53 protein-coding genes (2 of these 53 cut by a window edge) are annotated in these 57,671 nt (G+C 54.4%); 5 read left to right on the forward strand and 48 right to left on the reverse strand.

Annotation, left to right across the window (positions count from 1 at the left end):
• From NYE26_RS19435 to NYE26_RS19460, 6 genes are all read right to left on the reverse strand, one after another.
• Positions 1 to 519, reverse strand: the 5' portion of a protein-coding gene (locus NYE26_RS19435; protein WP_339249416.1) for a hypothetical protein. The gene continues 294 nt to the left of window position 1, outside the view; only the first 519 of its 813 coding nucleotides appear in the window; its start codon is at positions 517 to 519; its stop codon lies off the left edge, out of view.
• Between the two features lie 8 nt (positions 520 to 527).
• Positions 528 to 2,009 carry a carboxylesterase/lipase family protein gene (locus NYE26_RS19440; protein ID WP_036727428.1) on the reverse strand — a complete coding sequence of 494 codons (1,482 nt, stop codon included), beginning with the start codon at positions 2,007 to 2,009 and terminating at the stop codon, positions 528 to 530.
• Between the two features lie 20 nt (positions 2,010 to 2,029).
• Positions 2,030 to 3,187: an AI-2E family transporter gene (locus NYE26_RS19445; protein WP_036727430.1), complete on the reverse strand. Its 1,158-nt coding sequence runs from the start codon at positions 3,185 to 3,187 to the stop codon at positions 2,030 to 2,032.
• A 101-nt stretch (positions 3,188 to 3,288) separates the two neighbouring features.
• Positions 3,289 to 4,020: an SDR family oxidoreductase gene (locus tag NYE26_RS19450; RefSeq protein WP_339249419.1), complete on the reverse strand. Its 732-nt coding sequence runs from the start codon at positions 4,018 to 4,020 to the stop codon at positions 3,289 to 3,291.
• A 42-nt stretch (positions 4,021 to 4,062) separates the two neighbouring features.
• Positions 4,063 to 4,638: a GNAT family N-acetyltransferase gene (locus NYE26_RS19455; protein WP_339249421.1), complete on the reverse strand. Its 576-nt coding sequence runs from the start codon at positions 4,636 to 4,638 to the stop codon at positions 4,063 to 4,065.
• Between the two features lie 344 nt (positions 4,639 to 4,982).
• Positions 4,983 to 5,342: a (2Fe-2S) ferredoxin domain-containing protein gene (locus NYE26_RS19460; protein WP_036727434.1), complete on the reverse strand. Its 360-nt coding sequence runs from the start codon at positions 5,340 to 5,342 to the stop codon at positions 4,983 to 4,985.
• A gap of 148 nt (positions 5,343 to 5,490) precedes the next feature.
• Between NYE26_RS19460 and NYE26_RS19465 the strand changes: the two genes are divergently transcribed.
• The 3 genes from NYE26_RS19465 (at position 5,491) to NYE26_RS19475 (ending at position 8,586) form a co-directional block, all read left to right on the forward strand.
• Positions 5,491 to 7,080 (forward strand): AraC family transcriptional regulator, encoded by a 1,590-nt coding sequence (locus NYE26_RS19465; RefSeq protein ID WP_339249423.1) that lies wholly within the window; start codon positions 5,491 to 5,493, stop codon positions 7,078 to 7,080.
• 108 nt (positions 7,081 to 7,188) lie between these two features.
• Positions 7,189 to 8,208, forward strand: coding sequence for an ABC transporter substrate-binding protein (locus tag NYE26_RS19470; protein WP_339257541.1), 1,020 nt, complete (start codon positions 7,189 to 7,191; stop codon positions 8,206 to 8,208).
• A 144-nt stretch (positions 8,209 to 8,352) separates the two neighbouring features.
• Positions 8,353 to 8,586 carry a hypothetical protein gene (locus tag NYE26_RS19475; RefSeq protein WP_076084259.1) on the forward strand — a complete coding sequence of 78 codons (234 nt, stop codon included), beginning with the start codon at positions 8,353 to 8,355 and terminating at the stop codon, positions 8,584 to 8,586.
• 5 nt (positions 8,587 to 8,591) lie between these two features.
• On the opposite strand, the gene NYE26_RS19480 is transcribed toward NYE26_RS19475, so the two are convergent.
• The 13 genes from NYE26_RS19480 to NYE26_RS19540 form a co-directional block, all read right to left on the reverse strand.
• Positions 8,592 to 9,689: a GerAB/ArcD/ProY family transporter gene (locus NYE26_RS19480; protein ID WP_036727437.1), complete on the reverse strand. Its 1,098-nt coding sequence runs from the start codon at positions 9,687 to 9,689 to the stop codon at positions 8,592 to 8,594.
• Positions 9,690 to 9,724: 35 nt separating this feature from the next.
• Positions 9,725 to 10,930 carry a Ger(x)C family spore germination protein gene (locus tag NYE26_RS19485; protein WP_339249428.1) on the reverse strand — a complete coding sequence of 402 codons (1,206 nt, stop codon included), beginning with the start codon at positions 10,928 to 10,930 and terminating at the stop codon, positions 9,725 to 9,727.
• Complete coding sequence (locus NYE26_RS19490) at positions 10,920 to 12,452, reverse strand: spore germination protein (protein WP_339249430.1); 1,533 nt, start codon at positions 12,450 to 12,452, stop codon at positions 10,920 to 10,922. The genes NYE26_RS19485 and NYE26_RS19490 overlap by 11 nt, the downstream gene beginning before the upstream one ends.
• 179 nt (positions 12,453 to 12,631) lie before the next feature.
• Complete coding sequence (locus NYE26_RS19495; protein WP_036727441.1) at positions 12,632 to 13,672, reverse strand: NAD(P)/FAD-dependent oxidoreductase; 1,041 nt, start codon at positions 13,670 to 13,672, stop codon at positions 12,632 to 12,634.
• 27 nt (positions 13,673 to 13,699) lie between these two features.
• On the reverse strand, positions 13,700 to 14,734 hold the full coding sequence (locus tag NYE26_RS19500; protein ID WP_036727443.1) for an iron ABC transporter permease: 1,035 nt from the start codon (positions 14,732 to 14,734) through the stop codon (positions 13,700 to 13,702).
• A 2-nt stretch (positions 14,735 to 14,736) separates the two neighbouring features.
• Complete coding sequence (locus NYE26_RS19505) at positions 14,737 to 15,795, reverse strand: iron ABC transporter permease (protein ID WP_339249433.1); 1,059 nt, start codon at positions 15,793 to 15,795, stop codon at positions 14,737 to 14,739.
• Positions 15,796 to 15,948: 153 nt separating this feature from the next.
• Entirely contained in the window at positions 15,949 to 16,863 is a 915-nt protein-coding gene (locus tag NYE26_RS19510; RefSeq protein ID WP_339249435.1) for a phosphotransferase, read from the reverse strand.
• A 202-nt stretch (positions 16,864 to 17,065) separates the two neighbouring features.
• A complete protein-coding gene (locus tag NYE26_RS19515; protein ID WP_036727449.1) occupies positions 17,066 to 17,377 on the reverse strand; it encodes a hypothetical protein in 312 nt (103 codons plus the stop codon).
• 95 nt (positions 17,378 to 17,472) lie between these two features.
• The gene (locus NYE26_RS19520) at positions 17,473 to 17,694 is read right to left on the reverse strand and encodes a hypothetical protein (protein ID WP_339249437.1); all 222 of its coding nucleotides are present in this window, start codon (positions 17,692 to 17,694) and stop codon (positions 17,473 to 17,475) included.
• 73 nt (positions 17,695 to 17,767) lie between these two features.
• Complete coding sequence (locus NYE26_RS19525; RefSeq protein ID WP_339249438.1) at positions 17,768 to 19,462, reverse strand: oleate hydratase; 1,695 nt, start codon at positions 19,460 to 19,462, stop codon at positions 17,768 to 17,770.
• Between the two features lie 130 nt (positions 19,463 to 19,592).
• On the reverse strand, positions 19,593 to 20,201 hold the full coding sequence (locus tag NYE26_RS19530; RefSeq protein ID WP_209870132.1) for a TetR/AcrR family transcriptional regulator C-terminal domain-containing protein: 609 nt from the start codon (positions 20,199 to 20,201) through the stop codon (positions 19,593 to 19,595).
• Positions 20,202 to 20,285: 84 nt separating this feature from the next.
• Complete coding sequence (locus tag NYE26_RS19535) at positions 20,286 to 21,047, reverse strand: metallophosphoesterase family protein (RefSeq protein WP_339249440.1); 762 nt, start codon at positions 21,045 to 21,047, stop codon at positions 20,286 to 20,288.
• A gap of 103 nt (positions 21,048 to 21,150) precedes the next feature.
• Positions 21,151 to 22,746, reverse strand: coding sequence for a sigma-70 family RNA polymerase sigma factor (locus NYE26_RS19540; protein WP_339249441.1), 1,596 nt, complete (start codon positions 22,744 to 22,746; stop codon positions 21,151 to 21,153).
• Between the two features lie 286 nt (positions 22,747 to 23,032).
• On the opposite strand from NYE26_RS19540, the gene NYE26_RS19545 reads away from it, so the two are divergent.
• A complete protein-coding gene (locus NYE26_RS19545) occupies positions 23,033 to 25,222 on the forward strand; it encodes a YDG domain-containing protein (protein WP_339249443.1) in 2,190 nt (729 codons plus the stop codon).
• Between the two features lie 107 nt (positions 25,223 to 25,329).
• On the opposite strand, the gene NYE26_RS19550 is transcribed toward NYE26_RS19545, so the two are convergent.
• From NYE26_RS19550 to NYE26_RS19635, 18 genes are all read right to left on the reverse strand, one after another.
• Positions 25,330 to 25,869 (reverse strand): RNA 2'-phosphotransferase, encoded by a 540-nt coding sequence (locus NYE26_RS19550; RefSeq protein WP_339249445.1) that lies wholly within the window; start codon positions 25,867 to 25,869, stop codon positions 25,330 to 25,332.
• 642 nt (positions 25,870 to 26,511) lie between these two features.
• On the reverse strand, positions 26,512 to 27,267 hold the full coding sequence (sigF, locus tag NYE26_RS19555) for an RNA polymerase sporulation sigma factor SigF (RefSeq protein ID WP_036727459.1): 756 nt from the start codon (positions 27,265 to 27,267) through the stop codon (positions 26,512 to 26,514).
• Positions 27,268 to 27,278: 11 nt separating this feature from the next.
• The gene (gene spoIIAB / locus NYE26_RS19560; protein WP_036727460.1) at positions 27,279 to 27,734 is read right to left on the reverse strand and encodes an anti-sigma F factor; all 456 of its coding nucleotides are present in this window, start codon (positions 27,732 to 27,734) and stop codon (positions 27,279 to 27,281) included.
• Entirely contained in the window at positions 27,731 to 28,084 is a 354-nt protein-coding gene (gene spoIIAA / locus NYE26_RS19565; RefSeq protein ID WP_036727462.1) for an anti-sigma F factor antagonist, read from the reverse strand. Before spoIIAA ends, spoIIAB begins: the two co-directional genes overlap by 4 nt.
• Before the next feature lie 172 nt (positions 28,085 to 28,256).
• The gene (locus NYE26_RS19570; RefSeq protein WP_339249448.1) at positions 28,257 to 29,465 is read right to left on the reverse strand and encodes a D-alanyl-D-alanine carboxypeptidase family protein; all 1,209 of its coding nucleotides are present in this window, start codon (positions 29,463 to 29,465) and stop codon (positions 28,257 to 28,259) included.
• Positions 29,466 to 29,627: 162 nt separating this feature from the next.
• On the reverse strand, positions 29,628 to 30,053 hold the full coding sequence (locus NYE26_RS19575; protein WP_051478179.1) for a hypothetical protein: 426 nt from the start codon (positions 30,051 to 30,053) through the stop codon (positions 29,628 to 29,630).
• An 89-nt stretch (positions 30,054 to 30,142) separates the two neighbouring features.
• On the reverse strand, positions 30,143 to 31,153 hold the full coding sequence (locus NYE26_RS19580) for an acyltransferase family protein (RefSeq protein ID WP_339249450.1): 1,011 nt from the start codon (positions 31,151 to 31,153) through the stop codon (positions 30,143 to 30,145).
• Between the two features lie 717 nt (positions 31,154 to 31,870).
• Positions 31,871 to 32,833: a dipeptide ABC transporter ATP-binding protein gene (locus NYE26_RS19585; protein WP_339249452.1), complete on the reverse strand. Its 963-nt coding sequence runs from the start codon at positions 32,831 to 32,833 to the stop codon at positions 31,871 to 31,873.
• The gene (locus NYE26_RS19590; protein ID WP_209870152.1) at positions 32,830 to 33,807 is read right to left on the reverse strand and encodes an ABC transporter ATP-binding protein; all 978 of its coding nucleotides are present in this window, start codon (positions 33,805 to 33,807) and stop codon (positions 32,830 to 32,832) included. Before NYE26_RS19590 ends, NYE26_RS19585 begins: the two co-directional genes overlap by 4 nt.
• Before the next feature lie 108 nt (positions 33,808 to 33,915).
• The gene (locus NYE26_RS19595; RefSeq protein WP_339249455.1) at positions 33,916 to 35,196 is read right to left on the reverse strand and encodes an ArgE/DapE family deacylase; all 1,281 of its coding nucleotides are present in this window, start codon (positions 35,194 to 35,196) and stop codon (positions 33,916 to 33,918) included.
• Between the two features lie 125 nt (positions 35,197 to 35,321).
• Entirely contained in the window at positions 35,322 to 36,923 is a 1,602-nt protein-coding gene (locus tag NYE26_RS19600) for an ABC transporter substrate-binding protein (protein ID WP_209870157.1), read from the reverse strand.
• Between the two features lie 143 nt (positions 36,924 to 37,066).
• The gene (locus NYE26_RS19605) at positions 37,067 to 37,888 is read right to left on the reverse strand and encodes an ABC transporter permease (RefSeq protein ID WP_235191954.1); all 822 of its coding nucleotides are present in this window, start codon (positions 37,886 to 37,888) and stop codon (positions 37,067 to 37,069) included.
• A gap of 105 nt (positions 37,889 to 37,993) precedes the next feature.
• Positions 37,994 to 39,004, reverse strand: a complete 1,011-nt coding sequence (locus tag NYE26_RS19610) for an ABC transporter permease (RefSeq protein WP_209984238.1) — start codon at positions 39,002 to 39,004, stop codon at positions 37,994 to 37,996.
• A gap of 241 nt (positions 39,005 to 39,245) precedes the next feature.
• Positions 39,246 to 40,772, reverse strand: coding sequence for a PucR family transcriptional regulator ligand-binding domain-containing protein (locus NYE26_RS19615; RefSeq protein ID WP_339249460.1), 1,527 nt, complete (start codon positions 40,770 to 40,772; stop codon positions 39,246 to 39,248).
• Between the two features lie 834 nt (positions 40,773 to 41,606).
• A complete protein-coding gene (locus NYE26_RS19620; RefSeq protein WP_339249462.1) occupies positions 41,607 to 42,278 on the reverse strand; it encodes an aspartate/glutamate racemase family protein in 672 nt (223 codons plus the stop codon).
• A gap of 180 nt (positions 42,279 to 42,458) precedes the next feature.
• Entirely contained in the window at positions 42,459 to 43,403 is a 945-nt protein-coding gene (locus NYE26_RS19625; RefSeq protein WP_339249464.1) for an aminopeptidase, read from the reverse strand.
• Positions 43,404 to 43,420: 17 nt separating this feature from the next.
• Positions 43,421 to 44,089: an AroM family protein gene (locus NYE26_RS19630; RefSeq protein WP_339249466.1), complete on the reverse strand. Its 669-nt coding sequence runs from the start codon at positions 44,087 to 44,089 to the stop codon at positions 43,421 to 43,423.
• Positions 44,090 to 44,191: 102 nt separating this feature from the next.
• A complete protein-coding gene (locus NYE26_RS19635; RefSeq protein ID WP_036732037.1) occupies positions 44,192 to 45,142 on the reverse strand; it encodes a DUF1177 domain-containing protein in 951 nt (316 codons plus the stop codon).
• 245 nt (positions 45,143 to 45,387) lie between these two features.
• Here NYE26_RS19635 and NYE26_RS19640 point away from each other — a divergent pair, with 245 nt between their 5' ends.
• Positions 45,388 to 46,437, forward strand: coding sequence for a serine hydrolase (locus NYE26_RS19640; RefSeq protein WP_339249468.1), 1,050 nt, complete (start codon positions 45,388 to 45,390; stop codon positions 46,435 to 46,437).
• Between the two features lie 119 nt (positions 46,438 to 46,556).
• Here the strand turns inward: NYE26_RS19640 and NYE26_RS19645 are convergent, their stop codons facing one another.
• The 11 genes from NYE26_RS19645 to spoIIM all read right to left on the reverse strand — a co-directional run.
• Positions 46,557 to 48,530, reverse strand: coding sequence for a collagen-like triple helix repeat-containing protein (locus tag NYE26_RS19645; RefSeq protein ID WP_339249470.1), 1,974 nt, complete (start codon positions 48,528 to 48,530; stop codon positions 46,557 to 46,559).
• Between the two features lie 322 nt (positions 48,531 to 48,852).
• Positions 48,853 to 50,184, reverse strand: a complete 1,332-nt coding sequence (locus NYE26_RS19650; protein ID WP_339249472.1) for a pyrimidine-nucleoside phosphorylase — start codon at positions 50,182 to 50,184, stop codon at positions 48,853 to 48,855.
• Positions 50,184 to 51,047 (reverse strand): purine-nucleoside phosphorylase, encoded by an 864-nt coding sequence (locus NYE26_RS19655; protein WP_036732031.1) that lies wholly within the window; start codon positions 51,045 to 51,047, stop codon positions 50,184 to 50,186. The genes NYE26_RS19650 and NYE26_RS19655 overlap by 1 nt, the downstream gene beginning before the upstream one ends.
• Positions 51,048 to 51,104: 57 nt before the next feature.
• The gene (locus tag NYE26_RS19660) at positions 51,105 to 51,929 is read right to left on the reverse strand and encodes a purine-nucleoside phosphorylase (protein WP_036732029.1); all 825 of its coding nucleotides are present in this window, start codon (positions 51,927 to 51,929) and stop codon (positions 51,105 to 51,107) included.
• Positions 51,930 to 51,978: 49 nt separating this feature from the next.
• Positions 51,979 to 53,157 carry a phosphopentomutase gene (deoB, locus tag NYE26_RS19665; protein WP_339249475.1) on the reverse strand — a complete coding sequence of 393 codons (1,179 nt, stop codon included), beginning with the start codon at positions 53,155 to 53,157 and terminating at the stop codon, positions 51,979 to 51,981.
• Between the two features lie 198 nt (positions 53,158 to 53,355).
• Complete coding sequence (gene xerD, locus NYE26_RS19670; RefSeq protein ID WP_036732025.1) at positions 53,356 to 54,249, reverse strand: site-specific tyrosine recombinase XerD; 894 nt, start codon at positions 54,247 to 54,249, stop codon at positions 53,356 to 53,358.
• A 140-nt stretch (positions 54,250 to 54,389) separates the two neighbouring features.
• Positions 54,390 to 54,623, reverse strand: a complete 234-nt coding sequence (locus NYE26_RS19675) for a DUF4227 family protein (protein ID WP_076086452.1) — start codon at positions 54,621 to 54,623, stop codon at positions 54,390 to 54,392.
• A gap of 529 nt (positions 54,624 to 55,152) precedes the next feature.
• Entirely contained in the window at positions 55,153 to 56,136 is a 984-nt protein-coding gene (locus NYE26_RS19680; protein WP_339257364.1) for an IS3 family transposase, read from the reverse strand.
• Positions 56,022 to 56,318, reverse strand: a complete 297-nt coding sequence (locus tag NYE26_RS19685; RefSeq protein ID WP_339223802.1) for a transposase — start codon at positions 56,316 to 56,318, stop codon at positions 56,022 to 56,024. Before NYE26_RS19685 ends, NYE26_RS19680 begins: the two co-directional genes overlap by 115 nt.
• A gap of 508 nt (positions 56,319 to 56,826) precedes the next feature.
• On the reverse strand, positions 56,827 to 57,294 hold the full coding sequence (locus NYE26_RS19690) for a Fur family transcriptional regulator (RefSeq protein ID WP_036732017.1): 468 nt from the start codon (positions 57,292 to 57,294) through the stop codon (positions 56,827 to 56,829).
• A 150-nt stretch (positions 57,295 to 57,444) separates the two neighbouring features.
• On the reverse strand, positions 57,445 to 57,671 hold the 3' end of the coding sequence (spoIIM, locus tag NYE26_RS19695; protein WP_339249478.1) for a stage II sporulation protein M. It continues 409 nt past the right edge of the window; the window shows 227 of its 636 coding nt (coding positions 410–636); its start codon lies beyond the right edge, outside the window — the gene reads right to left on this strand; it ends in the stop codon at positions 57,445 to 57,447.

The following is a 57,671-nucleotide window of genomic DNA, read 5'->3' on the forward strand; positions in this document are numbered from 1 at the left end:
ATTTGGTCCACACGCCTCGCGCCTGCCCATTGTAATCGGTTTTTCGATTACATTTGGTCCACTCGCCCCGCGCCTGCCCATTGTAATCGGTTTTTCGCCTACATTCGGCCCACGCACCCCGCGCCTGCCCATTGTAATCGGTTTTTCGATTACATTTGGTCCACGCGCCCCGCGCCTGCCCATTGTAATCGGTTTTTCGATTACATTTGGTCCACACGCCCCGCGCCTGCCCATTGTAATCGGTTTTTCGATTACATTTGGTCCACACGCCTCGCGCCTGCCCATTGTAATCGGTTTTTCGATTACATTTGGTCCACACGCCCCGCGCCTGCCCATTGTAATCGGTTCTTCGATTACATTTGGTCCACGCACCCCGCGCCTGCCCATTGTAATCGGTTTTTCGATTACATTTGGTCCACGCGCCCCGCGCCTGCCCATTGTGTCCGGATTTCCACTTACATTCCGGCCCCCACACAGGCAGCAGCCCTCCCGGAGGTATTCCTCCGGCGAGGGCTGCATTTGTAAACTTATCCCGTATAATACTCAAAAATCCGTCTGCGCTTCTCCCCGTCCGGGTCATTCACCACGCCCGAGGATTGGTCAAATATCATGGTTGCCCGCGTCTGCGGTGTGTACTGCGGCCAGTCCAGTCCCGGCGCTGCCGGATCTCCACCATGGGCGAAGGCTGTCCAGGCGGTCTGCATTGCCTCGGCCACTGCCTCCATCTCCGGCGTCACGTTCAGGCCGTACTGCTTCAGCAGCGGGAGGTTGTTGAAGACATACAGAATCTCCGCCCCGTGAATGGCCTTCTCCAGCAGCGGATGCCCGGGCACCGTCCAGTCGAAGCGGTACATCCAGACGGGGGCATGTCCCTGCTGCTTCTCCGCGAACGAAATCGAGCTGGCCCAGAAGAACAGGTCGGTCAGCACCTCCGCCTGTCCTTCCCAGGTATGGCTGTAATCCGAGGTCAGCTCGGAGAGGTCGTCCACTCCCATCAGCTGCTCCAGCGCTTTGAGCGATTGCTCGAAATTATCGGCCTTCTGCCCCTCGCGGAAGAACAGATTGCCTTCATGCAGATTCGTTCCGATCAGCACAGGAATGCCGCTGGCGGCTCCAGCCGCAATGGCCTGTACCGGCTCAACCGGCAGGGTTCCCGGCTCAACGACCGGCTGGAAGAACATATTCATCGAGTCTCCGGACAGCTTGTACGCCATCCGGCCTGCGGCTTCCATAATCTCTCCGGCCGGGAGCTTATGCAACAGCTGTGTACCGCTGCCGGGCTGAAGGCCCAGCTCGGCTAGCAATGCGGCGGCAATCTGCCCGCCCTGCTCCCCGTTCAGCGTCTGCGCCGCCCCGCTCTCCATAATAGCCCGGGCGAACAGTCCCTTCGCCGCAGGCATCGCCAGCAGCGCGGCAATGCTCATGCTTCCTGCCGATTCACCGAAGACCGTGACGCGCGCCGGATCACCGCCGAATGCAGCGATATTCTGCTGCACCCATTCCAGGGCAGCAATCTGATCCAGGAGCCCCAGGTTACTGCCCAGCCCTCCGCCCAGCGGAGACAGATGCAGGAACCCGAGCGGACCCAGCCGGTAATTCACAGTAACCACCACGACATTCCCGGAGACAGCCAGTTTGCTGCCCTCGAACATCGGCTGGCTGCCTGCGCCGGTAACGAAGGTGCCGCCGTGAATCCACACCATCACCGGCAGCGCCCCGGTCGCCTCCGCTACCGCCGGGGACCAGACATTCAGATATAGACAATCTTCATCGTAGACCGGGGTGGTCCCACCGAACCGCGTCCCGCTGGTGCTGACCGGCTGCAGGCTGACCGGTCCGAACTTGACGGCCTCCCGTACGCCGCTCCAGGACTCCGGCGGCTGCGGTGCCCGGAAGCGCAGCTCTCCGAGCGGCGGGGCAGCGAACGGGATGCCGCGCCACACGTTCACGCCGTTTCCCGCTTCTCCCTTCAGTTGCCCATAAGCTGTATTCACCAGTTGTCCTGACATTGCACTCATTCCTTTTCGCTTTATTCCTCAGTCTTTTCTTCAATGACTCTGTAGAGCCCGGAGCGGAAGCGGAACCACTGGAAGATATGGGTCATTACCACTTTAAGCACGGCGTAGCCCGGAACCGCCAGTATGATACCGAGTACACCGAACATTTTTCCGGCAAAAATAATCACAAAAATAATCGTAATCGGGTGAATCCTCAGCGATTTCCCCATAATCTGCGGCGAGATGAACTTCCCTTCGATCAGTTGAACCGCGGTCCAGACAATGACCATCTTCAGCAGCATAAACGGTGAGGTAACCATCGCCACGATCAGCGCAGGGGTAATCGCAATGGCCGGCCCCAGATAAGGAACTACAGCCGTACAAGCGGCAACGATCGCCAGAACCAGCGAATACTCCAGCCCGATAATCAGGTACCCGATATAGAGCAGTGCTCCGATGCAACAGCTGACAATAATCTGGCCGCGGATATACGATGCGATCTGGTTATTCATCTCCTGCATAACCATCCGGGACTGCGGCCGCAGTGCGGTAGGGATGAGTCTCATGAGATAGTCGGGCAATCTTTTGCCGTCGCGCAGGAGATAAAAGAGAATGAATGGCGTAGTCACTACAGCCAGCACAATTTCGGTCAGTGTTCCAACGAAGCTGCCTACGCCGCTGACGGCATTATTCAGGAAGGTTGTGGCCCAGGTCGTCACCTTGCTGGTGATATCACTAAGGTCCGTGCCTACGCTCGACTGAATCTTATTGAACAGTTCACTGCCGGTAAGCTGGAGGAATTCCTCCTGGATCTGCTCACTGTAGACGGGGAAGTTGTCAATCAGGCCCATAAGCTGGGTGCGGATGATCGGGATGACCATAAGCAGAACCAGGGTAATGATCCCCATGATGATCAGATACAGAATGACAATGCCATACGCCCGCTTCACCCGGCTTCTCTTCTCCAGACGGTCCACCAGCGGATTCAACAGATAATAGGCGATCCCTGAGAGCAGCAGCGGCGCTGCCACCGTATGCAGAAGCACAGACAGCGGCTTGAACACAAACGGAATCTTTGAGAATACGAGTATCGTTAAGCCCACCAGCAGCGCAATCAGCAGACCCACCACAAACTTGTTGTTCAGAAAAAACTTTTTGAATTTATCCGGCCATACCTGCCGTCTATCCATATCCTGCCGCCCCCTAGCTGCAACTCTTACCTGTTAAGTGTGATTATTTGCACTATGTATAAGCATAGTAACCCTGTAGCTGCAAGTCAAATCAGGGACATTCAACGCAAATAGCAGCCATTGTTAATATCAAAGGTGGCTCCTGTATAAGCTCTGGCTCTGCTGCTCAGCATAAAAATCACCGTATCGGCAACATCCTCCGCCAGCAGCGGCTCAGGATTTAACTGGTGTTCCCGGTATTCCTGCTGCCTCCAGGCGGGGATATGTCCCATCATCGGGGTGTCCGCCATAGTCGGAGCCACTGCATTCACGCGGATCAAAGGGGCAAAATTCATTGCGCAGCTCTTGGTCAAGCCAAGAATAGCAGCCTTCGTTAGACCGTATACTGCATCGGAGCTGCCTTCCTGGCCGGAGACTGACGACATGTTGACGATGACGCCCTTTTGCTTCTGCTCCAGCAGCATGCGTCCGAAGGCCTGGGAGAAGTAGACATACCCTTTGATATTGATATCCATCACCCGGTTGATCTCCTCCGGTGTATAATCCAGCAGGCTGCGGCCCAGATAGATCCCTGCATTGTTGACCAGCCCGCTCACATCGGCATGCTCTTGCTGAAGGGCTGAGAAGAAGTGCTCCACCCCGCTGTAATCGGCGACATCCAGCCGGTAAGTGTAGAGCTTATCCGAAGCGGCTTCGTGCTTCAACTCCTCCAGACGGGGACCATCCAGGTCACAACCAATGACCTCAGCTCCCGCCTCCAGACTATGTCTGACAATGGCCTTACCAATACCTGAAGCAGCACCGGTCACTATTATTTTCATTCCTTGCAGCATCCTTTGACATTCCTCCTTGTAATAGACTTAATAATTACAACCTTACTGAAAGCGCAAATCAACAATGCTTCCGGTCCGCTTGAAGCCCACCGACTGATAGACCTTATTGGAATCGGGATTCGCAGCATCGGCGTAGAGCATGGGCGTCACGCCCTTACTGAGCAACTCGGCACACAGGGCAGCTACAGCCGCACTCGCATACCCGTGCTTGCGGAACTCACGCGGAGTGAACACTTCATTAATCCGCGCTTGCCGGGCAGACTGATGGGCCAGATTAACCATAGACACCGGCTGGTCCCGGTCGATCCACAGACGGAGTTTGCCGGATGCCGTAACCGCTGCGGCATAGTCCAGATGATCCTCCGGTGCACTTTCCGTACCGAAGCAATCCTGCACGAATCCGGCTAAATACCCGGCGATGAGCGGAATATCGCCTGGCCCCGCCTGCTGCAGCCTGCCGCTGACACCATGCGGCAGCTGCACCTCCGGGCAGTGATAGGCCTCCATCATCATCCGTACGAGGTGAGACTTGCCGGTAAGCTTGCTGTACGCATCGGCGAACAGCTCCCCCGTCTCCGGCGTGCCGGTAACCCCCGGTAATTCCCGGTCCTCCAGCATTTCCGTTAGCTCCCGGACAAGGGAAAGGCGCCTCTCTTCAGCCATCTCCGGTGATAACCACAACCACGAGTTACGCCCGGCGGCATGGGCGAAGATGAGATCATTCTCCTCTGTCCTGAGCCGCAGGGCTTACCCGTTCTCCACAATCAGATGGATGAGATTATATTCCACCTCTTCCTGCATGAACTGCCCTGTGTGCAGCACATCATCCCCCGGCCCGAAGCCTACGAACATCCCGCTTCCCCCTCTTAGACTTTTCTATCTATTGTAATGCTCCCCTTGGAAAAAATAAACAGCCCTTAGCCGGAGAATTCCAGCGGCGGACTGCACTAATCGCTATACTATCATTTCTTCTTCTTACCTTTGGCACCCTTGGGGGTAGCGGCCTTGAAGCCTTCTTCATACGTATAGAGCAGATTCTCTTCGAGCTGTTCTCCCTTCAGCACCTTACGCACCAGGCTTTTAGCAGATTTAGGGGTGACATCCCTGTACCATACGCCTTCCGGGTAAGAGATCACGACACAGGCATCCGAGCATCTTCCGTTGCAGCGGGTTACTGTTGTATGTATCAGCGCATCTGCCCCTTGCTTCGTAATCTCATCCTCAATCGCTTCCGCTACCTCTTCACCCTTATGCTTCTTGCAGTCACTTCCGTTACAGATCAGCAAATGGCTGACCGTTCCTTGCAGATTCCAGGTTGTCATGGCCTTCTTCGCCCCCTCTAATACAACTATACCCTGCTTGTCTCTGACCCTAAACTTTACCTTCCTATTCGAGGATCGTCAATAGCAGGAAAGACTGTTATACTATTACTGAGAATGATTATCATCCAAGAAAAGAGTGACTTGTAACATGCAGACGCGAAATGCCGGCAGTTCATTGCCTACTCCTCATAGCTTTTATATTCCGGTACATGTAACGGCACTGGATAAGGCTACCTTTGACCGGGAAAATCCCATTCCCCCCTTCACCTCATTCCTGGTAGTAGTCACCGGCGGAAGCGGAGTCATCGGGCTAAATGGAGAACGTATCCGTCTATCTGGCGGTCATATGGTGTGCAGCGACAGTCCGGTGGATATCAGGCTGCCCCGCAGCCATAAGCTGCAGGGTGTGTGGATCGAATACGCGGTGATCTCCGGCAACAGGCGGCCCTTCAGCCCGCTGAACGATGATCTGCCGGTCCGAAGCTGCCCTCCCCATGTAAGCACGCTTGCTGTGCAGCTTCTTAGCAGCTGGAACCAGCCGGAGCAGCGCACGCCATTTGCCTTACAAGCTCTGTTCACAGAGCTGCTCACTGAGCTGCACAATAGTGCTGCCGAGTACAAAGAACCGCAGGCTCAGTGGATTGACCGTGTACTACATCATATAGAGTCTAATTATAGTGAAGATTTGACGAGAGAACAGGCTGCCGGACTTGCCGGAGTCACCCCGGAGCATTTCTCCCGTGCCTTCCGCAAATTCACCGGGCAGACCTTCAATGAATATATAACGCTGCTGCGCATCCGTAAGGCCCAGCAGCGTATCCTTACAGGAGCCCCGAATCTGAGTACGCTGGCGCTTGAGGTTGGTTATAGCGAAGGAACCTATTTGAGCCGCAAATTCAAGCAGGTCGTAGGAATTTCGCCTTCAGCCTATCACCGTAAGAGCAAATCTGTAGTCTCGCTGAACTTCAATCATACGGCCAGCCTCCATGCGCTCGAAGTCGTCCCCCGGCTGGGGGTCTATTCGGATTGGATGGAGAGCATGCAGCCCGTTCCCTCCAGGAAGAAGCTGCCGGATGAAGGAACCCGCTCCGCAGGTCTATACGAACGTCTATCGTCTGCCCGGCCGGATGTCATTATCAGCTACTCCTTGCCTGACAAGAGCAAGCAGCTCCTGTCTGTCGCACCGGTGATTGAGATTCCCTTCATGCAAATGGACTGGCGGGAGCAATTCCGGCTGATTGCCGAGGTGACTGGGCGTCAGCCGCAGGCTGAGGCCTGGCTAAGCCTCTATGACTGGCATTGTTACCAGGCTAATCAGCTGCTGGACCGGCGGATCGGTGACCGTGGAACCGCCATGGTCCTGGAGCTTGGCGCAGAGACGGCCTACTGCTTCAGCAGCAGCTACGGGCGCGGGACGCAGATTCTGTATCATGATCTTGGCTTCCGCCCGCCGCTTGGCCTCGTTGCCGAGGGACTGCTGGATCAGGGCTATCTGGAGATCGCCTTCCATAACATCGCCCGCTACCCCGCCGACCATATCTTCATTACCTCAAGCAGGGAGGCTGCTGAAGCACTGGAGCCGCTGCATAGCTTTCTTCACCCAGTACAGCAACATTATATCGGTGAATCTTCAAGCGGAAGAATCTATTACCTGAATCAGCCTGGCATGTTCTACGGGTTCGACCCGCTCTCCTCCGAGGCTCAGCTGAAGGTCCTGGTGCAGGCGCTGACATCATAAATTTACATAGCCGGACATCACATTCAGCCATAGTCTAATCAGAGCAAACTCTGTAAAGTGTTATTGAGAATGATAATCGTTCTACATTGAGGAGGCTGCATCTTGAAAATCCCGTATTTACGTTCACGCCGCATTCACCCGAAGGCTTGGATGGTCCTGTCTCTGCTTCTGGCATTGACTCTTAGCGTCTCGGCTTGCGGAAACAACACTTCTAATACCAGCAGTGGTGCTGCTTCAGCTAATGCTACCGGAACACCCGATTCCTCCCCTCAGCCAGAGAAGGCTGCTGCAACCGCAGCTCCGGCTTTCCATACTGTGACAACTGTGAATGGAGATATTGAGGTACCGGCAGCACCGCAACGGATTGTTGCCGAGGAATATCTGGGCAGCTTGATTGCCCTGGATACGATTCCGGTCGGTGCGCCCGGGCTTACACTGGAGAATATGTACTTCAAAGAATTCCTCACAGGAGTCGCCGACACCGGCACATACGGTAAAATGTCACCGGAGAATATCATCGCGCTGAATCCCGACTTGATTATCTCCGGCAATGCAGACAGCTATGCGGCGCTCAGCCAGATTGCCCCGACGGTCATTGTGCCATATGGCGATTTGAAGAATGCGCATGAAGAGCTGACCTATTTCGGTAAGCTGCTGGGCAAGGAGCAGGAAGCAGCAGCCTGGCTGGCTGATTACGACAAGCGTATTGCTGACGCCAAGGCCCGTGTGGATGCAGCCATTCCTGCCGGGGCCACCTTCAGTATTCTGGAGCATGCAGACAAGTCCACCTGGGTCTATGGGGATAACTTCGGACGCGGAGGACAGCCTATTTATCAGGCGCTTGGGCGCAAGCCGCCGGCTGGAGTGGCTGCTGAAATTATGGAGAAGCAATGGGCAGAATTATCCGCTGAGACCCTCGGCAAATATGCTGGTGATTATCTGGTCATCACCGATAATACCTGGGCTGCTCAAGACTTCCAGGCAGACCCGATCTGGGGCAGCCTGCCGGCAGTCAAGAACGGGAAGATCTACGTATGGAAAGAAGAGCGCTCCTGGTACTATGATCCGATTGCCGTTCTGGCCCAGACGGAGGAGCTGGCCGATTGGCTGACCGGGGTACAACAATAATGGAGTCATGAATAAGCTGCCCGGAGCCTTGAATGGCTTCCGGCAGCTTTTGGCGTTTACCCTATCCATTACTCGGAGATAATATCTGTAGCCCGCCGCCACCGGAACCGGTGAATTATTCTTGCGGTGCACAAGGAGACCTCCATGAAGATTATCAGTATCTATGTCCTGTTAGCTGTTCTTACGCTTACGTTAATAGTCATCATTGATGTGATGTCTGGCATCAGCCTGCGTGCATCCATTCATTCGCTCTCAACCATCTTTGCTACAACCACACTACAGGAAGCCATATGTATCACAATCTTCCTGCTTCTCCCGTTCGTTCAGGTAGCCGTTCATGCCTCTAAGAAGCGTCAATCCCGCCGGAAACCGTCTTAATTCTTCTAACGGTACAATCCGAACTTACGCCGGACAAGATGAATCAGCAACAGCAGGATTGGAATCACCGCACAGAATACCGGCAGAATCGTCTGCAAAAAAGTCTTCCCGTCATTCATATGCTCCGGATAATTCTGCGCGCTGACAAAAGAGCTGAACAGCATAATCACGCCTGCCGGAATAACCAGCCTGCTGGTATCGTTTACCTTGAACAGATCGTTGGCAATCGCAACAGCAGCATAACAGTAGACGGTCAGCTTAAAGAACGCCCCGATAATCAGTGTAAGCATAACCAGGGCATCCAGCCGTTGAATGAAATTGGCCATATTCACAAGGGTAATGGTCGTAAACATGGGAAAGGCGGTACGGCTGTACAGGTTCTCGCCAAGCACAGACATTTCGATTGCATGTGTGAAGCTGAGCAGACAGGCGCTGACAATGATGGCTGCGATTCCGGTCTTCTTAATTTTCCGGGATTTATTAAAGTGGGGCAGAATGGTAGTGAAGCACATCAGTTCGCCGAACGGAAAGATCAGGATGTTGGGATAGGCTGATTTCAAGGCTTGCTTGTAATCATTCATATGAAGCGGAAACAGATTCTTATACTCTACCAGCCCGGCTGAGATTACAGCAATAATACAAATGCACCCCATAAAGATCACGATCCACAGGACAATCTCGGCGGTCCTCGCGAACACTTCTATCCCTTTGCTCAGGATATACATCACGGCAATAATCATGATTGAATTAATGATAAGAATCGGGGTTTTGTCATAGGAGGCCGAGATCAGCAGATCACCCGCTTCCCGCAGATTTCTGGAGCCGTTATAGAGAAGCACCGGCAGGAACAGCAGACTTACCGGCCAGCCCAGCCATGGCCCGAGAATAGAACGCGTATACCCGCTTATGATCTGGTTGGGGAATTGGAGGTAGAGATGTGCGAACACCAGATACAGCAGAATGCCCCCGGGAAGGGCAATCAGAATGGCTAGCCAGACTGCATGTCCGCTCTCCAGGCCAATAGGTACAAGCACGGCGGTTCCCAGCTCAAACAGAATGATCAAGGCAAGCAGTTGATTGGGGCCGATCACTTCTTTTTTCATAAACATCAATCACCTGATTTCTGCGGTTAAGCCAATTATTTACCTTCGGGGATATAAGGTTTCAGACTCATGCCTGTACTGCGGATGTAAGCCTTGATCTTGAGGTCCAGCTTCCCCTCCGCGAAGATCCGGCCCCAGTCCCCGTCCAGCGCCGCCCATTCCTGCGGATTCGTCCGCTTCAGCTCATTGCCGAAATTGAAAATATCGCTCTCCAGCTGTTGTCCCTTATGAAAAGCCTGCATCACTTCAGTCCTCGTCTTCTTCTCCAGCTCTTGTTCAAGCTTCATGATCTCTTCCCGCTTGCTGAGATCCACGAAGCTATCCGTTTCATTGACGCTCCCCTCCTCTGCAATCGTCACATGAAAGACCGGAAGACCATCCTCAATCGCGGTCTTCACCTCCGTTCTGGAGTAGATGATATTGACGGCAACGGACTCTTTTTTATCATCTGCATCAATATCCAGCACTGTTTCTTCTATCTGGTTAAGCAGCCACTCGGTTCCCCTTGCTTCGGAGTCCTTCATCCAATAGAGCAGCTTACCCTGCCTGAAGACCCCAAGCCCGCTCATCACCGTCTCGGTCAGGGTCTCAGACCCCTCCAGATTGCTTTTCTTCTTCCCTTCCTCAGCATCTCCATTGATCTTCACCGCATTGATCGTCAGATCGCCTTCTCCTGTAATGCCGTGAATGACATCGAAGACACTGATCGGCCGGTTCTCCCCCCAGACACTGGAGGTATTCTGCGCTTTTTTGACCAGCCCCAGAGCCGGCAGACTTTCTACAGGAGTCAGCAGCTTCAAGACAGAGGCGGCATCGCTGCCACGGGCAACCAGTATTTCTGAATTGAGCCGCAGCTCATGGGACCGCTCGAAGATGTCGAAGATATCGTTAATCCCATCCCGAGCCAAGGGCTCTCCAAGCACAATAAGCTGGGTATGGGCAAAAAAAAGCTGGCGGGTCACATGCTTTGACGCCCGCCGCAACGCGCCGAACATCGTTTTGTCTGTGGCTGACACCACCACTACAGCAGGCTTGCCGCTCCCGGGAGAGGTACTCGTCGATGTGGAAGACGGATTGACCAATTGAAAGGTGACCCGGTATTCATCGGTCTCCGGAACAAGATCCATCCCTATACCGCTGACAACGGCCAGCTCGTTCAATTCCCGGCTGTTCCAGCAGCCGCCAAGCGGCAGGACCAGCACCGCTATAGCGATCAGACGCAGCAGTCCCTTACCGTTCATCGGCTTTCCTCCCGGCGGCCCTTTTCCCTGCGGGAGAGGCTGAAGAGCGGTTGCTGTTGTTGACGAGCCGCTTTCTAAGCCTCGTGAAGCTCTGGGGAGAGCGGATGAAGGTATCCTTCAGATTCCCCGGAACAAAGGGACCGATGGGCGTCATGTAAGGAACCCCGAGTGAACGCAGACTGCACAGATGGGCAATCAGCATAATAGTAAATATAGCGATGCCATACAGCCCCATAAATGCGGCAATCGCCATAATGATGAACCGCAGCATGCGGATGGAGAGCGCCATGTTAAAGGCAGGTGTAGCAAAGCTGGAGATTCCTGTGAGCGAGACCACGATTACCATCGCCGGCGAGACGATCCCTGCCTGAACCGCCGCTGTCCCAAGCACCAGACCGCCGATGATGGATACGGTCTGGCCGATCGGCGAAGGCATTCGGACCCCTGCTTCCCGGATAATCTCAAAGGTAACCTCCATCAGAACCGCTTCTACAAAGGCAGGGAACGGCACCCCCTCCCGCTGTGACGCCAGATTGATCAGCAGCGGGGTCGGAATCATCTCCTGATGGAAGTTCAGCGCCGCGACGAAGATCGCCGGACCATACATTGAAATGACCAGGCACACAAAGCGGAGCATCCGGATCAGCGAGGAGATATCATACCGCTGATAATAATCCTCGACCGTATGAAAGAACATGAAGAAGGTAGTCGGGGCAATCAGCACAAACGGAGTACCGTCTACGAAGATGGCAATCCGTCCATCAAGCAGATTGCCCGCGACACTATCCGGGCGCTCTGTATTGAACATCGTGGGGAACGGGGAATATTTATTGTCCTCCACGATCTGCTCAATATATCCCGACTCCAGAATCATATCGACCTTAATCTCCTGAAGCTTATCCTTGAATGCCTGAATCGTCTCTTCGTCGGCAATGCCGCGGATATACATAATCGTGATATCGGTGTGGGTCACATCGCCCAGCTTCATGGTTTCGGTCCAGAGGTCCGGGTTCTTGATGATTTTGCGGACCAGGGCAATATTCGTGCTGATGGTCTCCGTGAAGCTTTCTTTGGAGCCGCGGATGGCGACCTGGGTGCCCGCCTCAGTAACCGCGCGGGACTCCCCGCCGCAGGTGCTTCCACTGATACCTCCCCCCACTCCGTTCACCAGAATAACCGTATCGCCCGAGAGCAACGCCTCCAGCAGTCCGTTAATATCTGTAACCAGCTTCTCCTTGCCGATACTAAGGGCATTCTCTTTAATATAGCTGTAGACTTCCTCCGGGGTTACCGCAAGCCGCGCACGGTCATTCAGTGCTTGAAAGGACATCACATGCGAGATGTAATCATCGACCATCACTCTGTCGGTAATGCCGGCGATATATATTGCAGCCACACGGGCTGTTCTATTAATTAATTCATAGGTGCGTATAACCAGATCGGGACTGTTCCCGAGCCTTGCTTGAATGGTACTGATGTTGTCTTCCAGCTTAGGGGAGACCGGCGAATTTATATTCTCCATATCCGCACCTCCTGGCTCTTACTATTCGCCCGCTATCCTTTTTTTATACAGCATATGGAATGTGTAAAAGCAGAACAAGCTGTCCCCGGTACGGAATAATCCGTGTAAGGGACAGCTTGTGCAGATACAGCTTATGGTATAGCGCCGGTACACCGGCTGGTATCTCAGAAGGAGGAATGCTAGTGGTTATCTACTACGCCAAGCGCCTTGTTCTTCTCCTTGAACCGGTCATTATGGGAGGAGACGTAGGCTACCTTCTCAGCGGTAGGGTCCATGTACAGCTTCGCGCTGTTCAGGGCAAGCACCGCATCGGTGAACGTTCCGGCAATGAGCCGTACCTTGCTCTCATGATCCACGAAATCTCCGGCAGCGAAGATACCCGGCAGATTGGTCTCCAGCTTACCGCTGACGTTCGCACACCATTCTCCCATATCCAGTCCCCAGTCCTTGAGCGGACCGAAGTCGCTTCTCAGCCCGTGGTTGACAATGACGGCATCGACCTCAAGCTGCTCATGCTCTCCGGTCTGAATATGGCAGACGGTCACCTGATCGATCTGCTCTCCGTCACTGCTGTGCAGCTGGCTTACCGCGCAAGGCACACGCACATCCACCGAGGAGGCCTTCATCCGGGCAATATTCTTCTCATGCCCGCCGAACTGCTCCCGGCGGTGTACCACAGTTACACTGGCGGCAATTCCCTCCAGCTCATTCGCCCAGTCCACTGCGGAATCTCCGCCGCCCGAGATCAGCACCCGCTTGCCGCGGAAGGGCTCCAGCTCCTGTACCGTGTAGTGCAGATTTGTCACCTCATAGCGGTCCGCGCCTTCAATCTCCAGCTTCGCCATCTGCAGAATACCGTATCCGATGGTAAGTATGACGGTACGGGTCCAGTGCTGCTCGCCTGTGGCTGAGGTCAGGATATACGTTCCGTCCTCCTGGCGGGCCTGGTGAACAATCTGCTGTCCGAATACAAGGGTAGGATCGAAGGTACGCGCCTGCTCTGCCAGCTGATCAATTAACTGGCGGCAGAGAATAGGTGTTACTCCTCCCACATCCCAGATCATCTTCTCAGGATAGATCAGCATTCTGCCGCCCAGCTCATCCTTCGCTTCAATCAGCTTAGTCTTCAGATCCCTCATTCCGCTATAGAACGCTGTATACATGCCTGCGGGGCCGCCGCCAATAATCGTCACATCGTATAATTCCATTGCTTCGTTCATTGATATCCCTCCAAGGTCTGGTTGTATTTAAGATTTGGTACGGGCCAGAAGATACAGAAAGTATGGAGCACCGATGACAGCTACCACAATGCCGGTAGGAATCTCGGACGGCTGCAGAATCCGCCGTCCGATCGTATCCGCCGCAATGACAAGCAGCGCGCCGATCAGCGCAGAGGCGGGCAGCATCAGCTGATGCTTCGGTCCGACCAGCCGCCGCGCCAGATGCGGGCCGACCAGCCCGACGAAGCCGATGCCTCCGCTGACCGCTACGCTGGAAGCCGCAAGGCCGACCGCTGCTGCCAGCAGACGGAACTGCTCTCTACTCACATTAGCACCGAGTCCTGTCGCTGTCTGCTCGCCCAGATTAAGTACATTCATCACCCGTGCCTTGTAGATGACATAAGGCAGGAGAATCACGATCCAGGGCAGCAGGGATAAGACAAACTTCCAGCTTGTGCCCCAGATGCTGCCCGCCAGCCAGGTGGCCACGAACTGATACTTGTCCGGGTCGAGGCGAAGCGTCAGCACGATCATCGCCGCGCTCATGCCTGCCGCCACTGCGACCCCGGTAAGCAGCAGCCGGATCGGCGCAATGCCCTGATGCCGCTTGTATGCGAGGCTGTAGATCAGAGCAGCAGTACAGGCCGCCCCGGCAAAGGCAACCACAGGCAACAGATAGACCGGTGCCGCCGAGGTCGTCGGATAGAAAGAGATCAGCAGCATGACCATCAGTCCGGCCCCGGCATTAATGCCGAGAATACCCGGATCGGCCAGATCATTGCGGAAGACCCCCTGCATCACTGCGCCGGATACGGCAAGTGCGGTACCAATTAACAGAGAAATGACAATCCGCGGCAAACGGAACTGGAACAGAATCAGCTCCTGCTTCTCCGTCCCCTTGCCGACCAGCGTATCCAGCAGCTCAAGCGGAGTAAGTCTTATGTATCCTGTATTCATACTTATAATGAACATTATCACAATCAGAACGGCCAGCACGCCGATCACTCTCAGGCCATACTTACGCCTTGCATCTTCTGAAGAAATTCTCTTATGGCTCTGCATCTTTACAGCTCCCTTCTTTCTTTTCGGGCCAGATACAGGAAGAACGGTACCCCAATCAGGGCTATAATCGCACCCACCGGCGTTTCATGCGGCGGATTGATCATCCGGGCGGTCAGATCGCCCCCGACCACCAGCAGCGCACCCAGCACCGCAGAGCAGGGAATAATCCAGCGGTAATCCACACCGACCAGATAGCGCGTCAGATGGGGAATGATCAGGCCGACGAACCCTACAGCTCCCACTACAGCTACCGAGGCTCCGGCCAGAATCAGGACAATTAGAGTTCCCGCCAATTTCACCAGCCCTGTTCGCTGCCCAAGCCCCTTGGCAATATCCTCACCCAGGCTGAGCATTGTAATCGAACGGGACAGCGCAATGGCTCCAAGGATAGCCACTATCACCCATGGAGACATGATCTGCAGCTGGAACCACTTCGTTCCGGCCAGGCCGCCGGCATACCAGAAGGCGAGATCTTGTCCGATCCGGAAATACAGAGCGATGCCTTCGCTTAGCGCAGAGAGCAGCGCACTGAGAGCAGCACCAGCCAATACGAGCCTGGCCGGGGTTAGTCCGCCCTTCGCCAGCGAGCCTACACCGTAGACAATTCCCGCTCCGGCTCCGGCGCCAACGAAGGAATAGAGAATGAGATACATGAACGGCAATCCCGGAAAAAATGCAAAGCAGACAGCCAGCGCAAAGCCTGCTCCAGAGTTAATGCCCATCAGTCCCGAATCCGCCAGCGGATTGCGGGTCATCCCTTGCATAATAGCCCCTGCCACAGCGAGGCTGGCTCCCACCATTACGCCGCCCAGCACACGCGGCAGCCTAAGCTCGCGGATGATCTGATGCTCGGTAAGTTCGGGATTGAAATGAAAGACTGCGGTCCATACGACCGACAGCTTAATATCTGCGGCCCCGAACGATACGGAAATAGCGATACCCAGCGCCAGCGCAATCAAACCGCCAATAAGAATTAATGTTGCCGCCCAGGGACGGGACCGCAGCTTCAGCCGCTTTGCCTTCTGATCCAGCCCGCTCCCGGACACTGCCTGTTGATTCATGAATGTCACCTGTTTCTTTGAAATTGATTCTCATTATCATTATAATATTGTAAAGGAACAGGTCAAGGTTTGGCAATGGACAAAATAAAAATAAGAAAACCGCCTTCGTTGAAAAGGCGGTTTATTGCTATCGGCCGTAATGAAATAATGAGCCTAATCCGACAGTGCCCGCATGATGTTGGATTTCGCCTCTGCCGCAATCGTTTCATTCCCGTCATCGACCGCTTGCATTAAGATCAGCATGGGGATGTATACCGCCATCAGCCGCGCCAGCAGCTTCGTCTCCTCGTCCGCTCCTCCGTACGTTTCGAAAAACACACCGCGGGCGTAAGGTGGTAAAAAGCTGTAAGCAACGCTCAAATCGCAAGCCGGATGGCCTACGCTCAGATCGCCCCAATCAATGATGCCGGAGACGATCCCGTTCTCATTCACAAGCATATTTTTGAAATGAAGATCGCCATGCAGCAGTGCATTCACCGCCTCGACACGGTCCTTTTGCAGACTGTTAATATACGCTTCGATCACACCGGACTCCTCCGGCGACAAGTGTTCAACCAGCTTCGATAGAAAGCCCTCCAATTTCACTTTGCGTGATGCTATGTCCGTCAAGCTTCGATGATCTTGCTGAACTCCGCACTTCAGCGCCGCCTGCACCGGGAACTCATGCAATCTCCGCAAAAATGCCGCCAGCGTCTCTGCCGATAAAGCCCGGCGTTCTTCCGTCAAACCGATGGGGAAATCTCCTGGCACGTGGGCATAGCCAAGAAATGGTGCCGGGTATTCGTCACTTGCTTCGCCATAAAACAACGGTTTCGGATAGGGGATGGTCAAATATGCCTCCAGCTTCGGCAGCAGCTTCCCTTCCATACGAATCGCGCCAACGGCAAACGTTCTTCTTGGAAACCGGAACACGTACTCGTCACCGATGAGAAAAACCGTATTGTCCCAGCCCCAGCCCAATCGCTTCACTTGCTTCGATGACAGCTGAGGGAATTGTCTTCCGATCAGCGTCCGCGCCTGCTCTTCGTTAACCTCCCACTCCGCATCCCATACATTCGTTCCTCCCATGAATTGTCTGCCTCCTCGTTCCTTACTTTACTTATCCGAATACGTCCACGCCCAAGTACGCGAGAGTTCTGCTCTTGAATTTCATCAATCGCTCAACAAATTTTAACACAGCCATATTTTTAAAAACAGCCTATCCTCCCGGCTCCATCCTGTTAGAGATGTAGCTGGAGTATAGGCTGTCAGATTGGCTGTTAGTTGAGTTTTATACATTCTGAAGCGTACCGCCGAATATTTTGCGGATGTACCCTTGCAGCTTGCCGATATGCGGCACGAAGAGGCTTTTGTCATACACATAATTGGATTGGGTTACCAGCTGTGAATAGAGCAGGAAGAGGATGGCCGCGAGCTCCCGGTCAATCTGCCGCTCATGCTCCATCAGAGCATACGTCTCATCCAGCGCCTCATAGAGCTGAAGCAGAGCCGCCTCATTAATGATCTTACGGCGCAGCGGTACAAGAATATCTGTAGCAATAGCATCAATCCGCAGAATAACAGCCGCCAGTCTCTCGTTCACACTATTCTCCTCCTGCAATGACTGAATGGTTAAGCGCTTGCTTATTACCATCCTATGTCTGCCGGACCCCAGGCATGCCTGGGCAGCGGAATCAGCTACCTCGTGTAATCCTCGTATTCGTCTCTTCTGTTCAGCTTGGAGTACATATACTCATCATTCTTCAGCTTATAGAGCTGGCCCATTGCACCAAAGATAAACAACAGAACTACAATCAGACCATAGGCATAGATAAACTGGTTGAAATAGAAGCACAGGACAATGGCTGCAAAGGTCATAAGCAGCAGTGCAAGTGCGATCCGGCTCAGAATTTTCTTCATCAGGGTTCCTCCGCAGAAATTTTTAGTCTAAATGTATCATAATCTGCGGACGAATCCTGTCGAATGCTGGCAGCTAGATCAATTTCGAGAGTACTGTTCCCGCCAGCAGCTCCCCAAGTGTCTTATCCAGCGGCAGCGGCTTGTTGGCCAGGCAGGTGCGGAGCGCGGTCAGCAGTACCCGGACATCATATTTGCTCGGATGGACGGGAATCACTTCTTTTTCCAGCTTCAAAAGCTCATATACAGCCATCATCGCGGAACGGACCGAATACTCCACCGTGAACACGCAGTCGTCCGGGACTTCGGCGAACTGGCCGAGGAAAGCCAGATTCACACTGCCCTGCGGCACGACCTGCGGACGGTCACCAAGAGCGCGCGGCATGAACTGTGCAGTAATATAAGGCATCATACAAGGGATGACGTTAGTGGTATGCTCCAGAATCTCGGGAATACGGTCAACAAGTCCCATATGGTAGCACAGTTCCTCCAGCAGCTCGCGTCCGGTGCAGTCGCTCATTTTTTTCTTGATATAGTCGCCTTCGGCATCCGGGAACAGGCCATACGCCCACAGCACCTTCACATTATCCGGCTGGTTGATGAAGTGAGGCTGCTTCGGTGCGGTCCAGGACATCATCCAGCTGGAGTCTTTGATCGTAACTACACCGCCCATGCCGGGAGCGTCACCCGTCAGTTCCAGCAGATAAGGGAATACAATCTCATCATCGGTAAAAGTCATTGTGAATGACAGCCATTTGGACTTGTCGATATCCCCGCAGAACACTTCAGGGCGGCCGAAATCCGGGGATTTGGCAGCAAGCTTCTCCCAGAGGCTCCAGCACCCGCGTTCAGTAACGGACCGGTTCAGCACCGCCGGGTGGTCCAGATCGCCAAGGGTAGAATTCTCTGTCATTGAGCCGTTCGTGACCATGACCAGATCCGCGCGTGTCACCGGAATCGTCTTCGGGGAACCATTAACCTGCACCTGAATCGCGGTTATAACCTTCTCATCACCGTTGATACTAAGCTCCAGATCCGTAACCTCATGCCCTTTGTCAAAATGAACGCCCTCACGTTCCAGCCATTTCATCAGCGGCAGGATCAGCGAGTCGAACTGGTTGTATTCGGTGTGCAAAATTCCTTTCAGCTGGTTCATCCCCGAGATCAGGTGCATGAACCGCTCCATATAACGCTTGACCTCCACCACACTATGCCAATTCTCGAAGGCGAACATGGAGCGCCAGAAATACCAGAAATTCGTCTCCAGAAAGCTCGGGTCAAAAAACTGCTCAATCGTCACCGTGCCCAGTCTCTCTTCGGTAGCCAGCGTCAGCTTGCCTAATTGCAGCGCATGTGCGGTAGAGAGTCCAAGCGATGAGAAGTCGGCGGGGGTGCCTTGCTTTTCGACCAGACGGCAATGCGATTCAATCGGTTCAGCCAGGTTCAGCTCCCGGAATTCATCCAGCACTGTCCGGTCCGGATTGGTCAGGGAAGGGATGAAGCCGAACAGCTCCATGAAGCATTCGAAGTGCTCTTCAATCTCGCGTCCGCCCCGGGCGCTGTAACCGTCCTTGGCATTGCCTGCCCCGTCCATGGAACCGCCGTATATCGATGATTGCTCCAGAATATGAATATTCCGGCCGGGCATATGCCCGTCACGGATCAGAAATGCCGCCGCCGACAGGGAGCCGATCCCTCCTCCGACGAGATATGCCTTGCGTGAAGCGATGCCTTCCTGTACCTGCGGATGAATTCTTTGATATGTACCCATGTGTCCTCTTCCTTCCTTGATCAGGGGATAAGTGCCTGCTAACTGCCTTCACTATAACCGCCGTGAACCAGGGATTCTATGGACAGCCGGACGCAACTGTCTAGGGATTACACATCCGCCCGATATTGTGTCATGACTTCACCGGATGAACTGCAGACTGATAATGCTCAAGCCCCCGGGCAATGCATCCGTCCATAATCCGTGATACCTTGTCCACCACTCCGGCCGGATCTGTATTCGCCCCGGCTCTGAGCCAGTGGATCACCTGTTCAAGGATGGCCAGCGTGTAGAAATCGGCTATATCTAGTCTGGCCTGCATTCTCACAGGCTCCGGAATCTGCTCCTGTCCCGGCCACGCCTGCCCGTCCAGCTCCTCCACTACGCTGATCATGACGCGGTAAATTACCCCATACAGGAATTGCTCCAGATGCTCGCGCCCCAGCGAATGGAAGGTATTCAGACAGATGGTTTTGTTATTTACGGTGTAACGCAGGACGCTTAAGAATCCTTGCTTCCAGCCCGCCCAGCAGCAGTATTGGTCCAGTCCTTCAATCACTTCTGACTTGTAGATCCAGCCGAGCAGCTCATAGATATCCTGAAAATGATTATAAAACGTATGGCGGGTCACCCCGCAATCCGCTGTGAGCTGCTGGATCGTTATTTTGTTCAGCGGCCTTGTGAGCATAAGCTTCTTCAGCGACCGGGCTAACGCGTTCTTCGTTAAGAGTGAACTCGACATCTCTGCCTCCTGAACTCTTGGATTTGATATTCCAATTATAACCAATTAGGAGTTAGTTTTCATCCGTCTGCTCCGCAGCTCTTGTTACTCCCGCTCCCCCAGCTTGACCGCATAGGTCTTGTATCCTGTATCGCTAATCTCAAGGCAGTTCAACTGCTCCCCGTACACACAGCCGCCGTCGATGCCAATTTTGTCACCCAGCGGACTGAACCAGACTCCTGCGCCGTCCTGCAGATCTACCGTAGAGGTATGGCCGAAGACGACCGTCTTCTCCGTAGAAGTAACAGGATGATTGTAGAAAGGCTCCCGAATCCAGATAAAATCATACTCCCGCTGGGTCCGCCAGTCGGCAAGGGAAGGATCAATGCCCGCATGAACGAACAGATGGGCCTCCGTCTCATAGTAGTAGGGCAGCGAACCCAGGAAATCCAGATGCTCCTTATACTCCGTACGCATGAACCGCTTCATCTCCGTATAATCCCTCCACCCTGAATCCGGGTGCAGCAGCACCGAATCCCGGCCTCCGCAATAGCTCAGCAGGGTGTGGAAGCCCCCATTCGTAATCCAGTGGGTATCCCGCTTATCATCCTCTCCCGCCAGCGCATCGCAGGCCATCTGATCATGGTTGCCCCGCAGCACAATAACCCCCTCTGCTTCAGCAAGCCGCTTCACCTGCTCCACGACCGCTCTGCTGTCAGGCCCTCTGTCCACATAATCGCCCAGCAGGATCAATTGATCCCTGGATGGGTTATACTCCGCCCGGCGGAGCAGCAGGCTGAATTCCTCTATACAGCCGTGAATGTCACTGATCACTAATGTTCTGATGCCGCTCTCCTCCTTCTTCACTTGTAACTGTCTTGACCTGGAGTATTCATTATACTATATAGGCATAAAAAAGAGGTTCACCCGCCAAGCGTTCAGCTTAGCAGGGAAACCTCCTGGTTACATTCTATTCCGTCCGCGCGGATGGCGGGTGCTGTACAGGCCGTTCCGCAGCACGGTCCCAGCGCCAGGGGGCGTCATGCCCCTTAAGATGCAGGCCGCCGTACCATTCATCGATACTTTGCAGCTGTAGCCGGTCGGCTACTCCGGCCAACACCTGCTCTCCCCATGCAGTCAGCGTAACGCTACGATTCAGGAATTCCGGTACTTCCCTGTAATCTGTTAGCTCTGCTACACCATCGAGCTCAAGCAGAGGTTTCGTCCCGGACGTCAGTGTGCGCAGGATCTTCCAATATTCCGTATCGCCCATGCCAAGCCGGTGCAGCTCATCCGTCACCTGCCGGAACAGCTTAAGCGGCGTGTCCATTCCATTAGCCACGGCTTGAAGGGTGGTCTGTTCGACGATCCCGAGACCATTCTCTACGGAAGGCAGGCGGGAGAGATGGGCCATGAAGGCGTCATAGGCAAAAGCAAGTGCGCCCCCTGCCAGCTCCTCCCGCTTCGCCGCAAGCAGGTCCGCGAGCTTCCGGGGATCGGAAGCGGCGTAAGCCTCCCACAGCAGGCTTCCCAGCTGCAGCTCCTTGCGGCCGATATTCCGCCAGGTTCCCGGCAGGGTATTCAGCTGAGCTTCCGTCAGCTGTCCCAGACCATGGAACAGCTCTATCCCGGGGAATTCTCCGATGCAGAGCAGGCTCAGCTTCGTTTTGCCCAGCTTTTGCCCATTGAACCAATGCAGTAGATAGGCCAGCATACTCTGATCGAACAGATCATGCTCGAACCACAGCACCACCTCATCATACTTGCGGAATCCGCTGATCCTCTGCTCCTGCTCCGCACAGCCCGCCATATATTCAGCCGCCGGAATGCCCATCGTGGCCTGCAGCACCTCAGCCCGGAGCAGCCGATTCTGCTCTGCCGCCGGATCTATGAATATCGGTCCCGCCGAATAGATCTCTCTCCACACCAGCACCTCCCCCTGGACAATTCCCCGCTTCAGCTTATCTCCCACCGTGTCACCATTCACAATATGCAGCATACGTGCTCCCCCTTCATGTAACAAATGAAATGCAGCCGCCAGATCGGCAACAGGCAAAGCCCCCTTCAGCTTGCGTCTGCCGTCATACAGCCTTTTCTTCAGCGTAGCAACGGAAAGGTCCAGATACACGGAAATCTCCTGAAGCGAGTACCCGTAGAAGTAGAACAATTGCAGCGGTACCCGCAGCTTGGCAGACAATTCCGACACTGACCTGTGGAGCACCTGCGTCCATTCTCTATGTTCGGCAATCTCCGCAACCCCTGGAGAAGAGCCCGCGACATGCACCGCCGCCTCCAGAGGCAGCAGGGCTTGACGCTTACGCCGCAGCAGCCGGTGACACTGCCTGACCACAATGGTTTTGAACCATCCCGGAAACGCCGCAGGCTCTTGCAGGCTGGCAAGGTTCATATACGCCTCCAGCAAGGCTTCCTGTACCGCGTCTTCCGCAAGCTGAACATCCCCGAGCATATCGTAGGCCACTACGTAAGCCATCCCCCGCACATGCCCGCTAAGCTCCCGGAAGGCTTCGGCATCGCCCTTCTGCGCTTGTTCAATCCAATGCAGCATACGTCTGCAAACCTCATTTCTGTATTTTTATCGTGTTCTAATGATAAGTGCCGGTCCGGGAGGAAAAGGTTACAAAGAGGGTGCAGAATGTATTGACCAGTGTTAGATTTATATTTTGGTAAATTAAATTTGCAATGATTATATTTATTTAAATCAATTTTAAATGATATGTGTTACTATTATTTCATTTAGCCAAGCTCGGAGGCCAAAACTGTTGCCCGGAGGATATTAAGTGATACCCAAGGCCTATATCAGCGATGACAATACACTTTCAGGAGGCTTAATATTGAATCATACACCGGGCAAGCTTTTTCTCTCTACACTAATGATAGTAACTGCACTATATTCTTCTGCCGGAACAGCTTTTGGCGCAGCAGCTCCTCAATTAACTGGAATCACAGGCCACTGGGCACAGAATGAAGTTACCGATTGGGTTGACAAAGGGCTCATTCAGGGATACGCCGATGGCAGCTTCAAACCGGACAATAGTCTGAAAAGATCAGAGTTCATGGCGCTCATCAACCGCGCCTTCGGATTCACCGAGACGGCACCTGTTGCCTATAAGGATCTCTCTACAAGCAACTGGGCCTACACCGAGGTTGCCAAAGCCGTGAAAGCCGGATATATCAGCGGATATTCAGATGGTACCATCGGTACCGGCAAGACGATCAGCAGACAGGAAGCCGCAGTGATCATCAACCGGTTATTGAAGCTGGATGCCGCGCAGACCGGCGCTCTTTTCAGCGATTCCAAGGACATTGCCGCCTGGGCACTGGATTCTGTCAACGCCGTGGCTGCCGCTGGAGTCATGAAGGGTTACTCCGAAGATAACAGCTTCAGACCTGGCAGGGAAATTACCCGTGCAGAAGCCGTAGTGTCCTTAACACGGACCAAAGCTATTGAGGAGGCTCCGGCCAGTACTCCTGGAAATGGTGGAGGCACCCCTTCAGCAACGGTCTCTCCAGCAGCTAGTCCAACTGCCACACCAACTGCTACACCTACGCCTGTCCGGAGCACCTATGTCCCTTCCGATCCAACGGCTACGCCTACAGCTGCACCAGTACCTACAGATATACCAACACCTACACCTACACCTGCAACTACGCCGACGCCTACAGTCACACCTACTCCTACGCCGACACCTACTCCTGATCCGGGCGATACGTCAGCTCCTCTTCTCACCAGTGTGACCCTTGGAGCGGTGACTGTAGGAGACAATGTATATGGAACAAGCAACGAAGCGGGTTATTTGTATCTGGTCCCTTCCACAGTAGTCGTAACTACAACGGATCTGGAAGCTTCCATTCATGCTGCTCTGGGTAAAAAGCTGGCGGTAACCGCCTCCGTCTATTCCCCGCTGAACACGCAGGGTCTGCCAGCCGGTCATTATGTTGTGTATGCTGTAGATGGCTCCGGCAATATCTCGGCCCCTTCCAGCACGATTGAGGTTAAAGCGATTGAGCTGACTATAGGGCTTCCCGCCTCCTTGACGGAGTCCAAAACCTATGACGGCACTGCCTCAGCAGCAGTAACCGCAAATTCGCTGACCGGTGTGCTTAGCGGTGACGATGTTGAAGTGCTGGCCTCTGCTACCTACAACAGTGCAGCGCTTGGAGTGAACAAGACTATAACCGTTACCTACACATTAAGCGGAGCACAAGCAGCCAGCTATCTTGCACCCGCTCCCTATATCGTGAATACGGGCAGCATCGCACTCCATCCATTGACCATCGAAGCCCCTAATTTGACCTTGGCGAAGTTCAAGGACGGAACCACGGCAGCGGCGGTGACTCCCGGACAGCTTATTGGGGTAGTCCCAGGTGAGGATGTCAGTGTGAACGCCGTTGCCAACTATGATACATCTGCAGTCGGGACGGGTAAGACCATAACTGTAGTCTATACACTTAGCGGAACAGATGCAGGCAATTATATTGCACCTGCGAGCTACATTGTCACCAATGGGGAAATTGACCGGGATCAGATCACACGCTCCAGAGTCTATGACGGAACGACTGCGGCAGCGGTAACCGTTGGTGCGGTAACCGGTATTATCGACGGGGATGATGTGACTGTGCATGCAGCCGGGACCTATGACAGTCCTAATGTAGGTGTGAACAAAATCATCACCATCTCCTACACCTTAACAGGTATAGACGCAGGCAACTATAATCCACCTGTTAGCTACACCATTAATACAGGTATTATCACTGCCTTGCAGTTGGACATTACAGCACCAGTGATCACAGAATCCAAGACCTACGATGGAAATACATCGGTCCAGATCACCCCGGGTACTCTGACCGGAGTCATTCCTGGCGATGATGTTACCGTCAGTGCAACAGCAACCTACAACGATGCTGCTGTCGGCAGCGGCAAACTCATCACTGTGGTCTACACCTTATCCGGCGAAGACGCCGGGAACTATTTTGCACCCGGTAATTATATGATTTCAACAGGTGCGATTGTAGCGCCCTAAGAAGAGATTTGTGAACATATGGTAAAAGATAAAAGCGTCCCGCGAGCCGCGAACTGGCTGGCCTGGGGCGCTTTTTGTTATGGTTGGCTGTGGCTGGTTAGCGTAGGCTACAAGTCAGTAATGAATTCGGGCGGAATATAGTCCGCGAGCCAGATATTATGATTTCCGTGGTAGAACTTGATTCCTTCCTGTGCGGCCCGCCCGGCATTGATGGTTAAGATTACAGGACTTGAATCCTTGCGTCCTCCCACCAGCTTGGCTGTAGCCGTATCCACCGAGAAATGAACATACTGCCTCTTCATCGGTTTCAGTCCTTCGTGCAGAATCGTCTCCACCCATTGCCTGGCTGTACCGTGGTACAGAATAGGGGGCGGCGTTTCAGCCTGCTTGATTATTTTTTGCGGGACCGAGTGACCATACAGCGCCCTTATTCTGCCCTCCGCAAGCTCATGCCGCTGCTTATCCGATGCTGCGATCATTTTGTCCAGATCCTCTGCACCGACTGTGTCCCACTTCTTGTCCTGATGCAGCGAGTGGAGCAGCTGTTCAATATCCACCCACCCCTGTTCATCCAATTCCAGTTCATATTCCCACGGCGCGTGACGCAGGGCGTAGGAGACCTCTTTGCTGAGCTTCGCATAATCCATTGGGTTTAGCCCTCCATAGTCATTTTGCATTGTTGTTAGTATTCAAAATAATCGATTGTTACGAGTTTAGCCTAGTTTAGCATATATGAAGCTTCCGGTATAACCATGCGCTAGACCATGGGCGTGCTCCATCGGTGGGGTCTATCGGTGGGCTCCATCGGCCACGGAAGTGGACTGACATTCCGCTATTTCTGCTAATCCGGCGGATATGCGAAGTGCGCGGACTCAGAATCCGCTAAGTGACCAGATTCCACTACATCAGGGGCCGAAAAGACAAGATAACAGAATCTGAGTCCGTTTCAGGCTCAAAAAGAGACGATTCGGCCAAATAAGGGAATCTGAGTCCACCTCACACTTCTCAGGTATGCATTATAGCTCAGTAGCTCTCACAACACTGACCTTAAACTAATCTGGTCTCCGTATAGCTCAGGTATGAGTGGCGTGGCACTACAATGATCGTGGTGGTGCATGGTCTCACTTTGAGCGCACGCAAAAAGCCGCCCCTCTAGGGGGCGGCCCCCTTGCACCCGTCACTGTACATCACATACTTAACTCTTGCTAAGCACCACAGCTAACCCGACTGCTGTATCGAACTTACTGAGCTGCGGCAGTATCAGCCGAGACGCGCTGTAACTTCCACCGCTACTGCGCAATCTGCTCGCGGATGTTCGCGAGGATCTTCTTCTCCAGCCTCGACACCTGCACCTGCGAGATGCCGAGGCGGCTGGCGACTTCCGACTGGGTCTGATCGCGGTAATAGCGCAGATACACGATCAGACGCTCGCGCTCGGTTAGCGCACCGATGGCCTCGTTCAAGGCCAGCTTGTCGAACCAGCGCTCCTGCGACTCGTCGGCGATCTGGTCGATCAGTGTGATCGGATCGCCGTCGTTCTCGAAGACGGTCTCGTGGATCGAAGTCGGCGGCTTGTTGGCTTCCTGGGCGAAGACGATTTCTTCGGGCGTGACGCCCAGCGCTTCGGCCACTTCACCGATGGTCGGGAGGCGGTCGAGCGTTTTGGACATCTCATCCTTCATCTTGCGCACCTTGTTGGCCATCTCCTTCAGCGAGCGGCTGACCTTGAGCGTGCCGTCATCGCGGAGGAACCGCTGGATCTCGCCGATAATCATCGGTACCGCATAGGTGGAGAACTTGACCTCATAGCTGAGGTCGAATTTATCAACGGACTTCAGCAGTCCGATACAGCCGATCTGGAACAAATCATCCGGTTCATATCCGCGGTTCATAAACCGCTGCACCACCGACCAGACGAGGCGGATATTGCAGTTGACCAGCGTGTCGCGGGCCGTATGGTCCCCGGCTTGACTGAGCGCGATTAGACGTTTGACCTCCGCATCGTCCAAATAGGTCGGCGGAGCTTTTTTTGATTCTGCATCCATGGCTCCAACCCCTAATTGTATAAAGCTTTTTTCGAGACGATGGTTTTCTTCATGGAGATTGAGGTTCCGCGTCCCGGTTCGCTGATAACCTCGAATTCATCCATGAAATTCTCCATAATGGTGAAGCCCATACCTGACCGCTCCAGCTCCGGCTTCGAGGTATACAGCGGCTGCTGGGCCAGCTCCAGATCCTCAATGCCCCGGCCCTTATCCTCAATCGTCAGATGCACGGTCTCATTCTCAAGGGAAGCGGATATGCTGACAACACCTGCGGGATCACTGTCATAACCATGAATAATACAATTGGTGACAGCCTCCGAGACTACCGTCTTCAAGTCATTCAGCTCCTCCATCGTCGGGTCGAGCCGCGAGACAAAGGCAGCCACTACCACACGCGCGAACGATTCATTCTCCGACAGCGCAGCAAACTGGACACTCATGAAGTTACGAGCTTCGCTACTAGTCATAACGCGACCTCCAAATCCGAGAGTGCAGCGCTCTCGTCGTCATATAGGGGCATGATTTTGAACAGGCCCGACATTTCCAGCAGGCGCTTCACAGGCGCTGTGGCATCGCAGACTGCCATTTTGCCGCCCTTACTGCGGATCAGCTTGTACCGCCCCAGAATCACTCCGAGACCCGAGCTGTCCATGAACTGCAGCTCCTTCAGACTCAGGATCAGATGCTCCACCTGGCCCCGCATAATCGCTTCATCCATATCCATACGTACATAATCGGCTGCGTGATGGTCCAGTTCCCCGGACAACCGGACAATCAGCACACCCCGGTGATGCTCCATCTCCACATGAGAATTCATGCTTGCCACTCTCCTCTTCGTTGCTTGGACAACCGCCCTGTAACTATTTCTTTCCCCTACAAGGACAAGGTTTCTACACCGCAATTGAGGATTCCTGCCTCACGACAAAACTAGAAGAAAACCCCTAAGAACTTACACAAAGCCCCCGGTTCAATCTACAAAATGCAAGAAATTAATCATTCGTAAACATAGCGCTCGTTGCCCGCTTGAACAGCTTCCACCAGCCCGCCTTGGCTACCGTTTCGCCTGCCTTCAATTCGTATTCCTTCAATACATCGTTCCCCTGGTAGACTACCAGCTTGCCGACCGTCTGGCCTTCGGCCACCGGAGCCTTCACCTGCTCATTCAGCACCAGCTCATGGCGGATACCCTCCTGGGTTACTCCTTTGCGGAGTAGGACACTATAGTCTTCCTTCGCCACCAGCGGGAGCTGCGACTTCACGCCCTTCTCAATCCTCACCGTGCCGATGGTGTCGCCTTCCTTGTGAATCGTATGCAATTTATATTGGGAAAAGAGGTAGTCGAACATCGCCGAGACCTCGCTGTTGCGGGTCTTGGTGTTCGGCTCGCCCAGCACCACTGCTACAGCGCGCAGGCCGTCTCTGGCCGCCGTCGCCGACAGGCAGAACTTCGCTTCGGATGTATATCCCGTCTTCAGCCCGTCAGCCCCCGTGTAGAACCGCACCAGCTTGTTAGTGTTAACCAGCCAGAACGGCTTGGTGGAATCCTTGCGCAGGTAATCCTGATAAGAGCCGGTGTATTTGATAATCTGCTCATGCTTCAGCAGCTCCCGGCTAATGACGGCAATATCATGCGCGGAGGAATAATGATTCGCAGCCGGCAGGCCGTTGCAGTTGGCGAAATGAGTATCCTTCAGGCCCAGGTCCTGCGCCTTCTGGTTCATGAGATCGACGAAGGCGCTCTCCGAGCCGGCGATTTTCTCCGCCATAGCTACGGAAGCATCATTGCCGGAGGCCATCGCGATGCCCTTCAGCATATCGTCAACCGTCATTTCCTCACCCGGCTCCAGAAAAATCTGCGAACCGCCCATCGATGCCGCATACTCGCTGGTCCGCACCTTGTCGGTCAGCTGCAATTTGCCCTCGTCCAGCGCCTCCACCGTCAGCAGCATGGTCATAATCTTGGTAATACTGGCCGGCGGAAGTTTATCATGGCTGTTCTTCTCATAGATGACCGTGCCCGTGCTGGCATCCATCAGAATGGCAGAACGCGCCCCCGGCGCAAGCGTAGCAGCCGCCCCTCCGGCATTGCCGGAATTTGCGGTGCCTTTGGCTTTTTCCTCGGCCCAGGCTCCGGTAGCGCCTCCCAGAACCGATACAGCAATGCACAGCACAAGCGTTACATAACGAATTTTCCTCACAATGGTTCCCCTCCTGAACTTAACCTTCATTTCACAGGTACTGTGTTCCAGTTTCGTCAGAAAGGCAGGAAATTATTCCATTTCACGCACAAAAAAAAGAACCTCCCCCGGTATCTTCACAGATACTTGAGAAAGCCCCTTTCCGGTACTGCTATGAATAGCTTAGCCGCCGATAGCCAAAGCGCTGAAAATAACAGGTCCCACCACTGTGGCAACGGAGCCGACATCCTGGTTCTCTACAATCAGCTGATAGTTCTGGACACCGGCCGGGACGTTGATATCTACCATATGCAGCGAGATAATACCATCGTCATTGAAATTCTCCTCCAGCTCTACCCGTGCATAGAAGATTTCGGTACCTGCCCGCCAGATGCGGACCAGCACATTGGGCGTATCCAGAGTAACATCCACGCCGATGGTGGCTTTCAGTTCCACCTTATTGGGGAAATGTCCTGGAACTGCGGGATCGATATACACCGATGTTCCTGCAATCTGTATACCAGCCGGAGAAATAGGAACGGGGATGGAGACCCCGTTAGTAATAGGTGTAACTACGGATGCGTTATAATCCAAAAGTGTTTTGGCCATGCGTTATCACTCCTTTTCATATTCTACTAAAGTATATGAAAGATATGAAAAAGAGCTTGTGCATTTCTATTACTAGTCCCACCTATTTATTAACGTGCGTTGCTATAATTCACTGCCGGACGGCTGCCGCCCTTATGCCCGAGATACAGTCTGGACAATAGAGGAGAGCGTACCGCCCAATTGGCGGCCAGCAGCGGCACCCCCACTCCGATCAGCGTAAAGGGCAACAGCCCGTAATCCGTCCCGAGGAGGTATTTGAGCCCGTAATTCAAAGGCAAATGCAGGTACATGATCGCAATGGAGTTACGTCCCAGGCTGCCCATCCAGTCCAGCGGAACAAGCTTCGAGAGACGGTACACAGCGGCGCAAATAGTCAATGAGATAAGCAGCGGCACGGCCAGATCGAGCAGCAGCGAAGTATACTCCTTGTATTTCATATTCAGGCTGTATTGAAGGACACCGGTCCGCTCCAGCAGCAGCACAAGAGCACATAACGGAAGCAGCACCGGCAGCGCCGAATAGCGGCGGATGAGCGCAGGGATCACCTGTTTGCCGTAGAATCCGATCGCATAATAAGTAATGGCGAGCAGGGACACATCTGCATTCCAGGGAAGATTGAAGTTCCTGAGCGCGGTCAGGGAGATGAGATGTGACAGGAGATAAGCAGAAGCGATCAGGAGAAATTGCGTGCGGCGGGAATAACGGACAATGTATCCGAAGAGCAGCTGTGTGAACAGCAGGCAGGTGATGAACCAGAACACCCCGTAAGGGCCCGTGAGCGACAATCCCCCGTAGAGCAGTCTCGCTACATTCTCGGCGAACCCTCGTATACTGAAGTTGAACAGCAGCAGCACGGAAGCAATCAGGAGTCCGTAGGCAAAATAGGGAGTCATCAGCCCCTTGGTCCGTTTGATCGCCCAGCCCAAATACCGCCCGGGTTCAACCGGCTTAAATACAAGTCCGCTAAGCATGAAGAACAAAGGCATCCGGAACCAGGACAGATAATGATTCGCTGCCGCATCGCCGGAGTGGCCCATTACTACAAAAATAATACTGAATCCCTTGGCGGCATCAATCCATAATTGTCGTGGTTTGTTCACGTTATCCTCCCATCTCCTCCCAAATCAGTTTTAATTTAATACAATTATAGAAGGGTTTATTTTTCTTTTCAAATTTCAATGAAATATTTCAGCGTTATTTCTGAAAGGATATTCACTTAACAACGGAGCAAACTCTGCAAAAATAAGTCATTCTGCCTAGACGGGGGACGTTGTCCCATCCGGGTAATAAATAGGGCTAAAGTCCGGCGGTGTTGCCGGTGACGTAGCAGGCAGGAAAAGCGTCTGGTATGGTGCGGGGAAGTAGGAGGCGGGATACCGAATGTGGTCGGTTTTCCGATTACATTGGACCCACTCAACTCCGCAGCGCCGAATGTGATCGGTTTTCCGATTACATTGGACCCACTCAACTCCGCAGCGCCGAATGTGGTCGGTTTTCCGATTACATTTGGACCACGTGCCTCCGCAGCTCCGAATGTGGTCGGTTTTCCGATTACATTGGACCCACGCAACTCCGCAGCGCCGAATGTGGTCGGTTTTCCGATTACATTTGGACCACGGGCCTGTGTGTGTGTGCATATTGTATGCTGTTTTCGGCATACATTCGCCCACGGGCCTGCGTGCGAGAACAATGTATGCTGTTTTCAGCATACATTCGGTCCACTTGTCTTCGCGCCAGCCAATTGTGTTCTGTTTTTCGCATCCAGCAAAAGCAAAGGGCCACCCGCTGCCGGATGGCCCTTATGACTACACTTATGATTAATACAAATGACAGGCCGCCTGATGGCCTGAATCCAGCTCCCGCAGCACCGGCGCTTCCGACTTGCAGCGGTCCATCGCATGCGGACAGCGGGGGTGGAAGGCACAGCCTGTGGGCGGAGTCTCAGGGTTCGGAACATCCCCCGTCAGGACGATGCGCTGCTTTTTCAGGCCCGGATTCGGTACCGGAACGGCAGACATCAGCGCCTGGGTATACGGATGCAGCGGCTTCGCGAAGAGTGCCTTCGTCGGCGCCAGCTCGACAATCCGCCCCAGGTACATGACGGCCACCCGGTCGCTGATGAATTTCACAACTGACAGGTCATGCGAGATGAACATATAAGTAAGGCCGTATTGCTCCTGCAGATCCTGCATCAGATTCAGCACCTGGGCCTGGATGGAGACATCCAGTGCCGACACCGGCTCATCGCAGACAATGAACTTCGGATTCAGCGCAAGCGCCCGGGCAATCCCGATCCGCTGCCGCTGGCCCCCGGAGAATTCATGGGGAAAACGGTGGGCCTGATAGGGGGACAGACCCACCACCTCCATCAGCTGCTCGATCCTGCTCTTCAGCTCTCCGGCGGGGGCCGATCCGTGGGTACGGAGCGGTTCCTCCAGAATGCGCTGGACAGTCCAGCGGGGGTCGAGCGAAGCGTAAGGGTCCTGGAACACCATTTGCATATCGGTACGGAACCTGCGGAGCTGCTCAGTATTCAGGCTGCGCACATCGGTGCCGCCGAACATAATCTCGCCTTCTGTCGGCTCAATCAGCCGCAGAATGGCCCGTCCGGTGGTCGATTTCCCGCAGCCGGATTCTCCGACCACTGCCAGCGTCTCTCCCTGCTCTACGGATAAGGTTATGCCGTCAACGGCTTTGACTGCACCAACCTGCTTAGAGAAGAAGCCCTTGCGGATCGGATAATGCTTCTTCAGATTGCGCACTTCCAGTAATGTGGTCATAGAACCCCCTCCTGCTGCAGGATACAGCGGCATGTGTGGCCCGGCTGCACCTCAAGCAGCTCCGGGAGCTGCTCCCGGCAGCGGTCCACCGCTACCGGACAGCGCGGTGCGAACCGGCAGCCGGGCGGCAGGCTGGCCGGATTCGGCACCTGGCCCGGTATCGAGCTGAGGCGGTCCTCATCCCCTGCCAGCTGAGGCAGGGAAGCCAGCAGCCCTTGAGTATACGGATGCAGCGGCTGGCTATACAGTGTAGCCACATCCGTCTCCTCGACAATCTGACCCGCGTACATGATGACGACCCGGTCACACATCTCGGCAACGACCCCCAGATCATGCGTGATCATCAGGATTGACATGCCCTCGTTCTTTTGCAGATCCCGCATCAGATCAAGGATCTGCGCCTGAATCGTCACATCCAGCGCTGTCGTCGGCTCATCGGCTATGAGCAGCTGAGGATTGCAGACCATCGCCATCGCAATCATCACCCGCTGCCGCATCCCGCCGGAGAGCTGATGGGCATACTGCTGTGCAATCTTCTCCGGGCGGGGAATCCCCACCTTGCGCAGCATCTCCACCGCCCGCGCGTCCGCTTCCTTCTTGCTCAGCTTCAGATGATAACGGGCCGATTCGGAGATCTGGCGCCCGATCTTGAACACCGGATTCAGCGAGGTCATCGGCTCCTGAAAAATCATCGCAATCCGGTTCCCCCGGATATTCCGCACCTCATTCATCGACATCTCCAGCATATCCTTGCCCTCGAAGCGGATCTGGCCGGAAGCAATCCGGCTGATCCGTTTGGGCAAGAGCTGCATGATTGAGAGTGAGGTAATGCTTTTGCCGCAGCCCGATTCGCCTACAATGCCCAGTGTCTCTCCCTTGCGCACTGACAGACTGATGCCGTCCACCGCACGGATTGTACCCGCCGCTGTCTGAAATTCGGTGCATAGCCCTGATACTTCCAGCAGTTCTGTCATGATTGCCCCTCCCTCCAGTACCCCACAAAGTGAAGTATTTGCTTCGATGATTAGTCAGGTACTTTGCGGGGACCCCAAAAAACTCCCTACAAAATATCCTTTTAAATACTATTTCTCTTCTTCTACACCCAGATATTTCAGCGCCGTCAAGGCATAGACCTTCGCACACTGGATAATCTGCCAGACAGGAGCTTTCTCGTTGAAATTATGAATGGTTGACAGCTCGGCTGGTCCGTATTGCAGAACGGGAATGTTATGAGTGCGGAAATGGCGCGCGTCGCTGGAAGCCCATTGCAGCACACCGTAGGCTTCTTCCCCGCTCACCTCACAGATACTCTCAACCAGGTCCTTGACCACCGGCTCCTCATTGGAGGTCCAGTTGGCATTGCCCTGGAAGCCGAAGCCCTTCACCTCGGATTCAATGCCGGCTTCCAGCAGCAGGGAGCGGGCACGGTCCAGCACATCCCGGTAGTCTACCCCGAACGGTACACGGGAATCGACCTGAATGGTGCAGCGGTCCGCCACTACGTTCACCTTGGTTCCGCCCTGAATCGTCCCGATGTTGACCGTCACATGGTCGAATACCTGATAGGCGAGGGAATCTTCTTCTTCGCTGCCCTTCACGTAATCCTGCGAGATGCGGATAATTTCCTGAACTTCCTGGGGAATGTCCACTTTGATATCCCATAGCCGCTGTAAGGCTTCAATCCCTTTGGCGGCCTTCACAATGGCGCTGTCTCCAACCACAGGCGACAAGCTGCCGTGACCCGGTGTGCCTTCCACGGTGAATTCGAACCAGCAGCTGCCCTTTTGCCCGATGGTCGGGTTCAGCGGGCCGGAAGGCTCGGCAATCACAGCAGCGGTTCCGGTAATCAGGCCGCGCTCCAGCACCCAGGGAACCCCGAGGTGACCGCCTGTCTCTTCATCGGGCACGATCAGCAGAGAGAGATCCCCTTTTAGCGGAACGCCCAGCTTCGACAGCAATGCAGTGACGTAGATTAACCCGGCCAGGCCCGCTTTCATATCCGAAGCCCCTCTGCCTAGCAGATAGCCGTCCACAATATCGCCGCAGAACGGATCGAAATCCCAGCGCGAGCGGTCTCCCGCCGGAACGACATCGGTATGTCCGCAGTAAATCAGCTTTTTGCCGGTGCGCTCCTCCGCGCCTGCGCCCAGTGTGGACACCAGATTAAACATCGTTTCGGTGGCCGGATAGATCGCGGTATCGATACCGGCTTCTTTCAGATAACCAATAATATAAGCGCTGATCTCCCGTGAATCGCCCGGCGGATTCTCCGAAGGGTAACGGATTAGCTGAGAGCAGAGCGCAAGCAGTTCCTCCTGCCCGGCATCAATGGCCTCCAGCACCTTGCTTTTCCAGTCTGTCATGGGTTACGAATTCTCCTTTGTGTTCCAGGCTGCACGCCTTGCGGCTGGCAGGAGGAACTGTGAATTTGTGACAAAGAAGAGGGACAAGGCCTAAGGCCTGCCCGCTCTCTTTTAGCCAAACCTGCTTATTCTGTAATCGACAGCGGATAGAAGCGGATGACTTCGTCCGGATAGAAGGCGTAGCCGCTGATCTTGTTGCTCATGCCCACAATGCGGTTGTATTCGTAGAGATACGCCCAAGGTGCTTCTGTCGTGATGATCTCCTGAGCCTGCTTGTAGAGCTCTGTGCGCTTCGCCGTATCTGTCTCCAGGTTCGCCTGCTCCCACAGCTTGTCTACTTCAGCATTCTGGTAGTTGATGTAGTTGGAAGAGCCCTTGCCGTACAGCAGGAAGCCGAGGTGATAGCCGGGATCATTGACGAAGGAAGTCCATTTGGAGATATAAGAGGTCAGATTATTGGTCTTCTGCTGCTCCAGGAACTGGGCGCGGGCCAGCTTGTTGATCTTCATGTTGACTCCGATTTTGGCCAGCTCAGCCTGGATCAGGACTGCATCATCTTCCCAGTCATCGAAGCCGGAGCCCAGCGTGAAGTCGAAGTCAAAGCCCTTCTCATAGCCTGCTTCCTTCAGCAGCGCCTTGGCCTTGTCCAGATTGTACTCATACACATAGCCTGCATCGGTGAAGCCCGGCGTGTTGCTGGCTACTGCACTCTTCATCTGCTTGGCCTGGCCGTACATCACCCCGCTCAGCAGCTGATCGTAGGGAATCGCATAGTTGATCGCCTGACGGACTTTTACATTATCGAACGGCTTGACCTTGTTGTTCATGGCGAAGAACAGAATCCGGTTACTTGCATTGGAAGCAACGGTCAGCGCCTTATTGGTCTCAAGTGTGGACACATCCTTCGGAGGAATCTCAATCGCCATGTCTACATCGCCCTTACCCAGCAGCAGCACGCGGTTCGAAGCTTCCTTGGTGAACTTCAGGGTTACCTTGCCGAGGCTTGGCGCACCCTGCCAGTAGCTGTCATTAGCTGTGAAAACAGCCTCGGTAGCCGGGTCCCACTTCGTAAGCTTGAACGGGCCGGAACCGGCGGCATTCGTCTTCAGGTAGTCTGCACCCTGTGTTTCTACCGTCTTCTGGTCCACGATGGAGAAGGTGTACATCGCCAGAATCTGCAGGAAATTATGATTGGCATTAGTCAGAGTAACTTCAACGGTCGAAGCGTCTTTTACCGTCACTGATTTAATGGAAGCCATGCCGTAGAGGAAGCTGCCGGAGCTCGACTTCGCCACACGTTCAAAAGAGTACGCCACCGCCTCGGCATCCACCGGATTGCCGCTCTGGAAGCTCACGCCGGATTTCAGCTTGAACGTATACACCGTGTTGTCAGCGTTCACTTCCCAGCTCTCTGCGAGCATAGGCTTGATGTCTTCGGTATTGGCGATGCTGGCGCCATTCTCGGTCTTGATGCCGTAGGTGACCAGCTGATCATAAGCGGCCAGCACAAGCGTATCGGAGGTCAGATCATTGGCTTCCGCCGGGTCGAGCGTGGTGCCGCCCTCGGAATAGGCCACTGTAAGGTTCTTTTTGACCGGGGCTGCTGTTGCTGCAGTATCCGTTCCTGCCGAAGTGGCAGCAGGGGTCTGCGGATTGGCGCTGCTGGCGCATCCGGCAAGCATGATTGAAAAAGCGACGAGTGTGGACAACAGTTTAACTTTTTTCATCGATAAATTCCTCCCTTTTCTATATCCTGCCTGCATAACAACTACTTGTGCTGCTGATGATTGTCTGCCGCTTGCGCTCCAGCTGACGTTAATCTATCTATTTCTATCGGGACGGGCGGCCTTGGGGGATTCCCCTGCTCGCCTCATTTCCCCGAACGCAACCGCGGGTCAAGCACATCCCGGAAGCCGTCTCCGAGGAGGTTGAAGCCTAAGATGGAGGTAGCAATGCCGAGGCCTGGAAAAGTAACCAGCCACCATTGCCCGGAAATGATATATTCCCGGCCTTCGGAGATCATCGCGCCCCATTCGGCAATCGGGGGTCTGACCCCCAGCCCCAGGAAGCTAAGACTGGATGCAGTCAGGATGGCGAAGCCCATCCCGAGCGTAGCCTGCACCATTAGTGGAGCCAGGGCGTTCGGCAGAATGTGGCGGTACAGAATGACTCTATCCTTCACACCAATGGCCCGGCTGGCTTCGATATACTCCTTCTCCCGCAGAGAGACCGTCTGGCCGAACATCAGCCGGGCGAATTCGGGAATGCCGACAATGCCGACGGCGATCATTGCGCTGCTGAGTCCGGCTCCGATCGAGGCGGCAATCGCCATCGACAATACCAGTGACGGGAAGGACAACAATACATCCATGACCCGCATGATGATGGTTCCGGTCCGGCCGCCGTAGTAAGCGGCAATCCCGCCCAGCGGCATCCCGATCAGGAAGGAGATCGAGACCGCGATCAGGCCGGTCCAGATGCTGATCCGTGCGCCGTACAGCACCCGGCTGAGGATATCCCGGCCGAAGTTGTCGGTTCCAAACCAATGGCTGCCGGAGGGCGGCTGCAGCTTATTCGCCATATCTGTGACGAACGGATCATGCGGAGCCAGCCAGGGGGCAAAAATGGCTACCACGGTCCAGATCAGGATGAAGGTCAGCCCGATGGCCGCCAGGCGGTTGTGCAGCAGCAGGGATAATAGGGTCCGGGGCTTGGCCGGTGCGGGCTTCGCCGGGCTGCCCTGTGCTGAATGTGCTGCAGTGCTCACAAGCAATCTCCTCCTCTCACACAAGCTGTTCTATTCATAACGGATTCTCGGGTCAATGAACCCGTAGATCAGGTCGACCGCCAGGTTAATTCCGCAGTAGAGCACGGCACTGACCAGGGTGAACGCCTGGATCGGCGCGTAATCCGCCGCCAGTATGGAGTCGGTGACATAGCCGCCAATTCCCGGCCAGGAAAAGATGGTCTCTGTGATGACCGCGCCGCCCATCAGGAAGCCGAACTGGAGTCCGAGCACCGTTAGCGTGGGAATCAGCGCATTAACCAGTGCGTGCTTGTAGATGACGGCCGATTCCCGCAGCCCCTTGGCCCGGGCGGTGCGGACGAAGTCCTGATCGACCACCTCCAGCATGCTGGAGCGGGTCATCCGGGCGATGATCGCCATCGTACCGGTACTGAGGCAGATCGCCGGAAGCACGAGATGCGCGAGGCTGCTTTTAAGTGCAGCGGTGTCGCCGGAGAGTATACTGTCCAGCACGTACAGCCCGGTGATATGCACCGGCGGGTTAAGATCCCCGCTGATCCGGCCCATCGGTGCCGGTGCCCAGCCCAGAATGGAGTAGAAGATATAGATGAACATCAGTCCGAGCCAGAAGATCGGCACACAAGCACCTATCAGTGAAAACACACGCGAGATGTGATCCAGCAGAGACTCCTTACGGGTAGCAGCCACAATGCCTACCGGGATGGCGATCAGAATCGCAATCAGGATGCTGGCCAGGGTCAGCTCAATCGTAGCCGGGAAGCGCGAAGCCAGGTCGCTGGCAACCGAATGTCCGGTGTGATAGGCATAGCCGATATCGCCTTGCAGCAGTTGCCCGATATAAGCGAAGAACTGGATATACAGCGGCTTGTCCAGCCCCATATCCTGGCGGATCTTGTTCACAATCTCCTCCGGAGCCTGCTCTCCGGCCAGCATAATCGCAGGATCGCCCGGCAGCACTCTCGACAGAATGAAGGTGATGACGATAATGCCGAGCAAGGCTGGAATCATCTGCACAAGTCTTTTTAATGTATAAGCAAACAATGAATCAACCCCCTTACGACTTCGACTGCTGTGCCTCTGTGACGGAATTCCGCTCTCATGTCAGGTAATACGTGTATGCTGTGTCTTATTAAAGTGTTGAGCTAATTCTACATAGAATTTCACAGCCCCTCTACGTCCCGTTCAGCTAAAAAAATGCACAACCGTTTGTCGATTGTGCACTATCAGGGACTATGAATGTTAGATTTACTCACACGACATTCCAGAAATCTTCCAAAGCGCCCTATTTTTCCTGGAGGTAATAATAAATCAGGCACAAATGGCAGACGAACTGTTCGCGCGGATCATTCAGATCGAAGCCAGTGATATCCCGAATCCGCTCCAGCCGGTATTTGACGGAGTTGCGGTGGATATAGAGGCTGTTCGCCGTCTCAATCAGACTGCCCCGGCACTCCAGATAATGATAGAAGGTCAGCAGCATATTGCTGTCATGCTCCTGGTCATATTGCAGCAGCTTGCCCAGCTTGCGCTCGAACAGCTTCTCGAACCCCGGACCACCCAGCCCCTCCAGCAGATGATAGACCTCCATCTCTTCGTAGCGGGTAATCCCGCCGGGGCCTTGTCCGAGTCTTCTGGAGATGGACAGCGCTTTGCGCGCCTCGTTATAGCTGGTGTGGATGTCCCAGAGATATTCTGAGGTGCCGATACCGCAGCGGTAACTGCTTAAGCCTTCTGCCTTGTCCTGCAGCCAGCCGCTCAGCGTCTTCTCCCATGGCTCCTCCGCGTCACCGCCCGGCGTGAACCTGCGCCCCTCCTGCGTAGGCAGGAACAGCACCGCCCGGCTCGAACGGTACTCGGCGTGCGGCGTGACGCCTCGCTTCTTCGCCTCCCGCTCCAGCAGCCGGTTCACCGTCTCCTCGCTCGGCGCCGTCTCCCCTTCGATGACGGCCACCTCCCACTTGTGCTCCGGGTTCATCCCGAGCTGGCGGGCCCGCCACTGCACCTCATGCCTCGACGGCAGCGGCGGGGTCAGCAGCTCATCGATGAAGTTGCCGCGCAGCCGGAATTCCGTATCCTCGGCTACCTTACGCCGCATTATTTCAAGGGCAAACACAAGCCGGGCTTGCTCGATGCCCACTTCCTCCATATCATCCAGCCGCTCCTTGTCGACGAGCAGCCGGGCAACCGTCCGGCGGTCCACATGGATGTTCCAGCTAAGCGGAGAGTCGCTCTGCGCCCAGTCATAGTCTGCCGGGGAGGATACGATAATTTTCCGCTCCGTATCCACGAGTGCTACCGGGGCCTTCAGGAACTCGGCCACGCTGTCGCTGACCGCCTGAATGCCGCTGTTCTCCAGCACCATGGTGGTCAGCGTGCGGTAGACCTCCTCCGCCCGGCGCAGCAGCATCGCCTGCCGTCCCAGCAGCAGCTCCATCACCGGCTGGGTGATATCCGTGTACGGAATCTCGGGCGGGATCTCCACAATCGGCAGACCGCAGGCATTGCTGGCCTCGATGGCTCCTTGCGGAATCTCCTTCAGGAAGCGGGCCGGCTTGATCGCCAGCGCCGCTGCGCCCAGATTATCAAGCGTATAGATCACCTCAGTCAGCAGCGAAGGATCATGGCGGATCGAATAGGCTGTCGTCAGCAGCATCACCCCTTCGCTGATCCAGCCTTTCAGATCCGGAACCTCCATAATATCCACGAACCGGACCACCCGGTCCAGCCCTTGCTCCCCGCTGATGACCTTCGCTTTCCCAAGAACCGAGAGCTCCATTAGCTCCCGCAGCGTAATTCCTCGTGTATTCACCCTTCCGCCTCCCTCTGCTGTCTTCAGTATTTCATGATTTTTCCTGAAATATGCCAATATGCCATGACAATGCCGCCAGCCCACTTTTTGCGTTCCCGCTAGTTTATCAGAGATTTCCGCCGAGCCACAGGAAAATCATATCCATTTACAGCATATTTTCGGTGTGAAAGCGCATTAGGAATAAATTGGATGGCCGATTGGATGGTCGGAGAACGGTTGCAGGGGGAAGGGCTGGGAGGGGTGAGAGTCGATTGGGGCAGTGAATGGGAAGTTGGTGAGAGAAGGAGAGAGGGATTGAGGAGTGTAGGGGACGGATCAAAGGGATTTATCACTTTGGTTACGGACGGCAGATGTATGCAGATATGTTACCTATTTCAGACTCTCCTCACTAACTGCTCTAATCAGCATGGCGCACAACAACAATTCAACGGTTCTGTAACTAACTATTCCCTAATTTGTTTCCGCTACCATTCACTGAACACAGTAAATGTCAAATGTTACTCATCCACGCCGCGCCACTCTCCTGCTCCCCGGACCTACTACCCTCATAGTCCATCCGCCGAATTCAGGGGCACTAATGCTCCTCATTCTCTCCCTTTGCCCGCATCCGCCGAATTCAGGGGCACTAATGCTCCAGCAATTCCCCTAACAACAAACAAGCGTCCCCCGGGCCTGAGCCAGGAGGAACGCTTTAAGGAAATCATAGCTATTAGTTTGCCGCACCTTAGTTTTCACGCATTACTTGCCACACATCGCCTACACACGTAGTCTGCCCCACACCTACAGGAATGGCGAATTTCAGCAAACTGCAATACCACCCAAGACAAGGCTTTGCTACGAGCGATGCACCTCTCCCGCAGCAGAAGCTCCCGCACCAGAGGCTGACGCAGCAGCAGCGGCACCAAGGCAGAGTATGGGATCGAACGCGCGGATGCCGAGCCGCTCTTCCAGCTCCGCTGCCAGCCCGATCGTGGCGAAGCCGGTGCACGCCAGCACCAGGACTTCCGCGCCGCGCTCCACGAGCCGGGCGGCACCCGCCAGCGCGCCTGCCCGTCCGGCAGGCGTGCCCAGATCCAGCGTGGTTGTCACGCCGTCGGGGCGGTCCATGCCAATGTAAGCCCCGCCGAGAATACCGCGGATGAGCGTCGGCACCTCTTCCAGGATCGTCAGCACGCCCACCCGGTTGCTGTAAGCCATAGCCATATGGGCCGCGCAGGAGCCCGCTCCCAGCACAGGAACATTCACCACTGCCCTGGCTTCCAAGAGTGCCGGATCGGCAGCACAGCTGATGCCGATAGCCGTGCATCCCTGCCGCTCCAGTTCCCCGGCAAGCCTTATAATCTTCGGAATGGATTCCGCCTCTGTCTGCGCATCATAGACACCCCGGGGCTGATCCGGGATGCAGCGGCTCATCACCGGCAGACCATACCGCCGCTCAATTAAATCTCCATGTAACTGGATTGCAGAGTTCTCCTGCAATGTAATGACACGTATGATTCCAAGCATCCTATCTCCTCCTGACCGCCTTGATTTAGATGCTGCAAAAGCATAACCAGCCACCCTATTTCAGCCGTAAACAGCAATAGCAGCCGGAAATCCAAAGGTTCACTACAGTGGCGATTGCACCACCCGTCCAAATCTGTGATGCGGCTTATTTAACCTTGCAATCAGCAGCTTCCATTCTGCTTACTGCAGTTCCCCAGCCTGCATAATCAGCTTGTCGTCGATATACACATCCGGCTTCATGACCACAGCATCAATATGCACGCCAGCCGCAACGACCCCGCCGAACGTGTTATTGCTGCCAAAAGCCACATGGATTGTCCCGTACACCTTCTCATCCTCCAGCACCACACCTGTAATTCTGGCCTTGTTGTTGGTCCCGATGCCGAATTCGCCCAGCAGCCTGCCATCGCCATCGCCAAGCATGTCCAGCAGCTTGCCGCCATGCTCCCCGCCGGCATGGATCAGCCTTCCATCTTCCACGGTCAGCACCATTGGGCCGTCCAAGGCACCGATCCCTGCAACCGAGCCGTCCACCTTAATCTGGCCGGTAGCCGTGCCTTCCAGGGGCGCAATATAAGCTTCACCTGAGGGCAGATTGCCTGATTCGCCCGGATTGAGGTATAGCCCGGTGCTGAGAATGCCATCCCGGCCGTCAATAGAGAAACTAAGAACCATCCCTTCTTTCTCCACACGCACCCGGCTGCCCGCAGACAACAGCGCAGCGACCTGCTCGGTCAGCGCCTTCACCTGCCCATAATCCGCAGTGATCGCGCCGTGGCTGAACATATCATCGGTGATCCCCGGCATAGTAGCTACCCGGGTTCCCGCTGCGGCTGCCTGCTTACGCGCCGCCGTATGTGTCATCGAGTGGGTCGTGATACATACGGCCACATCCGCCTTAGCCATAGCTTCGGCTACCGGAGCCGGAGGCTCCTCCCCCGATCTGCTCCGCGGCTGCATAACCAGCAGCATTGATTCCGCTCCCAGCCTTTTGCCCGCCTCATAGACCGACTCGGCCAGATCACGCTTATCATCGTCGGCTACTACAGCCAGCAGTTCTCCGCTGGCAAGCCCGAGACAATCCTTAAGAACATTCATGCTAATTCCAATTCTTGCTTCACTCATCTTCATTTCCTCCCGAATTACACCATTTCTGCTACCAGCTTGCCCATCAGGGCATTGGACAGCACGGCGGGCACTCCTGCGGAGGCCGCCCACTGTCTATGCTGCTCCACATATCCCATACAGTCAAGCACTAACACATCCGCATGACCGCTCAGACGCTCTGCTGCGGCGCGAAAATCCGCTTCCGTACCCGTATAAGGTGAAGCCGCAGCGAACGGCAGCCGGGCTCCGGCGCCTGCGAATTTCTCAATCATTGCGTCCTCCTGCTCCGGCAGAGGGCCAATCAGTCCCAGACGGCGCCCGTCCAGCATCGCCTGCACGACTGGAGGAATGATCCGGTCCGGCTCAATCAGATGGGCAGCAGACGTATGCAGTCCCGGAAAAACTCCCGTACACGCCAGCAGGATCGTCCGAATCCCAGCGGCTTCCATAGCATCAATCTTCCCTTGGAGAACGGACTGTATCCGCTCCCGCGAGATTACCGCAGCGGACCCGTCCGCCATGCGGGTGGTCAGCACATACTCCCCCGGGGCTGGACTGTAATACTCCTTAACCTGTTCAGCCGTGAACCCGTCCAGCACCCCGGACTGAACTAGTCCCGCCTTGCCTTCCAGATATTTCTCAATGATGGGCGCGACATCCTGCCTGGGTGCTTGCCCAATCGTAATCAGCCCGATATTCTTCATTCTTGTCCCTCCAGACGCTATGGGTTACAGCCAAGCTGTGCTAATAGAGCAGGCGCTGAAAGAAGCTCAGCGCCTGACTGTAATCGTACATCTGTTATCCTGTTAGTGAGAAGTGACTGCCGGTTTACCAAGCGTCTGCAGTACGCTCATGGAGCCGTACAACTCAGTAATTTTGGCAAACTCCGCCTCGTTGTAGAAGGAACATGTCCCCTGCGTTACTTCCTTGGCCGTCTCGATAGCAAAACGCACCGCCTGAGCAATATCCACCTCATGACTGGCACCAGTACCGCAGCCCGGAACCATAGACTGGGCAGTAATCGCGAGACCCACCACCGGAGCAGAGGTAGCTACCGCAGGCTGAAGAATGGAATTGATATGGTACAGCCCGTTGCCGTAAGGGGTAATATCCTGAGTCGTCACCGGAAAAGTAACCGGATACTGTCCTGTCGTCATCTCCTTGATCCGCAGCAAATCTTCGCTGACCCGCAGAATATAGCCTTCTTTGACAGTAGGTGAGATGGCGATCCCTTTGTGGTTAACCACACGGTTGCCTTTGGTCGTATCAATCGAAAGAACCGCTTCCATCTCCGGCAGCACTTCATGCTCATTCATCTGCAGAATATCAACAGGGGAATCCATGAAATCCACCGGCTCGTGCGGCAGGGTCGGCGCATCCGGGCAAATATGGGTGGTCACCAGCACATCTCCCAGCAGCACATCCCCTTTGGTCTGCATGTCTGCCAGCTTCAGCGCAGAAGCAATCGCCGCTACCGCACCGTCTGCATCAGAGACCAGGCCAATCCGGCTGGGGCGCGCCCCGATCCCCCCTAGTCTGCCGACAATGCCGAACGTTGGTGCAGATCCGCCGCCAAGCTTGCCTTCGCTGCCCGGGATCGTGATTTTGACGAATTCTGTGCTGCCCTTCTCCCCTTCCACCTTCTGAATCTCAACCTTAACCGCAGGATATTCTGCGAATAACTGCTTGACCTGCTTACCGTTAACATAAGCGCTGTCCAGTGCGTTCAAGACTGTAATCGTTTGATGAAGTGCCATTCTAATTCCTCCCCGGATGCATGCTCATGTTTGTCATGTTTGCATTTATACTATCTCATCTCGCAAAATGTCCACAATGTACCGCCCTGCCAAACTGGAACAGCATTTCTTGTCCTTTGCAGATAAACCTTACGCGCAGAGTACACTCTTACGGCTTACCGCTAATGAATAAAGGTTAATTCTCCCAAGCAGCGAAATATAACAGGGTAATGGTGCTTATTTTCAGACAGGAGGTGCTTCATAGGATGAAGCCTGCACATCAGATTAATAAGGACAAGCTGGTCCAGATTATCAGTGAAGAGGCCCGGCGGACGGGGTTCTCAGGGGTCGTACAAGTGACGGAACGGGAGCATGTCCTTGCAGCCGCAGCTTTTGGGATAGCTAATATCGGGGACGTACGGCTCAACCAGGCCCACACCCGCTTCGCCATTGCTTCCGGCAGCAAACTATTTACCGCCATTGCGGTCTGCCAGCTCGCAGAGCAGGGTTTGTTTTCTTTTGACGCCAAAATACTGGACATCCTGCCGAAGCAGGAATTCCCATTGTTCGATCCAGCGATCACCGTGCATCAGCTATTGACTCACAGCTCGGGCATACCGGATTACTTCGATGAAGAAGAGATGGAGGATTTCGCGGCACTGTGGAAGGAGACCCCGATGTACACGCTGAGGCGGCCTGGAGATTTCCTCCCGCTGTTCGCCGGACTTCCTATGAAATTCGTCCCAGGCGGGCGTTTTCACTATAACAATGCAGGATATATCATGCTTGCTATGCTCGTAGAAGCCGTCAGCGGGCAACCGTTCACGGAATATGTAGAACAGTATATTTTTCTGCCTTGCGGGATGAAGGATTCCGGTTACTTCGCGCTTGATGCGCTTCCGGCCCACACCGCTCAGGGATACATCGACAACAGCAATGGGAAAAAGACCAGCAACATCTACTCCATTCCGGTGGTCGGAGGCGGGGACGGAGGGGCATTTGTTACGGCGGCGGATATGCATAAGCTGTGGAGCGGCTTGCTTGAACACAAGCTGTTACAGGCAGAGATCACGGCTCTGCTGCTGACACCGCATATTTATGAGCGAAAGGACAGCTATTACGGTTATGGCGTGTGGATACAAGTCGGCCCCAGCGAGAAGGTGCTGAAGTACCACATCATGGGCTACGATCCCGGGATCAGCTTCCACTCCGCATACTATCCCGAACGCGGGGTAACCATTACTGCTCTCTGCAACAACAGCAACGGAGCTTATATGATGATGTCTGCCGTGGAGGGCTATCTGCCGGTGGGGTAGCGGTATGTTCCGTTTAGCAGTTACGGAGTATGATTCAATTGTCCTCAGATGCATTTATAGCCTTAGCTCAGTTTCTGGGCTAAGGCTATTTTACTTTTAATCTGCTGGGTGGAGCGGGATTAGGGAGTGAAAGTAATAATATTGAGATTTCGATTGATAGCTGTTACTGAGGTAACATTGGTATCGGTGGTTACAATTGCACGCACTTGATAGGTTACAGAAGCTGTTGCAGGAGCTACGTCTACATAGGTATCCGCAATTGGAAACCGTTGATTACCAGCTGTATTTCCGCTGCGGTTAAGTGTTCTGGTAGAGATCAACGTAGTGTCGCGGTAGATTCGTAGCTGAGCAACAATTGACCAGTTGGCCGCAGTAACAGCTTCCAATGATATAGCGTAATCTATTTTCAGCTGCTGAGAGATCACTTCAGTCTGACTCACCGTAACGGCAACAACCTCTGTATTCAATGGCGGATAGACCGCTATTGAGCCTGTAGTGTTGGCGAATGCCAGAGTAGGTGTACCTGTAGCTCCGGTAGCACCTGTTGTCCCTGTGACTCCTGTTGTTCCCGTTACACCAGTTGCTCCTGTTACACCGGTTGCTCCTGTAGCTCCAGTTGCTCCTGTAGCTCCAGTTGCTCCGGTTGCTCCTGTGATTCCTGTGATTCCTGTTGTTCCTGTTGTTCCTGTTGTTCCTGTTACACCTGTCGCTCCGGTAGCTCCTGTAGCTCCAGTGACTCCTGTAGCTCCTGTTACTCCCGTTACTCCCGTTGCCCCGGTGACTCCCGTTGCTCCCGTTGCCCCCGTAATTCCAGTCGCTCCTGTTACTCCGGTTGCTCCAGTGACTCCCGTTGCGCCTGTAGCTCCGGTTACTCCAGTCGCTCCTGTGGCTCCCGTTACACCTGTGGTTCCAGTCTCGCCCGTTGCTCCTGTAACACCAGTTGTTCCCGTAATTCCCGTTGCCCCGGTGATTCCCGTTCCTCCCGTAACTCCAGTCGCTCCCGTTACTCCCGTTGCCCCGGTGATTCCCGTTGTTCCTGTTACACCTGTCGCTCCGGTAGCTCCTGTAGCTCCTGTAGCTCCAGTGACTCCCGTTGCGCCTGTAGCTCCTGTTACTCCGGTTACTCCTGTCACTCCCGTTATACCTGTGGTTCCGGTCTCTCCCGTCACCCCCGTAATTCCTGTCGCCCCGGTGATTCCCGTTCCTCCCGTAACTCCAGTTGCCCCGGTGGCTCCCGTTGCGCCTGTAGCTCCGGTTACTCCTGTCACTCCCGTTATACCTGTGGTTCCGGTCTCTCCCGTCACCCCCGTAATTCCTGTCACTCCCGTTACACCTGTGGTCCCGGTTGCTCCCGTAGTTCCCGTAGCTCCAGTCGCTCCTGTGGCTCCCGTTACACCAGTTGTTCCCGTAATTCCGGTTGCTCCTGTGATTCCTGTTGTTCCTGTTACACCTGTCGCTCCGGTAGCTCCTGTAGCTCCGGTGACTCCCGTTGCGCCTGTGGAACCTGTTACTCCGGTTACTCCTGTCACTCCCGTTATACCTGTGGTTCCGGTCTCTCCCGTCGCCCCCGTAATTCCTGTCGCCCCGGTAACTCCCGTTCCTCCCGTAACGCCTGTCGGCCCCGTCACTCCTGTTACACCACTCACTCCCGTGGCACCTGTCACGCCCGTTACGCCAGTCGCCCCTGTGGCTCCAGTTACACCTGTCACGCCCGTTACTCCAGTCACACCAACGGCTCCAGAATAACCTAATAATTCTGCTGAGACTAGCCGATGAGGCGTAGTTAGCTGTCCTGAGCTTCCTTTTCCCCATACGGATATATCTGTATTTTCTACAGCTCCGCCAGTGATTGTAAATACAAACTCAAAGGAATTAAGATTACTATAATAATTCTTTGAAAACACCGTATTCGGCAGAATCTCATCCTGACTCAAGATAAATAATGCTCTGGTCCCACTGAGATTGTATCCCTGTGTTAAGACAACTGCGGTTTGAGTTGTACTTTCATTGACGATGATTATAGTCGTTGATACCGTTGGTCTAGAGCCGTTAACAGCGTTATTCTCAATAGGCCCTGTATTCCATACCGCCATTACCCGCCCTCCTTATCTAGATTGAACTACACATTCATCCAGAACCTATCGGCTCCTTCTATATGAATCCGGTAATAAAATAGTATGTAGTCTATCCTATTCATGCTAATTCCAACTGCGTATGCCGTTGACCCTAGTAACCAGATTTTTAGTTCAATTCGTACCAGGGTTCAGGCTATGTATAAAGGAGTTACTATGTATGTAGGGAACAGACGAAGGGGTAAGCAGGATCGCTTCAAAAAAACAAGCCGTACGCCAGCAATCTGCTGATTCGTACGGCTTGTTTGTATAAACGTAGATTCCAAAGTGTACTCCGGTCCGGCTAGTAACGCGTTACCCCATCCTTGGTCACCAGCGCAAAAACCAGCGGCTGCGGCGGAACCGGCTGGGCGGAGATGCGGTACGCCTCCAGCACTTTGGCTTCGGCCTCCTGCACCTTGCTCTCGCTGGCATCGTTCACATGCAGCACTGCCAGCGTATCGCCTGCGGCCACCGCGTCGCCGACCTTCAGCGAGAGCTGAATGCCGACCGCCAGATCGATCACGGACTCCTTCGTCTCGCGTCCTGCACCGAGCAGCATCGCAGCCACACCGATCTCTTCAGCCTGGATGCTCTCCACATAGCCAGCGGTCGCAGCCTTCACTTCGATGAATCTGCGGGCAGCTGGCAAGGTGTCAGGAGAATCAATCTGTGAGGCATCGCCGCCCTGGGCCGACACCATCTGCTTGAACTTATCCAGCGCACTGCCGTCCTTGATATGGGACAGCAGCATGGAGCGTGCTTCTTCTTCATCCTTGGCCTTGCCGCCGAGTACGAGCATCTGGCTGCCCAGGATCAGGCAGACCTCCTGCAGATCCTTCGGCCCGTGGCCGTTCAAGGTCTCGATGCCCTCCTTGATCTCCAGGGCATTGCCGATGCCGAAGCCCAGCGGCTGGTCCATATCGCTGATGACCGCAACCGTGTTGCGGCCAAGGTGAGTACCGATATCCACCATCGCCTGGGCAAGCGCGATGGAATCCTCCAGCGTCTTCATGAATGCGCCGCTGCCGGTCTTCACATCCAGCACGATGGCGTCCGCGCCTGCGGCGATCTTCTTGCTCATGACGGAGCTGGCAATCAGCGGGATCGATTCCACCGTGGCTGTCACATCACGCAGGGCATACAGCTTCTTATCCGCCGGCGTAATGTTGCCGGACTGGCCGATCACCGCCGCGCCAATCTCGCCCACCTGGGCGAAGAACCGTTCCCGGTCCATCTCCACCGAGAATCCCGTAATCGACTCCAGCTTGTCCAGCGTGCCTCCGGTGTGGCCGAGGCCGCGCCCGGACATTTTGGCTACCGGAACTCCGGCCGCTGCGACCAGCGGTGCCAGCACAACTGTCGTCTTGTCGCCCACGCCTCCGGTAGAATGCTTGTCCACCTTGATGCCCGCAATCGGGCTAAGGTCCACCTGGTCGCCGGACATTGCCATCTCCAGGGTCAGGTCGCCGGTCTCGCGGGCGTTCATTCCGCGGAAATACACAGCCATCGCCCAGGCGGAAATTTGATAATCCGGGATTTCCCCTTTGCTGTAGCCTTGAATCAGAAATGCTATTTCTTCGCGGCTAAGCTCACCGCCGTCTCTTTTCTTCTGAATAAGATCAACAGCACGCATTAGATCTGTACCTCACGGACGAAGGAGCGCACCAGTCCGATGAATTTTGGCTTGGTCAGGTTCGCCACTTTTACCACCTGCTCATGGGTGAGCGGCTCCAGCTCATCGCCAATCGCCATATCGGTGATACAGGTAATGCCGAGCACACGCAGCTTGCTGTGACTGGCCACGATAACCTCTGGCACGGTGGACATGCCCACGGCATCGCCGCCGAGATAGGCCAGCATTTTCAGCTCAGCCGGGGTCTCATAAGTAGGGCCGCTGATGCCGGCATATACGCCTTCCTGCAGGACAAGCGCTTCACCGTCCACACCTGTAACTCCGCCTGCAAGCTTTTTCGCAAGCTGGATATATTCAGGGTCATAAGCACTGGACATATCAGGGAATCTTACGCCCAGCTCCGGATCATTCGGTCCGATCAGCGGGTTGTCGCCGGTCATATTGAGGTGGTCGGTAATCAGCATCAGGTCGCCTGCCTTGAACGCTCTGTTCATCCCGCCGCCAGCGTTGGTAATGACAAGGGTGCCGATGCCCAGCTTAGCCATTACATAGACCGGAAGAACTACCTTGCGCATCTCATAACCTTCATAGTAGTGAAAACGGCCCTGCATGATCATAACATCCTTGCCTTCCAGCTTACCGATCACGAACCGTCCGGCATGGCCTTCTACCGTTGAATGGGGGAAATGCGGAATTTCTTCATAAGGCAGGTAGACTGCATCTTCGATCTGATCGCCCAGGTCGCCAAGACCTGAACCCAGAATAAGGCCGATAGACGGTGTATAACCGCCGAATTTGGATTGAATATAAGCAGCCGCTTCCTGAACCTGAGTGCCGTATGGGACTGTTGTTGGTGTTGTCATAGGTTGATCCTCCCGGATATGAATTGTGTATAGAATAACGCGTATGTGAAGCAGTACCTACATTTTGGGAATAAAAGCAAGCACAAGCTTCAGGAACTGCTCGCGCACACGCTCAGCGGTCTCCATCACCTCTGCATGATTCAGCGGCTGTGGAAGAATACCGGCTGCCATGTTGGTGATGCAGGAAATGCCCAGCACTTCAATCCCGGCATGGCGGGCAACGATCGTCTCGGATACGGTGGACATGCCTACGGCATCTGCTCCCTGGCGGCGCAGCATCACGATCTCAGCAGGCGTCTCATAGTTCGGTCCGAGCAGACCCGCATATACGCCTTCCTTGAACTCAAAATTCAGTGCGGCGGCAGCTTCCTTGGCAGCTGCAATCAGACGCGGGCTGTAAGCCGAGGACATATCCGGGAACCGTACGCCCAGCGCATTGTCATTCGGTCCGCTCAGCGGATTGCGGCCTGTAAGATTCAGATGATCCGTGATCAGCATGAGATCACCCGGTGTGTATTCCGTGTTGACGCCACCGGCAGCGTTGGTGACCAGCAGGCTGGTTACGCCCAGCTCCTTCATTACCCGTACCGGGAAGGCTGTAACCTCAGGGCCGTAGCCTTCATACATGTGGAAGCGGCCCTTCATCATGACTACGCGGCGGCCTTCGATCATGCCGATCAGCAGCTCGCCTTCATGTCCTTCTACCGTGGACACCGGAAAATGAGGAATCTCATGATAAGGAATAACGACTTCATCTGTGATCAGATCGGCCAGAATGCCTAGGCCGGAGCCCAGAATCAGACCGATTTCGGGGGCGACGGTGCATTTATCTTTGATATATACGGCGGCTTCTTGAATTTTGCTTGAGGTTATAGTGGTCATGGGTTACACTCCTTCTTTTTTCAAAAATCCAGTTCAAGCTGTAGTGTGATTACTGTAATTCAGACAAAAAGCTTGTCCCGTACTGCGGAGCCTTCGCCCCGAAGTTATCGGCGATTGTCGCGGCCACATCCGAGAAGGTCTGGCGGATGCCGAGGCTGCCGGGTGTCTTGAATCTTGGGCTGTAGACCAGGAGTGGCACATACTCGCGCGTGTGATCTGTTCCGGCATGGATGGGGTCATTGCCATGGTCTGCGGAGATGATCAGCAGATCATCCTCACCAAGCGTAGCGAGCAGCTCAGGCAGCGCCTGATCGAATACCTCCAGCGCACGGCCGTAGCCTTCCGGATCACGGCGGTGGCCGTAGAGGGAATCGAAGTCCACCAGATTGGTGAACAGGAATCCGTCGAACGGCTTGCGCAGCTCGTCAATGGTGATCTGGATGCCATGTTCATTGCTTTTGGTCGGATAGGTTGCAGTTACCCCTTCACCTGTAAAAATATCATTAATCTTGCCGACAGCAATCACATCCTTGCCGATATCCTCCAGCGCGTTCATCACCGTAGGCTCCGGCGGCTTCACCGCATAGTCATGGCGGTTCGGTGTACGCACAAAATTCCCCGGCTCGCCGACATAAGGGCGGGCAATCACACGGCCTACGGAGAACTCGGGAGCCATCGTCAGTTCACGGGCAATTTTACAGGCGCTGTACAGCTCCTCCAGAGGAATAATATCTTCATGTGCCGCAAGCTGGAACACGCTGTCCGCCGAGGTATAGACAATCCATGCCCCCGTCTTCATCTGTTCCTCGCCGTATTCCACAAGAATCTCCGTGCCGGAGGCCGGCTTGTTGCCGATGACCTTGCGTCCGGTAGCCGCTTCGAATTTCTCGATCAGCTCCGCAGGGAAGCCGTCAAAGTAGGTGTTAAAAGGAACCTCGATCTTCAGCCCCATCAGCTCCCAGTGGCCGGTCATCGTGTCCTTGCCTACAGATACCTCCTGCATTTTGCCGTAGTAGCCTGTAGGGGCGGGTACCGGTTCAAGCGGTGGCAGCGGTGCGATATTCGCCAGCCCGAGCTGCTGCAGATTCGGAAGCTTAAGACCCGGAACCCGTTCCAGAATATGGCCCAGCGTATGGGAGCCTGTATCTCCGAAATTAGCGGCATCCGGCGCTTCACCGATACCTACACTGTCCAGAACAATAAATCCGATGCGTTTAAATGAGGACATTGCCGTCTTCACTCCTTTTATAGTTTGCCTAATCTTGTCGTCTGCTCTAAGCATGAAGAAACTCCGGGAGACACTCTCCCGGGAGCGATTTCTTCAGTATGATTCCATCATAACTTTCTTACTCACAAAAAGCATCTTTTCGGCCCAATCCGATCAGCCCGCCCGTATCCCTAAGGTCCCTCATCCCTGTACAGCCGGCTATTTCGCCCGGGGATGATGATTCTCGTAGACCTCCTTCATATTCTTGCGGGCAATTCCGCTGTATATCTGAGTGGTCGAACTATCGGAATGGCCCAGCATCTGCTGCACAGAGCGCAGGTCCGCCCCGCCTTCCAGCAGATGCGCAGCGAAGGAGTGGCGCAGAGTATGCGGTGTGATGTCCTGCTCAATCTGAGCTTCACGCGCGTATTTTTTGATGATTTTCCAAAAGCCCTGACGGGTCAGCCGTCCGCCCAGACTATTCAGGAACAGCGCAGGCTCCTCCCGGCTCGCACGCAGCAGCTTGTCCCGCATCCCTGAGGTATAACGGGCTACGCAATCAGCCGCAATCACGCCGATCGGGACCACACGCTCCTTGCCGGAGGCACCGCTGCAGCGTGCGAACCGCAAGGATGTGTTCACATCCTCCACATTCAGCGAGATCAGCTCCGTCACACGGATACCCGTCGCATACAGCAGCTCCAGCATTGCCTTATCGCGCATCCCCTGGGGAGCAGCTTCATCCGGAGCCGCCAGCAGACGCTCAATCTCCTCAATGCTGAGAATGATCGGCGGCTTGTGACTCGGCTTCATGGCTTCCATATCCAGCGTAGGATCTTGGACAATCAGCCGTTCCTTCAGCAAAAAATGAAAATAGGCGCGCAGCGATACCGTATTCCGGTTCACCGTGGCTGCTGCCTTCCCTGCTCCGCGCAGGGCACCCAAATAGAGCATAATATGCGTTCTTCTAATCTCTTCGGCCGCGTCCAGGCCCCGCTCTTCCGTAAACTCCAGAAACTGCGAAATATCCCGTCCATAGGATTCCAGCGTACTAGGAGACAATCCTTTGTCCCCGGACAAATACTGCATAAACGGCTGTAAGTATGACTTCATCAATTCACGCTCCTGTCAGACTCAGGCTGCTTCATGCGGCTTCGCAGCGGGTTGAGATCCAGCAGCCGGAACAGCGTTGTTCCATGACATGCTATAGATTGATTCGACATACTTCTCCCTTAATCCTGCAATCCGTCCCGTTACTCCCCGTACCAGTAAAAAAGGCGTAGGCGATCCCCCGCACTTATCCCCTGTTCACCGTACTGCACATCCTGAAACGCCCGGACGGCGGTGCCTTCCGGAATCTCAACATTGCGGGCCGGACTGATCCATGCGCTGACCCAGCTCAAAACATAATACAGCACACAGCTTACCGCCACAAGCATCGTCATGAAATACAGCCGGCGCACCGTGCGGGGCAGAGAAATAATCATCTTGGCAGCCTCCTCAAAATGAAATCAGCGTCTGCGTCTGCATCCTGCATATGCTCACCTTCTGCTGCGCTTGGGTAAGCGCACGCAAGTGCGGAGAGTAGAAAGAATGCGGGCAGAACTCGTCCTTCACTTTATGCGCCGGAGGGCCATGTTATGTATGTCGGGGAACAAATTCGCCTTAGGTTACTTAATCTACCCGCTGGCTGGCGGCATCCGGGTTAACGGGGTTTAATGAGGCGCACTTATACACCTCATTCGCTTCATATAGCCCGCATCCGCTCAATTCAGGGGCACTTGTGCTCTTCATTCGCTCACTTAGCCCGCATCTGCTCAATTCAGGGGCACTTGTGCTCTTCATTCGCTCACTTAGCCCGCATCTGCTCAATTCAGGGGCACTTGTGCTCCTCATTCGCTCATATAGCTCGCATCCGCTGAATTCAGGGGCACTTGTGCTCTTCATTCGCTCATATAGCTCGTATCCGCTCAATTCAGGGGCACTTTGGACTCCTGTCAAGAAAGTAGACAGCAACTACATCGTTGTTCGCTTAAATGTGGCTGCAAACTGAACCGGAGAAACGTAACCGAGCGCCCCATGGATTCGTTTGCGGTTGTAGAAAAATTCAATGTACTGGAAAATGGCATCATACGCCTGTTGCTTCGTTTTAAATCGATTCCAGTACACCAACTCTTTTTTTAAGAGGCTGTGAAAAGATTCGATACAGGCGTTATCATAACAGTTCCCTTTGCGGCTCATGCTTGCCGTCATCTGGTACGTCTTTAGGCGTTCCCGGTAGTCTTCCGAGGCGTACTGGGAGCCTCGATCCGAATGGTGAATTAAGCCCTTCCCGGGGCGTTTGGCCTTGTAGGCAGCGTCCAGAGCGCCTTGTACGAGGTCAGTGGTCATCCGGTCGCTAAGCCGCCAGCCGACAATCTCCCGGGTACACAGGTCCAGCACACTCGCCAAGTACATTCGTCCTTCCCGGCAGGGAATGTAGGTGATATCCGCCACCCACGTCTGGTTCGGCTTTTCCGTGTGAAATTGCTGGTTTAACAGGTTGGGGGCAATGGGTAACGGATGGTTGGAGTCGGTGGTGCATACGCGAAATCTCTTTGCGACACAAGAGCGCAGACCCAGTTCTTTCATGTACTTGCCTACCGTGCGTTCACTGACCTGGTGCCCTTCACGCTCTAGGAGAACCTTGATTTTGGGGCTGCCATAGCGACCCTTAGAGTCATGAAAATGATAGGCAATCCGCTTCAGCAACAAGGTTTTGCGGCTGGCTTGAGGGCTGGGCTTTGCTGTTCTCCATTTGTAGTACCCGCTCCGGGACACCTGAAAGACATTGCACATCTTCTCCACGCGGAACTCGGAGCGATGATCTTCAATAAACTGAAATCTCAGTTCTTTGGATTGCTGAAGATGTGCACGGCTTTTTTTAGGATTGCCATCTCCTCTGTCAGCTCTGCGAGTTGTTGCTCCCGCTCCTTCAGTTGACGTTCCAGCTCTCTGTATTTGTCTGGAGTCACGATGGGCTCATTCTCAAACTGCCGGTACTGTCCTAGCCATTTATGCAACGTTTTGGCGGGGACATCCAGTTCCAGGGCCAGTTCCGCCACCGTTTTCGTCTGCTCCTGGATGTACTTTACGGTCTGTCTTTTGTATTCTTCATTGTAGCTTCTCCGTGTTCCACTCATGGGGACACCTCCTCGTTAAGCTTATTATCTCTATTCTCTTAACGGGTGTCCACGGTTAACACTAACAGCACTTGTGCTCTTCATTCGCTCATATAGCTCGTATCCGCTCAATTCAGGGGCACTTGTGCTCTTCATTCGCTCACTTAGCCCGCATCTGCTCAATTCAGGGGCACTTGTGCTCTTCATTCGCTCACTTAGCCCGCATCTGCTCAATTCAGGGGCACTTGTGCTCTTCATTCGCTCATTTAGCCCGCATCTGCTCAATTCAGGGGCACTTGTGCTCTTCATTACTCTCCATCAACTACCCGTCCAGCCAACTTCCGGCCAATTCAAAGGGATTTATCCCTTTCGTCCCCCCGCTACAGCCCACTATCCTTGCTCTCCCGGCAATTAAAAAGCTCCCCTCCAGCCATTCAGCCGGGGGAGAGCTTGCGCGGTCATTCCTCAATTGAAGATGAACTTAGGAAATCCGCAATGAAGCATTCTTAAGTCCACATTCTATATACGCTTATTCTGGAGTATTGTCCTCTGCCGGGTTCTTATCCTTGCAGCGGTGGCATATTCCGTGAAAATCAAGTCTATGATCAACCACCGTGAAGTTGTATTCCTGCTCCAGCCGCTCTTCCAGCGGTCCGAGCCAATCCTCACGAATCTCATCCATACTTCCGCACTGCACACAAATCAAGTGATGGTGATGATGCTTCGCCGTATCCGTACGCAGATCATAGCGGGCCACACCGTCTCCGAAATTGATTTTCTCCACGACATGAAGCTCGCTAAGCAGTTCCAGGGTACGATACACGGTGGCAAGACCGATCTCGGGCGCCTTTTCTTTTACAAGCATAAATACATCTTCCGCACTTAAATGATCATCCTCGTTCTCCAGGAGAACTCTTAAGGTCGCTTCCCGTTGAGGTGTAAGCTTGTATCCTTGGGATTGTAGTTGTTGCTTAATCTTGTCTATTCGGGCTTCCATTGTCTGCCTCCCCCTTGGAAAATTACCACACCGGGCTTCAAGCCACTTCTTCCATTATAGGGGGATTTCCTTTGAGAAGTCAAACGGTTTTAGCATCTCGATCGGGCTGGCCCGCACATTCACAGATCCTCCATATTTGAAAATTCTTCCTCACCCGGCCGACACCAGAAGCGGCGTCACCCAGCGCATCATCACCGGTGTCACCCAAGCCTCGAAGCCAGAGATTCCCATCACCAGCAGTGCCATCCCCAGCGAGAGCAGCGTATACATCATGAACGGATGAGTCACCTGCGTGCGGCGCTGCTGTCCCAGTACCCGGCTGCGGATCATTAGCAGGGAGAAACCGAGGGCCGCCGCGCTGCATACCAGCAGCACCG

Origin of the sequence: Paenibacillus sp. FSL P2-0136, assembly GCF_037975325.1 — a bacterium.
GTDB classification, from domain to species: Bacteria; Bacillota; Bacilli; order Paenibacillales; family Paenibacillaceae; genus Paenibacillus_AQ; species Paenibacillus_AQ silagei.

Coding starts and splice junctions, on each gene's coding strand:
- NYE26_RS19505 (WP_339249433.1), bottom strand. CDS start 15,795: ATGAATCAACAGGCAGTGTCCGGGAGCGGGCTGGATCAGAAGGCAAAG.
- NYE26_RS19450 (WP_339249419.1), bottom strand. CDS start 4,020: ATGCTGCAAGGAATGAAAATAATAGTGACCGGTGCTGCTTCAGGTATT.
- NYE26_RS19445 (WP_036727430.1), bottom strand. CDS start 3,187: ATGGATAGACGGCAGGTATGGCCGGATAAATTCAAAAAGTTTTTTCTG.
- NYE26_RS19525 (WP_339249438.1), bottom strand. CDS start 19,462: ATGGGTACATATCAAAGAATTCATCCGCAGGTACAGGAAGGCATCGCT.
- NYE26_RS19625 (WP_339249464.1), bottom strand. CDS start 43,403: ATGAGTGAAGCAAGAATTGGAATTAGCATGAATGTTCTTAAGGATTGT.
- spoIIAB (WP_036727460.1), bottom strand. CDS start 27,734: ATGACTAGTAGCGAAGCTCGTAACTTCATGAGTGTCCAGTTTGCTGCG.
- NYE26_RS19620 (WP_339249462.1), bottom strand. CDS start 42,278: ATGCTTGGAATCATACGTGTCATTACATTGCAGGAGAACTCTGCAATC.
- NYE26_RS19500 (WP_036727443.1), bottom strand. CDS start 14,734: ATGCAGAGCCATAAGAGAATTTCTTCAGAAGATGCAAGGCGTAAGTAT.
- NYE26_RS19490 (WP_339249430.1), bottom strand. CDS start 12,452: ATGGAGAATATAAATTCGCCGGTCTCCCCTAAGCTGGAAGACAACATC.
- NYE26_RS19650 (WP_339249472.1), bottom strand. CDS start 50,184: ATGCGTGCTGTTGATCTTATTCAGAAGAAAAGAGACGGCGGTGAGCTT.
- NYE26_RS19455 (WP_339249421.1), bottom strand. CDS start 4,638: ATGCTGGAGGACCGGGAATTACCGGGGGTTACCGGCACGCCGGAGACG.
- NYE26_RS19685 (WP_339223802.1), bottom strand. CDS start 56,318: ATGAGTGGAACACGGAGAAGCTACAATGAAGAATACAAAAGACAGACC.
- NYE26_RS19465 (WP_339249423.1), top strand. CDS start 5,491: ATGCAGACGCGAAATGCCGGCAGTTCATTGCCTACTCCTCATAGCTTT.
- NYE26_RS19690 (WP_036732017.1), bottom strand. CDS start 57,294: ATGGAAGCCCGAATAGACAAGATTAAGCAACAACTACAATCCCAAGGA.
- NYE26_RS19675 (WP_076086452.1), bottom strand. CDS start 54,623: ATGATTATTTCTCTGCCCCGCACGGTGCGCCGGCTGTATTTCATGACG.
- NYE26_RS19480 (WP_036727437.1), bottom strand. CDS start 9,689: ATGAAAAAAGAAGTGATCGGCCCCAATCAACTGCTTGCCTTGATCATT.
- NYE26_RS19645 (WP_339249470.1), bottom strand. CDS start 48,530: ATGGCGGTATGGAATACAGGGCCTATTGAGAATAACGCTGTTAACGGC.
- NYE26_RS19440 (WP_036727428.1), bottom strand. CDS start 2,009: ATGTCAGGACAACTGGTGAATACAGCTTATGGGCAACTGAAGGGAGAA.
- NYE26_RS19660 (WP_036732029.1), bottom strand. CDS start 51,929: ATGACCACTATAACCTCAAGCAAAATTCAAGAAGCCGCCGTATATATC.
- NYE26_RS19595 (WP_339249455.1), bottom strand. CDS start 35,196: ATGACAGACTGGAAAAGCAAGGTGCTGGAGGCCATTGATGCCGGGCAG.
- NYE26_RS19540 (WP_339249441.1), bottom strand. CDS start 22,746: ATGCTGCATTGGATTGAACAAGCGCAGAAGGGCGATGCCGAAGCCTTC.
- NYE26_RS19640 (WP_339249468.1), top strand. CDS start 45,388: ATGAAGCCTGCACATCAGATTAATAAGGACAAGCTGGTCCAGATTATC.
- NYE26_RS19600 (WP_209870157.1), bottom strand. CDS start 36,923: ATGAAAAAAGTTAAACTGTTGTCCACACTCGTCGCTTTTTCAATCATG.
- NYE26_RS19550 (WP_339249445.1), bottom strand. CDS start 25,869: ATGGATTATGCGAAGCTCAGCAAAGAGGTCTCCTACGCCCTGCGTCAC.
- sigF (WP_036727459.1), bottom strand. CDS start 27,267: ATGGATGCAGAATCAAAAAAAGCTCCGCCGACCTATTTGGACGATGCG.
- NYE26_RS19585 (WP_339249452.1), bottom strand. CDS start 32,833: ATGACCACATTACTGGAAGTGCGCAATCTGAAGAAGCATTATCCGATC.
- deoB (WP_339249475.1), bottom strand. CDS start 53,157: ATGTCCTCATTTAAACGCATCGGATTTATTGTTCTGGACAGTGTAGGT.
- NYE26_RS19510 (WP_339249435.1), bottom strand. CDS start 16,863: ATGGGAGGAACGAATGTATGGGATGCGGAGTGGGAGGTTAACGAAGAG.
- NYE26_RS19520 (WP_339249437.1), bottom strand. CDS start 17,694: ATGAAGAAAATTCTGAGCCGGATCGCACTTGCACTGCTGCTTATGACC.
- spoIIAA (WP_036727462.1), bottom strand. CDS start 28,084: ATGAATTCTCATGTGGAGATGGAGCATCACCGGGGTGTGCTGATTGTC.
- NYE26_RS19485 (WP_339249428.1), bottom strand. CDS start 10,930: ATGAACGGTAAGGGACTGCTGCGTCTGATCGCTATAGCGGTGCTGGTC.
- NYE26_RS19460 (WP_036727434.1), bottom strand. CDS start 5,342: ATGACAACCTGGAATCTGCAAGGAACGGTCAGCCATTTGCTGATCTGT.
- NYE26_RS19575 (WP_051478179.1), bottom strand. CDS start 30,053: ATGGCCAAAACACTTTTGGATTATAACGCATCCGTAGTTACACCTATT.
- NYE26_RS19530 (WP_209870132.1), bottom strand. CDS start 20,201: ATGTCGAGTTCACTCTTAACGAAGAACGCGTTAGCCCGGTCGCTGAAG.
- xerD (WP_036732025.1), bottom strand. CDS start 54,249: ATGAAGTCATACTTACAGCCGTTTATGCAGTATTTGTCCGGGGACAAA.
- NYE26_RS19590 (WP_209870152.1), bottom strand. CDS start 33,807: ATGACAGAACTGCTGGAAGTATCAGGGCTATGCACCGAATTTCAGACA.
- NYE26_RS19475 (WP_076084259.1), top strand. CDS start 8,353: ATGAAGATTATCAGTATCTATGTCCTGTTAGCTGTTCTTACGCTTACG.
- NYE26_RS19655 (WP_036732031.1), bottom strand. CDS start 51,047: ATGACAACACCAACAACAGTCCCATACGGCACTCAGGTTCAGGAAGCG.
- NYE26_RS19635 (WP_036732037.1), bottom strand. CDS start 45,142: ATGGCACTTCATCAAACGATTACAGTCTTGAACGCACTGGACAGCGCT.
- NYE26_RS19495 (WP_036727441.1), bottom strand. CDS start 13,672: ATGAACGAAGCAATGGAATTATACGATGTGACGATTATTGGCGGCGGC.
- NYE26_RS19630 (WP_339249466.1), bottom strand. CDS start 44,089: ATGAAGAATATCGGGCTGATTACGATTGGGCAAGCACCCAGGCAGGAT.